The organism is Microbacterium sp. (assembly GCF_036566905.1).
Lineage (GTDB): Bacteria > Actinomycetota > Actinomycetes > Actinomycetales > Microbacteriaceae > Microbacterium.
The window spans coordinates 1-57,671 of record NZ_DATCVK010000248.1; the positions used below are offsets into that span (position 1 = coordinate 1).

Genomic DNA, 57,671 nt, shown 5'->3' on the forward strand with positions numbered 1-57,671 from the left:
CGCCGACCTCGGCCGCATATCGCTGACGACGGTGACCGACACCGAGCTGCACGACATCCTGCACCGGCCGACCTTCGAGTTGCTGGGTCTGCCCGACCCAGGACCCGCCGTTTCTGCACCGTTCCACACCACCATCAAGGAGTCCGCGTCATGACCGCCCCCACCCCCGTCGTCCCGTCCGTCTACCTCTCCGCGGAGGAGGTTCTGCGCGGCGGGCTCCCGGACCGCATCTCGATGGAGCCGATCGTAGAAGGGACGCCGTTCGCAACCGAGCGCGTGCTCCTGGATAGCGTCGACGGCTTCTTCGCCGTGTGGGAGTGCGGCCCAGGCGTCTACCCGCGGGTGAAGGACCGCCGCGGTTCCTTCATGTACATCTTGTCGGGTGCCGGCACGATCACCGATCAGGAGGGGACCGTCCACCAGCTGACCGCTGACACCGTGCTGCTGCTGCCTTTTGGGTGGGTCGGCACCTGGACCATCACCGAGACGATCCGCAAGGTCTATCTGCACTCGACGCCGGTGGCGCCGCTCCGAGAGGACGTGCAGCCGTCGGTGTTCCTCGATGCCGAGACGGTGCTGCGTGGGGAATGGCCAGAGATCGTGCCAATGGACCCGATCGTGTCGGGTGCGCGCACCGCCAACGAGCTCACAGTGTTCGACGGGCCCGACGGGCTGGCCGCGATGTGGGAGTGCGAGCCGGGCATCTACCCGCGGGTGAAGGATCACCGCGGCTCTTTCATGTACATCATCTCCGGCGCCGGCACGATCACCGATCAGGACGGCACCGTCCACGAGCTCACGGCCGGAAGCGCCCTCGGCCTCCCGTACGGGTGGGTGGGCACATGGAACATCACCGAGACGATCCGCAAGTTCTACGTGCACACCTTCCCGGCACTCGGAGCATGACAGATGCGCGCGAAGCAGCCGGACGCACCTGATTCGATAGGGTTCCTCAATGACGACGCGTGGCGAATTGACCTCCGAGCACGGTGCAACCTCGATGCGCGAGTCGATCGCAGACGTGCTCCGGATGGAGATCGTCCAAGGCACTCTCGCGCCTGGAACGAAGCTGTCCGAAGGGCGCCTCGCCGAGCGGTTCGGGACGAGTCGGATGCCGGTGCGCGAGGCACTGCAGATGCTCGCCCGCGCGGACTTCGTCATCGTGGAGCAGCGCAGGGGCACGTTCGTGCGCGGGGTGTCGCAGCGCGAGATCGTGGACCTGTACGAGGTGCGCGAGGCCCTGGAAGGAATGGCCGCGCGGCTGTGCGCGACGCGAGCTTCCGAGGAGCTGCTGGACCGGCTCGACATGCTGATGCAGCGGATGGCCTCCGCTGTGGCCGCCGACGACTCCGCGGCTTACATCGAGGCGGACGAGCAGATGCACGGCCTCATCTTCGAGGGCAGCGCGAACTCACGCCTGATGGATCAGTACCGTCTGCTCTCGGATCACCTTCACCGCAATTACCTGTCGACCGTCGTGACCCGGCGACCCGGCAGGCTCTCCCGTTCGATGAGCGAACATCAGATCGTCGTCGAAGCCGTGCGGATGCGCGATGCGGACTCCGCGGAGCGTGCCATGCGGCACCACGTGACCCAGGGCCGGCAGGAGCTTGCCCAGCAGATGATGCAGACCAACCTCGACGGCTGACCGGTCTCCGGTCGGCCACTGACCCGATCGGACACCCATGAACACGAACGACCCCTACGCCCTCGTCACCCCTGCGCCGTCCTTCACCCTGCGCAGCGACGACCTGGTCGACGGCGGGGAGAAGCCGCTCGCTATGCGCGATCCGCACCTCGGCGGGAAGGATGCCTCTCCACACCTCACGTGGTCGGGCTTCCCGCCTGAGACGCAGAGCTTCGCGATCACCTGTTATGACCCTGACGCCCCGACCGGCATCGGTTTCATGCACTGGGCGACCGCGAACATCCCGGCGTCGGTCACCTCCGTGGCCACCGGCGCCGGCTCGCCCGATGGTGGCATGCCGGAAGGCACGCTCACGCTACCCAATGACGTGCGGGTCCGCGGCTATGTGGGCGCCAACCCGCCGGCCGGATCCGGCCGTCACCGCTACGTGTTCATCGTGCACGCCGTCGACGTGCCCCGGTTGGACATCGATCCCGATCTGACCCCCACGGTGCTGGGCTTCAACTTGCACTTCCACACTCTCGCCCGCGCGGTGCTGACCGTGTGGGTCGACGCCACCGCGTGACCCGCATCTGAACGGAGACCCTCATGACGACCACACAACGACACGCCGAAGTGGCCGGCGCCGGCTTCGCCGGGCTCACCGTCGCGATCGCCCTCGCCCGGCGCGGCTGGTCCGTGCGCGTACACGAGCAGTCCGACGAGGTCCGCGACTTCGGTGCGGGGATCCTCATCTGGCGCAACGCCATGATGTCGCTGGACGCGATCGGCCTCGCCGACCAGATCCGCGCACACGCGACAGAACCGACGTACTACGCAACGAGCCTGAACGGTGCCGAGCCGACCACTGAGCTGGGTGGCTACCCGTACTGGGCGATCACCCGGCCGCGACTGCACGCGATCATGGCCCACGCCGCCCGTGACGCGGGCGTCAAGATCGTCACTTCATCGCGAGCGGTCGGCGCCGACCCCGACGGGGTGCTCCGCCTCGAGGACGGATCCTCTTATCGCGCGGACCTGGTGGTCGGCGCGGACGGTGCCGGATCACTGGTGCGAAACTCGCTGCCGGCGTTCGTTCAGGAGAGAAAGAAGTACAAAGACGGTGTCGTACGCGTGCTCGTTCCGCGGTCACCGGAATTCGCCGGAGCCGAGTGGGACAGCGTCATCGACTACTGGACGCTCGAACCGGACGCGATGCGAATCCTGTACGTGCCGTGCGGTCCGGAGACGGTCTACATGGGCATGATGGCCGAGACCACGAACGAACGCGCGTCGCGCATCCCGATCGACCCCGTGGTGTGGTCCGAGCGGTTCCCGCATCTCGCGCCGCTCATCGTGTCGGCCGAGCACGCGGTTGGCCCGCGGCACGACGGCTACCAGACCAACAGGGTCGCTCCCTGGTCGACGGACCGCGTCGTGCTGGTGGGCGATTCGGCGCACGCGATGTGCCCGGCCCTCGGGCAGGGCGCGAGCGTCGGAATCGTCAACGCGGTCGCGCTCGCGCACACCCTCGACGAGTTCGATGACCTCTCCGAGGGCCTGCGGACGTGGGAGTCTCGCGAGCGGGCGATGACGGATGCGGCGCAGGCGCGCTCCGCCTACATGGCGGAGACGCGCACGCTCGCCAAGGGGGCCGGCTTCACCCCCGAGGTGATGGAGACCGCCAACTTCGTCTCCGTCGCCATCAGCCCGGAGATCGAGGCGCAGTATCCGGTGCCGGAGGTGAACCGCTCGTGGTGAGCGCACCCGCGTCGTTCGGTGTCGGTGACGTGGAGATCACGCGCATCCAGGAGTACGCGGGTCCGAGCGCTGCCCAGCCGTCGTCCCTGTTCCCGGACAGCGACCCAGAGTTCTGGACACGTCACGTCGACGAGCTCGCGCCGGACTTCCTCGACGCCGCCACCGGAACGCTGCGTTCGGTGCTGAATAGCTGGCTGATCCGTAGTCAGGGGCGGTTGATCCTGGTCGACACCGGAGCGGGCAACGGCAAAGAGCGCCCATACGCACCCGCGTACGCCCACCACAACACCGCGTATCTCGCGAATCTGCGAGCCGCCGGCGTGGAACCTGAGGACATCGACATCGTGATTAACACGCATTTGCACGTCGACCACGTGGGATGGAACACGCGCCTGGAGGGCCGCGAGTGGGTGCCGACATTCCCGCACGCTGAGTACCTGGCCACCGAGGCCGACTTCCGCTTCTGGGACCCGAAGTTAGTGCCCCGGCCGCAGGGCGACGGCAACCAGAACGTGTTCGAGGACAGTGTCGCTCCAGTCCACCGCGCTGGTCAGCTGCGTTTATGGGACGGCGCTCACCGCATCGATTCCGATCTTCAGCTGGAGGCTGCTCCCGGGCACACGCCGGGATCGTCCGTCCTGCGGGTCGAATCGGGAGGCTCCGGCGCCCTGTTCCTGGGCGACATCCTCCACTCTCCTGTGCAGCTGGCCGCACCGGATGTGAACAGCTGTTTCTGCGAAGACCCGGCGGGGGCGCGCGCGACGCGTCGCCGGCTACTCGGCGAGGCGGCCGACCGTCATCTCGTGATCGTCCCCGGCCACTTCGGTGGCCACTCGGCCTGCACCATCGGGCACGGCTCGCCGGATGGCGCGCCCCCCGACCCTTCGAACGCGCGCGCGTTCATCGTCAACGACTGGGCGGATCTCGCCCGTGTATGAGAGGACACCATCATGAACAACGAGCTTTTCGAAGCGGGGCTGCGTACTCGCCGTGCTGTGCTCGGCGACGCCTACGTCGACGCCTCGCTCGCTGCTGCCACCGACTTCTCGATGGACATGCAGCAGCTCGTCACGCAGTACTGCTGGGGCGACGTCTGGAACCGGCCAGGACTGAGCCGACGGGATCGCAGCCTTCTGAACCTCGGCATGATCAGCGCCCTGAACCGTCCGCACGAGTTTAAGACGCACGTGCGCGGCGCGATCAACAACGGCGTCACTCGCGACGAGATCAAGGAGGTGCTCCTGCAGGTGTCCGTCTACTGTGGCGCCCCCGCCGCCCTTGATGCATTCCGCCTCGCCGCAGAGGTGTTGTCGGCGATGGATGCGGAGCAGAGCGCGGGGCAGGCATGAGCGTTCCCGCGATCGGGTTCGTCGGTCTCGGCCGAATGGGCACCCCAATGGCGACACGTCTGGCGGCCGCCGGTTACGCGCTGCAGGTGGCCGATGCCGTTCCCGCCGCGGTGGCGGCATTCCTCGTCGCCCAGCCCGGTGCCGCGCTCCTGGACCTGTCGGAGCAAGATCCGCTGGACGAGCTGGACATCCTCATCGTGATGCTCCCGGACTCGAACATCGTGGAGGCGGTGCTGGAGGAGGGTGGACTGGCGGGGCGCCTGCGGCGCGGCGCGCTCGTCATCGATATGAGCTCCTCCGAGCCTCTGCGTACCACCTCGCTCGCCCAACGGCTGGGCGGGCTGGGCTTGCGGCTGATCGATGCGCCGGTGTCCGGCGGCGTGCGCGGCGCGATCGCCGGCACGCTCTCGACGATGGTCGGCGGCGCCGGTGCCGATCTTGACGAGGCGCGCCCGGTGCTGGAGCATCTCGCCGCCACCGTCATCCATGTCGGCGAGGTGGGCAGCGGCCATGCTGCGAAGGCGCTCAACAACCTCGTCTCGGCCACGACGGTGTCGGTGACCGTGGAGGCGCTGCAGACGGCGGCGCGGTTCGGGATCGACCCGGCCATGATGACCGAGGTACTCAACAGCTCCTCCGGGCGCACCAACACAAGCGAGCGCAAGGTGGCCGCGTTCATGCTGAGCGGCACCTTCGACTCCGGGTTCACTCTGCCGCTGATGTCCAAGGACGTGAGCATCGCGGTGGACCTCGCGCATCGCATCGGAACGCCGGGTGACGTATCCGACGCCGTCGCGCAGCAGTGGCGTGGCATCGCCTCGTTTGCCGCACGCGACGCGGACCACACCGAGATGTACCGACTGATTGGGGCTTCCGGCTCCGAGGAGAGGAGTGCTCGATCGTGAGTGTTCTGGAGCACTGGATCGATGGCCGGTCCACGCCGACCGTGGACGGGACGACCCGGGTGGGGACCGCGCCCGCCACCGGGGCAGAGGGCGCCACTGTGACGCTCGGCACGGCGGCAGACGTCGATCACGCTGTGCGCGCCGCGGATGCCGCGAAACACGGCTGGCGGCACATCGCCTCGACGGAGCGCGGGCGGATCCTCGCACGTGTGGCTGACGGCATCGTCGCCGCGATGGACGAGCTGGCTGCGGCGGAGATCGCCGACACTGGCAAGCCGGACGCGCTCGCGCGCGCTGAGATCCAGGGCGCGGCGGACTACTTCGAGTTCTACGCTTCGCTGGTGCATCTGCCCGCCGGCGACGTCCTGGACATCCGCCCGGACTTGCACGTATACACGTTGCGCGAACCGCTCGGCGTCATCGGCGTCATCACCCCATGGAACCTTCCACTGAACCAGGCCGCACGCGCCTGCGCCCCGGCACTGGCCGCCGGCAACACCGTCGTCGCCAAGCCCGCCGAGACCACATCGCGCGCGACTGTCGCGCTTGCGCGCATCGCCACGGAGGCGGGTGTCCCGGACGGTGTCTTCAACGTGGTGCTCGGACGCGGTGCCGAGGTGGGAACCGCCATCGTGCGGCATCCGCTGGTACGCAAGGTCGCCTTCACCGGCTCGGTGCCGACCGGGCAGGAGATCGGGCGCATCGCGTCCGAGCGCATCCTGCCGCTCACGCTCGAACTGGGTGGCAAGTCGGCAAACATCGTGTTCGACGACGCCGACCTTGCGTTCGCCGCGTCGGAGGCGGTGCGAGCATTCGCGACGAACGCCGGGCAGGTCTGCTCGTCCGGGACCCGGCTGCTCGTGCAGCGAGGCATCGAGACCGATCTCACCCGGGCGGTGATCGAAGCGACGCGCCAATACCGCCCGGGCGACACCCTCGGGCCGATGATCACGCGCGGCCAGTACGAGACGGTGCAGGAGTACTTCGAGGTAGCGGAGCAGGAGGGCGCCGTGCTGCGCACGGGCGGCGCCGTCGTCGACGCGGACGGCTTCTACATCGAGCCGACCGTCTACTCAGGGGTCACCAACGATATGCGGATCGCACGCGAGGAGATCTTCGGACCGGTGCTGGTGATCATCCCGTTCGATACCGAGGAGGAAGCGGTCGCCTTGGCCAACGACTCGGACTTCGGTCTCGTCGGCGGGGTCTTCACCGCCGACATCTCCCGCGCCTTCCGGGTCGCCGAGGCAATCGAGGCGGGGCAGGTGTATATCAACTCGTGGTCGACGCAGTCGGTGCAGATGCCGTTCGGCGGTCACAAGGCGAGCGGATACGGGCGGGAGAAGGGGATCGAGGCGCTCGCCCACTACTCCCACCTGAAGAGCATCAGCGTGCGCATCGCCCCCGGACGCTGAGCGCCCACTGCCCGGCACGAAGCGGGGCGCCCTCGCCAAGGGCGCCCCGCTTCGTTGTGTGCCAGCGGCTCAGCCGAAGCGGATCAGGTCGGCCGCCTTCTCCGCGATCATGACGGTGGCGGCGTTAGTGTTGGTCGACACGATCGCGGGCATGACCGAGGCATCCGCGATCCGCAGGCCGGCGACCCCCCTCACGCGTAGACGCGGATCCACCACCGCGGCGGCGTCCGAACCCATTCGGCACGACCCGCTGGCGTGGCCGTACGACTGCACAGCCCCCCGGACGAAGGCCGCGATCTGCGCGTCGGACGTACCGACCAGCGGATGCGACGCGGACCGATAGGGTGCGAACGCTTCGGTCTCGCTGAGGGCGAGTGCGACGCGAACCCCCGCCACAAGCGCCCGCAGATCCTCTTCGTCATCCAGGTAGCGGAAGTCGATGATCGCCTGCCCGTCGGCCCCGAGGGTGACCGTGCCCCGGCTGTGCGGGCGCATATGCCCGATCCCGAAGGTGTAGCCGTGCTTCGGCACCGTCTGCCAGGGGTTAGCGAACGGGACATGGATGAACACGATCTGCAGGTCGATTGAGGCGCGCCCGGGCTCACTGTGCAGCAACATGGTAACTTCACCGAGGTTCGCCTGGGCTGGGGCGATCTCCTCGTCCGCATGCATCGTCAACCCCGCCAGGATGATGTGGTCCTGGAGATCGCGGCCCACGCCTGGCACATTGCGCATGACCGGCACCCCCGCGGCCTCGAGGTCTTCGGCGGGGCCGATCCCCGAGCGCAGCAGGAGCAGCGGGGTGCCGATCGCGCCGGCAGCGAGCACGACCTCCCGCGTCGCCGAGATCGTGACCGTCTCCCCGTCGATGCGCGCGCGGACACCCGTGCAGCGGTTCGCGTCGAACAGGAGGCGCTGGACCTCGGCATCGGCGATCACCGTGAGGTTGGGCCGCTTCCGCGCGGGCGCTAAGTAGGCGCCAGCGGTACTCTCCCTCACGCCGTCGTGGATCATGAGGTCGTGCGCGGCGGCACCGCGGGGGGCGGGCCCGTTGAGATCTCCGCCGGAGGGGTACCCCAGCTCAGCCGCCGCCGCAAGGTAGGCCTGCGACAACGGGTGCAGGTTCTGCGACGGACGCGGATGCAGCGGCCCGCCGCGACCCCGCCAACGCGCGTCGCCGTGCGGGGCATCCTCAGAGCGTCGGAAGTAGGGCAGCACGGAGGCATAGTCCCATCCCGTGCATCCGAGGTACGCCCAGGTGTCGAAGTCCTCAGGCACACCGCGCAGGAACGCCATCGCATTGGTGGTGCCGGTCCCCCCGACCGCCCGACCCCGGGGCACGGCGTGCGCATGCCCCGTGCCAGCCTGCACGACGGTCTCGTAGTCCCAGTCGACGTCGGTCTTCTGCAGCGCCGGCCATGTCCATGTGGTGTCGATGCGTTCGCTGCGCTCATCCGGACCCGCCTCCAGGAGGATGACCCGCACCTCCGGGTCCTCGGTAAGGCGCGCCGCCAGAACGCTGCCCGCGGTGCCAGCGCCGACGATCACGATATCCGCGCTGCGGCGACCGTCGGGAGCTGGTACCGGTGAGCCCTTGCTCACAGGGCCACCACCACCGACTTTGTCTCGAGATACTCGTCGAGCGTCTCACGGGCGGTCTCGCGTCCCCAGCCGGACTCTTTCACGCCGCCGAACGGCATGGCCGAGTCGGCGGCCTGGTAGCAGTTGATCCAGACCTGGCCGGACTCAATGGCGGAGGCCATGCGGTGCCCGCGGGAGATGTCGCGGGTCCAGACGCCGGCGCCAAGCCCGAAGCGGGTGTTGTTGGCGAGCGCGACGACCTCCTCCTCGGTGTCGAACGGTACCGCGGAGACGACAGGCCCGAAGATCTCCTCGTGCATGATGCGGGCGTCGCTCCGCGCGCCGACCATCACGGTGGGCTGCGCGAAGTATCCGGAATCTCCCCAGCCGGCACCGCCGGTCACGACCTGCGCGCCCTCGTCGCGGCCGATCTGGATGTATGACAGCACCCGCGCCAGATGCTCTGCGGAGATGAGCGGGCCCATCTGCGTCTCGGGGTCGGTGCCACGGCCCAGCTTGATGCCGGCGGCATGGTCGGAGAGGCGGCGCACAACCTCGTCAAACACGCCGCGCTGCACGTACAGGCGCGACCCGGCGATGCAGCTCTCGCCCTGCGTGGCGAACGCGGCCGCGGCGGCGCCCGCGACGACCGCATCCAGGTCGGCGTCGTCGAACACGATGTTGGGGGACTTCCCGCCCAACTCGAGCGACACCCGCTTGAGGTTGTCGGCCGCGGCGCGCACGATCGCCTTGCCGGTCGCGACGGAGCCGGTGAAGGTCACCTTGTCGACGTCGCGGTGGTCAACGAGTGCGGCGCCGGCGCTCTCACCCAGGCCCGTGACGTAATTGACGACGCCCCGCGGGATGCCTGCCTGCTCGGCGAGCTCGGCCAGGAGCGCGATCGAGAGCGGAGTCTGCTCGGCGGGCTTAAGCACGATCGTGCATCCGGTCGCCAGCGCTGGCGCGAGCTTCTTGACCGCCATCAGCAGGGGGAGGTTCCAGGGCACGATCGCGGCCACGACCCCGACCGGCTCACGCAGCGTGTACGCGTGGAACTTCCCGCCGAAGCTTGCGGGGTACGAGATCGGGATCGTGTCACCGGTGATCTTCGTCGTCCACCCGGCGTAATAGCGCAGCACGTCCACGGAGAAGGGGATGTCGAAGAACCGCATCTCGTTAATCGGCTTGCCGCTGTCGATGGAGTCGACGAGCGCGAACCTCTCGGCATTCTCCTCAACCAGATCGGCGAGCTTCCAGATCACCTTGCCGCGCGCCTGCGGAGTCATGGTGCGCCACACGCCTGTGGGATCGAACGCTCGCCGTGCTGCCGCAACAGCCCGGTCGACGTCGGCCGCGCCGCCCGCGGGCACGCGAGCGATGACGGTGCCGTCGGCGGGATCGTAGACAGGAAAAGTGGAGCCGTCCAGCGCCTCCACCCATTCGCCGTCGATGTACATGCGCTCGGCCAGACGGATGTCGGCGCCAGCAGGGGATGTGGAGGTCGCGGTTACCATGGGGCTCCTTAGGACAGCTTTGTCTGGGATACTAGATGCCGAGTTGTACGCCGATGTATTGCGGACGTTTCCGGCAGATGAATCATCTCATTATAGGTTCTGGTATGGCAGATACCACGCGCTCGCCTCCTTCTCCGATGGCCTGCGGCATCGGATTCACCGTTGGTGAGAAGCCTTGCGGTGCTGGGGGTTGGCCAACGCGGTGATGCCCGTGAGCTGAGCTGTTTATCTCGTCGGGCCAGCTCGCGTCGGCAGAGGGCTCGCCAACGCGGGCCTAGCAGCGCCTTGACGCGCCGCGTCCTCCGCTCGTCGGGCATCCGCTGTCAGTGCCAGCCGGACCCGCCGTTCCGTTTCGGCCGCCGCGACCAACTGTGTGTGCTGACGATGGATGGCGATCAGATCCGCGTAGTCCGCTGAGCGCGCGTCGTACTGACCAATGAGCTGGCGGCGAGAGGCAGCGAGGGTGTCGGCGCGGCGTTCGACGCGGGCGTGGTCGCTGGCGTTACTAGCGGCGATGCGAGCGTCCAGCTCGAGGAGGGTGTTTCGGGTGCGGTGGAGCCACTCGCGGGTGTTCTCGAGCTGCTGGTGAAGTTCGCGTTCGCGTTCTCGCCGCACGCGGGCGACGCGGTCGATGTCGAGTTCGTGGCCGAGCGGTCGGCGGGTCCTGTCGGTCCAGGGTGCCGGTGGCGCGCTCCCCCGTTCCGGGGTGCGCGCGGCTCGGCCGAGTTCGGTGCGGGCGGCGCGGGCGGCGTCGTCGATGCTCACCTCGGGGATGCCACGGAGCATGCTGTCCGCGATCCGGTCCCTCGCGGCGGCGTCAGTCTGGGCGATGGCGATGACCTCGTTGTGCATCCGGCCGCGGGTCATCCCGACATACAACCCGGATGCATCCACGCCGGGTCCGACGATCGACGCATCGGTAGTCTCGCCCTGGATGCCGTGGACCGTGGACGCGTAGGCGAGGTGCACGTGCTGGACGGCATACTCGTGGTTCACGGTGCGATGGTCGCCACTGTCGCTGAGGCTGGCCAGTTCGACACCGGTCGGGGTGATGCGGCGGATTGTCCAGAGGGCACGGTTCTCGACATCCGCGTGCGTGTCGTTGCGGCGGGTCTGGACAATATCGCCCTCGAGGAGGCGCTGCTCGTCCTGCCCGACGGCGATCCGAGTGAGGGCGAGGTGGCCGTCGTCGACCCGGCGCTGCTGGATGGCCTCGTTGATCGCGTCAGCCTCTTCGTTGGTGCTGGTCACCAGCGCGACTCGGCCGTGGCCGGCGGTCCATCGGAAGTAGGCCTCAACCATCACTTCGCGAGCCTGGGTGTGATCGGCGACCTGGTGAATCAACCCACGGCCGTGCAGCTCCTCCGCCACCGCCAGCGCGGCTTCCTTGGAGCCGGGTTCGCGCATTCGCAGCGTTAACGCGGCGTAGTCGGGGTCGTGGAAGCGGTGCACCGCGGTCAGTTCGATGACGGCGGTGGCTCGCCGGGTCATGGCCGCCATGGCGCCGGAGTGTCCAACCGGGCGGGCCTGGAGATGGTCGCCGATCATTGCGATGCCGGCACCGGTCTCGCTGGCGACGGTCGCCAGCGCGTTCGCGGTGTGCAGGTCAACCATTCCGGCCTCGTCCACCACCACTCGGTCGCCGGCGGTCAGCGGGAATCGGCGCGGCCCCTCGTAGATCCTTCCGGTGGCGTGATCGAGATCGCCCGGCGCCAGGCGAGACCAGGTCTCAGCGCCGGCGACGTCGCGGGTCCACCGGAACCCGTGGTCAGCGAGCAGGGCATGCAGGCTGGATGCCGCGGCGCCGAGCTCACGCCCCGCGACCGACGCCGCCTTCTTCGTCGGGGCGACCACGACCATCCGCTGCCCCCGCCGGAACAGGGCGCTCCTCGCAACCCGCAGCATCGTCGTCTTGCCCGCTCCCGCCGGGCCCGTCACCGACACCAGCCGATCGGTACCCGCGATCGCCGCCGCCGCAGCCACCTGCCGTTCGTCCAGCTCGACCGTTTCGGCGAGAACCTCGTCGCAGGCTGCCACGACCGTCGCGGCGTCGACCGGCTCGCCGGCGTAGGCGAGGGCGTCGAACCGCGCCGCAAGCTCGAGCTTCAGCGCCGCCGTCGACGATGCCATGTACGCCTTCACGTGGGCGGGCCGCTCGGCCTCGTCGGGCAGCAGATCCACCGTCAGCTCGAGCGCCCGATGGGTGACCTCGGCAATCACCGGTTCCAAGTCGGCCCGCGGAGCGACGACCCCGGAGTCGGCGACCGCGCGCGTCGCGCCGGCCCGGATATCGAACACGCTGAAACGGCCCCCGCAGCATGCCGATCGGGCATCCGCTTCCACGGTCGCCCGTGCCGCCAGAAACTCGAAGTCAAGATCCGCGATGGCCGGCCCGTGCACCGGCACCACGGATCGAGGCCGCAGCACAGCGGGGTCGATGGCCGCGAGCTCCTCGGCGATGAGCTGTTCCCACGCGGTCTCATCGACCTCGCCGGGCTTGTCGGGGCGCGCTTTCGCCCACGCCAGCCGGTCGATTTGATGCAGCTGGTCAGGGCTCGGCTCCTGCCCCGGATGCTCGGCTCGCCATGCCGCGAGCAGCATCGCCCGGTTCGCTTCGATCTGCGTCGACCGGCGTGACAGCGGCCGCACCGCGTGCGCAAGTTCCGCAATCTCCCCCTCGGCGTTCAGGGTGAACCCATGTCTCGCCAACGCCCGCCGCCACCACGGGTCGGTGCGGGCGGCGAGATCCCCCTCCGCGTTGACCAGAGTGTGCATCTTCATTGCCACCCGGGAGTCCACGTTGGACCAGTTCCCGTCCTCCCCCTGCACCTTCACGTTCAGCCACAGGTGCCGATGGACGTGCGGGTCCAGCGCCCGGGACCGGCGGTGCCGAAGTTCGACGACCTCGATCCGCTGCAGCGATTCACGGATGCGGCCACCGGCACCGCGGCGGGCGTTGAGTTCGCGCTGCCACGTCGTGATGATTCGATCCCTCAGTCGGTCCTGCAGCGCTTCGAACTCGCACGCCAGCTCGGGGTGGATCAGGGCGGCGATGCTGTACGACTTCGGCGCGTTGATCGTGCCGTCCAAGATCAGGTCCGCGTCCGCCGAGCTCAGGTCACGACCGCGCCTCTCATCCGTCTCCGGATCCCGACCGTCGATCCAGCGCCGCAGCGCGACCTCGTCCAGGGTGTCCGTCGAGATGACGCCGGCATCGACGATGAATCGGGGCACGCCGGCGAGCCCGACACCACCGTATGCGGCGAGCGCGTCAGTACCCGCCGACCGAAGATGCGAGTCACAGGATCCCTGGAACGCGTAGCCGATCGCCTGTCGAACCCCCTGAGCTCCGACACCCCGTTTCCAGCGCTCCAGACCTCCGCGCACAAGCCCAGCGTATCGGCAAACTGCTTAACTCGAAACGAGTTCCACAGAAAGTGCCTGCGTGCATCGCTGTCTCGATCGAGCGTAGGTCGAGATCGAGTGCTCGGTGCGGGTAGGTTCCGGGTCGCGGTAGCGAGTTGGTGAGCCGTGTCGCGCGGTCAGGCGCTCAGAAGCTCGATTCGCCGCTGTGGGCTACGAGCGTGCGGTCGATCAATTGGCGATTCATCTATCGCACTCACTTCGTGTGACGCTGCGATTTGATCCTCGATTAGGTGCGAGATGGCGTCGCTCAACAAGCGATAGCTCTGAGGCGGCTCTAGACCCCACGCCCGCAGTTGCGCCAAACCGATCGGCGCCGGGAATCGATGCGGCTCGGCGACCTCGATGAGGGTGCCGTGCCGCTGGCCGCGAAGGTAGTCAAGTATCTCCGCAGATGACAGTGTGGTTGCCCGCCGCCGTCGGCGCGCAACGAGCCACGCTGGCATGGTGTCGACCGAGCCAATCGAGAAGGACCCGACCAACTGGCAAACAGGGCTCGACGCATAGACGAAAACCTTGCTGCCGGCCGGCCGAGCCGAGAATCGGCGCCTAAGCTCGTGCGACTTCTGACCCGCGAGTATCGCTTCCGCGTACCGTGGCCGGATCGACATGAGGATGGCACCCGTCATCGGGTCTCCAGAGGCTGATGATGCGCGTTCATGAGTGACCGAAATAGTTCCGATGGGATGGGCCTCGGCGAGACAAATTCTGCCGCGACCCTGTGCGGCTTCGCGTACTGGCGAAAGGATGCCAGCGACACCGGCCGCTGAAGAACCTCCGTGTCCTCGATCTCGAGGACAGTCACGCGTCCACGACCATCCGCTGCCGCCTCCACCTGCGATCGCTTGTAGACGCCCATCCCGCTGAACTTGCGGTGCGCTTCTTCGGCACTCATGGTCTGGCTTGCGACAGCGACGGAGATCGCGAAGAACTTCTGAACGATATTGGTTCCCTCAGTTGAGGCGTACCAGAGAATTCGCCCCGGCAGCGATCGGAACGGGTTGCTTCGGCCACTGCGGTAGTACACATGGCGCCGAGACAAGCCGAGCGCTCTGCGTTGTTGCAGCAGGTTGGGCGGGTAACCGAACAATTCCATCGCCGCCGACGGCCTGATCGGAACGACGTAGCAAGCCATGCTTTCGTCCCAGATCTTGATCGGCCAATGTCGCCACTCGAGCGCGCGAGACACCGACTCGCCAGCCTGCGTAGATCCCACGCGATCCAGCAACACTTGCAACTCCGAATCATGCGGAAGCTCGCCGGCAGTGACGTGCCGGCCTATGGGGCGGGCCGAGTACAAGCCGTCCTCGTCTCGAAAGAACCCGTCCTCGCGCAGCGCTCCGACAATCTTTCGAGGAAGCCGCTTGTCAGTGATCGCTACGCGTTGGAGCCCCAGCTCCAATGCGTCCAGTCTGAGTTGACGCGCGAGCTGAAGGGCGATCGAGGAATCGTGAGCAGAGGAAGCGACGCGCATGATCGGAACTTGCAACTCATCATTTCGGGGTCGCACCGCGAGCAAGGCAACAGCTCCGCGGTCTTCGATCAGCACCTTCGCCTCGCCGGCGGCCAGTGCAGCCCTCAGCGAGGGGCGGAATTCCTTCGCTCGCTCGCCTTCCGCGAAGCACAGGAACGCCTGCTCCAACTGCTCGTCTGAGAAGTCCCGAGCATCATGCCAACGCAGATCGATGTGCTCGAATACCCCGGGAGCGTAGGTTTGCAGGACGCCGGACGACTCGAGAACATCGGCAATCAACTCATGCGGCCGGACTATCGCGACCCCGAACCGATCCTTGATGGAGCCGCGCGCTGCAAGCACTCCTTCGTCGTTTGTTATGAAGTACTGCGCGTCGGCCCGGACGGCGTCGGCGAGGTGCTTGGCGTCATTTTCCAGACTGGGATCGCGCGCTACCGCTCTCCCGCCGAACGAGGCGACAAGCTCGCGTTCGATCGATGTGTCGTGGGGTCGGGTAGTGGGTAGGCGAACCCAGCCCTGTGCCCCCGCAATCTGACGCACCCTCTCACTGGCGTCTTCGTTGTCGTTGAGTTCGTGGTCGAGTTGAACCGACACGGCAAACGTCACCTCCTCGGCGACCCAGTCCGCCATGAGCCCCTGCGACGCGGCCCGATCAGGCCGCTGAACCTCAGCAGAGGAGTAGAGGTCGATAACGATGTTCGAGTCAAGCACTGCCAGCGGCTTAGTCGACTCCAGGGCGCTCGACAACAGGAGATCCGGGGCTCCAAGAGGGCGGGTCCAGAGCGTAAGGGGCAGTCCTTGCGCGTTTCTTCCGGCTGCCTCCGAGGAGGGCGACAGGCCAGCTTCTGCCCAGAACCGGTTGAGCCCGTAGTCGCGTCGACAACGCGCAATGATTCCCGTCGCGGACGGATTGTCAGCGATCGCCTGATCGATAAGCTCACGACCAAGCCCACGTCCGCGCGCCGCTCCCGACACACACACGTGTGTCAGCCGAATAACAGACCGCGTGACGCGGTACAGGACATAGCCGAGGACCACGGTGTCCTCAAGCGCAATCAGCAACTGGCCCTTGTTCCCGGCGTCCCTGAAGACGGCGTCCGGGAGAAATCCCAATGTTTGTCGGTGCTGCTTGGCGAGGTGGATCACGAGCCGTAGCTGCGATTCGGCGTCAGGAGCGCCTGGCTCCCACCGCCGGATCTCCGTGCTGTCACTCATGATCTCATCGTGGCCTAGTTGCACGTGTATCCAGTGACACGACTTTCGTGACACTCCTACCTTCATTTCGAACTGCGTGCGTCGCTGCAAGGGCGAGCGCGGATTCTTGGCGCAGGGTGCCGGGTGTCTGCGATCAGGACCGGCCCACCGCAGCAGTGCGCCCGAGATACGTTCCGGTCCACGGTGCGAACAGCGGTTCCGGCGCGTCGTGGAGCATCTCGAGAGCGGTCGACCGTTCACCAACCCACGCCGCCACGTCGCTGTCGAGCAAGCGGAACATCGAGTCGACTCGTTGAAGTTGTCGCACCAGCCCCGTCGTTCGGCTGAATACCGGCTCCCAGTGAGCGAGACGGTTGCGAAAAGCGTTCAGCTTCTCGACCTCATCGTGAATCTGCCCGCGGGCGCGGGGAGCGAATATCGGGCTCAGTACTGGCGTCCAGATCGTCGATTCCCGCTCGGCCCGGGTAAGCGCGCACCAAAACCCGAACGTGAGGTTCGCAACCACGTGCCCGTGGGTGCGGGTACCCCTACGCGCCATCTCAATCGCGGTCCGCGACTTCTGGTTCGTCCGTCGCTGCTTGATCCGGGCAGCCTCAAGACCCCGCTCGATCTTCCACAGAGAATCGGTTGGTGAGGTCCAACCTGGGAAGGCAGCACTCAGCGCAAGGTCGTACCGATTTCGGAGCAAGACCTCGAGATGCCCTGCGTCGTGCAGCAGAACGGCGGTGATGCTTGCGTTCCACTCGTACAGCCGGAGCGCTCGCCCTTGATCGTTCTCGGCTGCGGCCAGGTACACTCCTAGCCGTCCCGCGGACAGGAACTTCTCCGAAGTCGCTGAGTCGAGGGTGGCATCGGGCACGGACTAGATCCTATTGATAGCGCTGATGCCCTCAAGGCGGACACGTGGCATAATAGTCACGTTCCAGTGGCGAACTCAGTCCTCTGGCTTCGATTCGAAGCTAGGCAACACTTGGATTAAGAATTGGTGGCCGTGACCCGATGAGGGTCACGGCCATCTTCGTTGGCACCGGATATCAGGCCGTGGACTCGGCGGCCTGGCACCGGACGAGCCTGCGTCATCGCTGTTCACGAAGTTGCACGCCCACCGGCGTCCACAGACGTTCGAGGCGATCTCGGCCGCGAGTCCGCAGAAAGTCCACAGAATCCCCGTTCCAGCACTCCCGCCGGCATCCGCGTCCAATCGCAGATCCGCGGAATTCCGCGGATCTCCCCCACGCCCCATCCTGCTCAATCCACCCGATGCCGTTCGTCATCAGCTGGGATGACCCACGAGGGCGGAGATGACGGCTGCCGTGGCAGGGGCGGCGAACGAAGACCCGAAGGCGACAGCGGAGCACCCGGCCTCGAGGAACGCGAGAGCGTTGCCGGCATCAACGCCTCCGGTCGCGACGAACTTCGCTGACGGGAATGGGCCGCGCATGGCCCTGATCCAGTCCGGGGTGAGCAGAGATGCGGGGAAGGCCTTCAGGAAGTTGCAACCGCCTGCGAGGGCCGTCGCCACATCGGTCGCCGTCCCCACCCCCGGAAGATGTGGGATTCCGGCGGATGCCGCGAGGGCAATGATCTCGCGATCGGTCGCGGCCGCGACGGTGAACGCCGCGCCGGCGTCCACGGCCACGCGAAACTGATCGACGCTGTGGATGCTGCCCGCACCGACCAATTCGCCACGGGCGGTCGCGGCGGCCGTAGCGGCCTGCAACGCGGGAACCGCGGACGCCGATGCGATCGGCACCTCTACAAGGCGCACGCCGAGGTCCCACGCCAGGTGGCAGAGCTCGACGGTGCGGTCCGGGGACTCGCGGCGCAGGATGACCACGACCGGCGCGCGTGAAGTCATCTCCTCGAAGAAGTCGCTCATCGCAGTGTCGCTCCTGAGGACTCGATCAGGTCGGGAGTGATGGTGTCTGACATCGACCTCAGCGCGACCGCCGCCGCAGCGTGCCCGCGGGTGAGCCGTTCGCCTGCGTCGGCCGAGTCCAGGAAGCCGCCGAGCCATCCTGAGGCGAACGCGTCCCCTGCACCCACAGGCTCGAGCACGTCTACCGAGAGCGCGGGCACCACCACGGTGTCGCTGGTCGTGATCTCCGTCGCATCGAGGTCAGCATCCTTCACGATGAGGTGGCTCGGGCCGGCCTCGCCTATCGAGAAGAGGTCTGCGAGACCTGCTTTCTCGACGCCCCACACGGCGCGAGCCTCGTCGGCGCCGACGAAGACGACATCGGACTGCCGCGCGAGTGCGAGCAGCTGATCGGCGGTGTCGCTTCCCGCCAGGGAGGAGCGATAGTTGACGTCGAAGCTCACCACTGCATCAGCGAACGCGCGCTGCACCACCACCGAGTCGACGAGCGCGCGGGGGCCCGGACCGAGTTGCGACGTGATGCCCGAGACGTGCACGACACGAGGTCGCGATGCCTGGGCCCACGACCTCGCCTGCTCCACTCCCATGAGACTCGCCGCGGACCCGTCCCGGTAATAGATGACGCTCGTCGCGTCCCCGCCCGGATCCTTGAAGAACACGCCCGTGCGGCCCGTCCCCACGCCGACCAGCGAGACGTCCACGCCCGAAGAGGCGATGTGGTCCCGCAAGATCTCGCCGAATCGATCGGGCCCGATCAGACTCGCCCACGCGGAGGAGAAGCCAAGCGCGGCAAGATCCATGGCGACGTTCGACTCGGCGCCGGCAACGTGCAAGGTCAGTGTCGCCCCGAGCGCGAGCGGAGTCGGCACGGTGGGCGCCACGAGCAGCATCGACTCCCCTATGCACAGAACGTCGGGAGTAAGAACGGGACCTGTCACGGTACGAGTTTCCAGTCGTTGTATGAATCACTGTCTTGGCGACCGAGCCGCTGGTCGAGCAGCACTGGGCTGTTCGACCAGCGGTCGGTTCATCTCGTCCAGCCACACACGGTCAGCGCTTGAATGTTCGAGCCATAGGTGCCTGAGAGAGGTCCCGGAAGCTCCGCAGCCGCCCACGCGCCGTTGGACAGGGCCGTGGCTGAGGTGTCCGTCAAGGTTCCGGTGTTCACAAGGAGGGCGTCGTGGCCCCCCGCCGGCTTGGTGACGGTCACCTCGCCCTTCGTGACGACGACCTCCTGGTTCCAGTTCCACGTGAGGTCCGTGCGATCGAAGTCCTCGCATACCTCGACCGGGGTGTAGGGCTCCGGCACGCCCGCGCAGGGCGAGTCGATCTCCGGGAAGGCCGGGCGTGCGGTGAGCTCGCCGCCCTCTTCGAAGAACACCGATCCCGCACGGTGATATCCGGTGCCGTATGCGGAGAGGGTTACCGATGCGCTCGCGGTATCGTCGAACTCGAAGGTGCCGAGTGTGATCCATTCACCGCTCACCGCAGCTTGATCGACGGCGATCGGGGTCACGCCGTTCGCGTGAGCGACCGTGTAGACCGCTTGGGTCGCACTCTGCGAGTTCGTCGTCGCGAAGACCGAGACGGTGTACACACCGCTCGCCGGCAGCGTCGGGGTCCATGTCGCCGTGGCGCACGACTGTGCTTGAGCGTAGCGCGAGCGTGTGTCGTGGAATCCGACCAGGCTGCTGTCCAGCCATGCGCCCGTCTCTGTGTACCAGGGCGCACCGTCGGTCGCGTGGAGGATGCCGTCACGCAACTCGATCGGAATGGCCAGAAGCTCTCCCTCCTCAGCGTCGACGACGTTCAGCTCCACGGCCGCGAACGTGCCGTCGGCGGGGGCGGTGGTCGTGAACGTGACAGTCTGCTTCCCTCCGGCCGGGATGCTGTACGGCTGTGTCGCAGGGGTGATCGTCCAGCCCTGCGGAGACAGGATGGAGAGCTCCCCCGTCCGTGCGCTCGCGCTGCGGTTGTACACCGTGAACGTCGTGTCGCTGGCACCGCCCGGATTCTCGATGAAAGGCGGGGTGGAACTCGCCCCGTACGCGATGAGCGCCGATGAGGTGGCTTGCGCATACGCTTCGATCTCGTAGATGCGGGTCGTCCCGCGGGGAAAGACGATGCGCACGGCGTCCCCGGTCACGGGCTGGTCGAGGACGACGACCGCCGGACTGATCGGGCTGCCTTTGACAGAAGCCACGGTCGTCCAGACTCCCCCGCTGCGCACCCGAACGGTGAAGTCGGTGACGATGTTCTCGCCGCGAGTGCCGCTGTAGACGCGGAACTCGGACATCGACTGCGGGGCGTCCATCGTCAGCGTGAGGGTGGGAGCCGCGTCGCCTTCCGCCGACACCCAGCGACTGTTCTCCCCCCAATAGTTGCCATCCGCCACGCATTCCGCATGTGTCGGCGTCCGAGTGCTGCTCGCCGTCACGGTGGCACCGGCGAGCAGGTCGCCACTGTCCGGGATCACGCCGCTGCCCGGCGCGGCGGGGACGATCTCACCCTCGCGGTCAAGTGTCGCGAAGTAGAGCGCGGGGTGGTCGATGGGCGAGTCGAGCCACGAACTCAGGTACAGCACGTCGGTGCCGTCGGGGCGCATGTAGGCAGCCATCTGCGCCGTGTTGCGTTCTCCCCCGAGCCAGTACGTCTCCCAGTCGCCGTCGCCGCGACGCTCGACCACCGTGAGTCCTCCACGCCAGTGGATGTCCAGATCGCGGCAGTCCGTCGTCTCCTGATTGAAGAACACTCGTGTGATGCCACCGGCTTCCGTGGCCCCGAGGGACGCGGTGACCGTGGTCGGCTCCAACAAGGTCTCGCGAACCCACTGGGCGCCGTCCCACTCCGCCCACAGCACGCCGAACTGGCCGGTGTCGTTGTAGCGGTAGGCCACGCCTGACAGCGAACCATCGTCAGCAAGCGTCATCCGGGCGGTCTGGATGATCCCCGGACGGGATTCGTATCGAGCGGACGTCGTCGTGGCCGGAAGCGTCACCTCACCACCGCTGACATCCTCGAACGTGCCGGCAGCAGGGTCGTAGACGAGGTATGTCCCGTCGTAGCGGTCACCGGATGCACCCGGCACATGGGTCCACTCCCAGAGCAGGTGAACCCGTCCGTTCGCGTCCACCTGGAGATCGTCAGGGTACGGGGTGAAGCCCTCCTGGTCTGCCACGGTCGCCACCCGCGTCCATGCGGATGACGCCAGCTCGTAGCGGTAGAGGTTGCCCATGTACCGCTCGCCGGGATTCGCTCGGATCAGCAGGTAGATATCGCCATTGGGCGCCGTTGCCGGGACCGGGTACGTGAACACGCTCGCCTGATCGGGCATCTCGCCCGATGCGTCGACCATCGCGATGCCACCCGGCTCCTGCGAGCGGTAGTACTGCCAGCCGCTGTTGTGCATCGAGACGAAGGCGTGCACATACCCGTCGCCGTCGATCGCGATCGAGGGCTGGCTGTGCCCGTTGTCGTCCAGGTACTCGACGCAGCCGCCCTCCGGCGACGGGAGACACGCGGAGGTCCACGCCCCCAGCGCGTCTCGTTTTGCGAGCACGACCTGATGGCGCCGATCCGTCGCTGCTGGAGCGTCGTACGCGAAGTAGGTGGAACCGTCGTATTCGGCGATCGGATGCCACCACCCGGCCCGGTTCGATTGATCCACGGCGCCGGGGACCTGTTCGATCTGCAGCGATTCACCCGGCGGTACGTCCGCGATCGCGGGCGGCGCGGCCATCAGGCCGATAGCGACTGTCGCGGCGGCTGCGGCAGCCAGAAGCATGCGTAACTTCATGAGCGACTCCATTCTGAGCATCATTGCGTCGTGATGACGATATCGCATCCAGATATTGGATACAAGAACCATCTGTTAATTGCGTGCGTGCACGACGAGTCCCCCTCCTCTGAGAGGGGGTCTCATCTCCGAGGCCGAGAACTCATCCTGCGGCGAGCCTGCGGACCGCCTCTTCGTCGACGTGGATGCCGAGCCCGGCGCCTGCAGGAACCGCGACGACTCCGCCCTCGATCCAGGCTCCGGACGTCCCGATCGGCTCGAGGAACGCGACATCGAGGAAGGAGTCCGACCTCTCGGCGATACGCGGACCCCACTCGACCGCCAGCAGATCATCGACCGCCGCCGACACGTGAAGAGCCGCTGCATAGGCGATGCCGGACGCCATCGAATGATGTGGCGCGAGGGGAATATGGTGGGCGCCCATGATGGTGGCGATGGAGATCGCCTCCGTGATGCCCGTGCGCCCGAGGTCGGGTTGGGCGATGGCCATCGCTCCCGCACCCGCCCACTGCGCGAACTCGAAGCGGTGCCGCATCGCCTCACCTATCGCGATCGACGTGCCGCTGTAGGCCGCAAGACGCACATGCCCGTCGACGTCCTCGGGCGCGAGGGGAGCCTCGAGGAACCAGGCGCCCCGTTCGTCGAGTCCGCGCGCGAGCCGGCGGGCATCCCCTGCGCCGTGCACCCAGTGCGCATCCAAGGCGAGGCGCGACGTTCCGACTTCGGAGCGTACGACGTCGTACTCGGCGAGCGCGATCTCCGGCGGTCCGACGAGATGGACTTTGAACCGCTCCATCCCTCGCTCGTAGAGCAACGCGGCAGTTGCCGCCTTGGCGTGCGCCGAGGCGCCGTTCACTTCGCTCATGTAGACGGGAACGGCGTCGACGTTCGCCCCACCGAGCAGTGTCTTCACGGGCAACGCGGTCACCTGGCCGAACAGGTCCCACAGCGCGATGTCCACTGCGGCGATCGCGTCGGCCTGGATGCCCGACAGGTGTCCACGCTCACGCCCCGTCTGCTGCAACCGGCGCGTCAGCGGCCGAGCGCCGGCGGCGATGTCGACGCCCACCAGGAACGGCGCGAACACCTCGTCGATGAGAGCACCCGGCGCCTCGGGGGAAGCGGGGGCGAGAGCCTCGCCCCATCCGACGTGATCATCGGTGGCGATGCGCACGAGCAGGAGTTCGTCTGCGGTGGGATAGATGCTGCGCACACGGGGCGCAGCTCGAAAGCGTTCCGTCGGCGCGCCGTTGTCGCGTGGCACCCGCAAGCGGAATGTCTCGACGGAACGGATTGTCGTGGTCACGTGTTCGTCCCTTCAACGCCGGCGCCGCCGGCGATCGTCGCCGCGAAAGCGGGAGTGGGCGCGGCGCTGCGCCCGACGTCCACGGCGAGGATCCCGCCCGCGAGCTCCTCACCCGGCACGCGGGCGGTCGTGACGAGAAGGGCGCCCTCCCACAGGGCGACCGCCGTCGGTCTGCTCACGGGCAGCGGCACGATCTGCGCGGTACGCCCGTCGCTCGTGAGGCGACGTACTTCCGCGGCATCCCACATCGCCACCCAGACATCGCCGTCGTCGTCGAGGGCGATCCCGTCAGGGTTGCCGCCGGAGCACTCCGACACGGTGACACGCCCGGAGAGACCGCCGGCGTGCACGGCGAAGCGCTCGAGCCGCCGGTGCGGCAGCGTGTCGACGTAGTACACCGTCTCGCCCGTCGCGTCGAAGACGATGCCGTTGGAGACCGTCACCGCGTCCAGAACTCGCGTGACGGACAGGGATGGATCGATTCGGTACAGCGCGCCTGCCGGTCGGCGGGGATGCGTCTGCGAGCCGACCCAGAACGATCCGTCCGGGGCGCAGACGCCGTCGTTGAGGGTGCGGGTGGCATCCGGTGTGATTCCGGCCACGAGAGGTGAGAGGCATCCTTCGTCCGTGACATGCACCAGATCTCGACCGGCGGCGACGATCCAGCCTGCGCCGTGCTCGACGAGCGGGGCGGCGGCACCGATATGAGGGCCGACTCGAACCGACCGCGTGGTGATCACCGCTCCATCCGCGAAGCGACCGGTGTGAAAACAGCCCGAGATCAGATCGATCCAGAGCAGTTCACCCGAGCGGGGGTCGATCCGGGGAGACTCGGCTTGACCGAACCGGTCACTGATCGGCTCAGCTCTTGACCGCACCCGCGACCCCCTCGACGAATGTGCGCTGGAGGAAGAGGAACACGATGACGATCGGGATGATCGCGATCGACGCGCCGGCGGCGAGACCTGTCCAGTCTGTGGTGTCCGTGCCGAAGAAGTTGTACATCCCGACGCCGAGGGTGCGCAGATCCGGACGGCCCAGAGTGAAGACGAGCGGGATGAAGAAGGCGTTCCAGGCGCCGATGAAATTCAGGAGCACGACGGTGCCGGTGACCGGCTTGGCGAGTGGAAGGGCGACGGAGTAGAACCGGCGCAGGTAGCCTGCCCCATCGATCCGAGCCGCCTCATGGAGCTCTTTCGGCAGACCGGAGAAGAATCCGACGTAGAGAAGGACGGGAACGGCGAGTCCGGATGCCTGGGCGAGCGCGGCACCGATCAGCCCATTCTGCAGCCCCAGGGCGGTGACCAACTGGAACACCGGGATGATCGTGTACCCGTGCGGGATGAACATGGCGGCGATCAGGACGCCCATGATCACCTTGCGCCCCACGAGGTGCGGGTCGGACAGTGCGTATCCTGCGAGCGACGACACCGCCACGACGATGAACACGACGGCCGCCGAGAAGACGAGGGTGTTCAGGGTGTACTCGCCGAACCGGCCGACGGTCCACGCTCGCACGAAGTTGTCGAGTGTGAACTCGGTGGGCCAGAGACCGATACCGCCCAGGAGCATCTCCCGTTGCGACTTGAAGGCGGCGGTGACCATCCACAGGAACGGATACACCCAGATGAAGGCGATGGGCGCGAGAAGCAGGTGCCACCATCGCACCCGCCGACGCTCCCCACGGGCGCGCCCCGTGCGTGGGCTCGGCAGCGTCTTGGGGATCATGGGGGCTCCCGTTGCGGCGGGTTCGCTGTCGGCGATGCTCGGCGTCAGTGAAGCGGTCATGCGGCGTTCCTCCTGATTCCGGCGTTGAGGAAGGGTGCCTGAAGCAGGGTGAGGACCAGCGTGCACAAGCCGAAGATCACACCGACTGCGCACGCGAAGCCGTAGCGCGGTGCCGCTGCCCCGGGATCGAACGCGTATCGGTAAATGTACGTGGAGATCACGTCGGTGGAGAAGATGGGCCCTCCCCCGGTCATGACCTGCACGAGGTCGAAGGTGTTCAGGCTGCGCTGGAACGTGAGCAGGAGGATGACGGCGGCGATGGGGATGAGGACGGGGACGGTGACGTATCGCAGTTGCTGGAACGCGTTGGCGCCATCGATCCGAGCCGCCTCGATGAGATCCTTGGGGACGGTCTGCAACGCGGCCAACCAGTAGATCAGAGTGATTCCGAAGCCCTTCCAGATGTCCACCGCGATGACGGTGGGCAGCGCGAGGTCGGGGTTGCCGAGGAAGTTGACCGGCCGCTCGACGAGCCCCAGGCCGAGGAGAGCTTCGTTGACGACGCCACCGACGGGAGCGAAGAGCACGGCCATGACCATGCCGACGATCGCGGTGGTGGCGACCACGGGCAGGAAGAACGCAAGACGGTAGAGATTGCGCATGCGCAGCAACTGGTTGTTCAGGATGACTGCCAGCACGAGCGCGAGTGGCAGCTCGATCAGCAGGGCCGCGAGGGAGAAGAGGAACGAGTTGGTGAAGGCGTTCCAGAAGGCGGGTGCGGTGAGCGCTTCGACGAAGTTGTCCAACCCGACCCAGTCCTGCGGCGCGCCGACTCCGTTCCAGTCGAAGAAGGAGTAGCCCCAGCTGGCAAGGATCGGCCAGATCGTGAACCCCACAAAGAGTACGAGCAGGGGAAGGATGAACACATAGCCCCAGATCGTCGCCTTACGACGTTCGCGGTGTCGTGCAGTCGTGCTTGTCATTCGGGTCCTCTTGGTCCAGGCCCGCGCGCGTTCGAAGCTGCGCGCGGGCCACGGGATTGCTGTGGGCAGCCGACTACGGCACGTAGTCCTCGAGCGGGTCCCAGTCGGGGAATGTGATGGCATCTCTCACATCCGGTTCCGTGCCTTCGGACTCCGTGATCAGCGCCTCCATCGATGCGGTGAGCTGAGCGGCGAGCGGCGCGTAGTCCACATTCCCGATGATGGACTGCAGAGCCGCGGCCGACCAGGAGAGGTTCGCGTCGCTTCCCGACGCCGCCCAGAACTGCGCGCCGCCGTTGTCCTGGAGCTGCGGGTTCGGTGCGGTGCGGATCAGTTCGGGAGAGACCTCCAGGAGTGCGGCCTGATCGGGGTTCTCGGAGGCCTCCTCCTCCCACGCGCTCGGCGATGCGGTGAGCGTGCCGAACTTCTCGTAGTAGGCGGCGTAGAACTCGACGGAGGAGAGGAAGTCCATCAGCTTGAGGGCTGCCTCAGGGTGATCGGTCGTCGACGACATGCTCCAGATCGGCTGGAAGGCCGAAAGGCGAGGTACGTAGCCGTCGCGACCGGAATCGGGCGTGGGGATGGCGGCGAGCTCCATCTCGATCTCGGGTGAGAGCTTGCGGATCTCGGCGACGTGCCACGCAGCACCGGGGTACATCGCGACGCGACCGGCGGCGAACTCGGTGAACGTCTTCGCTTGGTCGAAGCTCTCCCAGCCGGGCTCGAACACACCGTCGACCTGCATCTGCCGCCAGGAGTCGACGAGCTCGACGATCTCGTCGTCTTCGTACAGCGGCCCGCCCTTCGTGAGGTCGATCCCATTGACCACCGACGCGGGGCTCGCCGTGTTGGCGAAGGCGTAGAGGCCGAGCCCGTCGGTGGCGGTGGGCACGAACCCGTACACCTGGCCGCCGCCGCCCTCGGTGATCGTGCGCGCCATCTCCTCCAGCTCCGACCAGGTCTCGGGCGCGCTGTCGTAGCCGTACTCAGCGAGGATCTCGGCGTTGTAGATGAGGGGTTGAGTCAACCCCCAGTCCCCCCACGTCAGCGGGACGCTCACGAGTTCACCGTCTCGATGCAGGCCGGATGTCGCGGGCTCCATGGATCCCTCCGGGAACCGGGCGATGAACTCGTCCGTGACGAGGTCATCCAAGGAAGCGACCCATCCACGCTCGTGGAACAGATCGAGTGTCGCAGCTCCCTGGGCCCGGAACACGTCAGGCGCCTCGTCCTGCTGGAACATCAGCTCGACAGCGTTGACGTGCTGCGCGGCGGGGTTCTCGATGACGTTGATCGTGATTCCAGGGTTCGCTTCCTCGAACGCGTCGAACTGCTCACGGTAGAACTCGCTCGCCCCGGGCGGATCGGGAACCAGAGCGACCGTCAACTCCGCGTCGTCGCCGGCCTCGGGCTCGGCGGCCGGCGCGCCGAACAGGCTGCAGCCGGAGAGCGAGAGCCCCACCCCCGCCGCGACCAGGCCTGCGGCGATGCCGCGCCCGATGCTGTGTCCTTGCCTCATTGCACAACCTCTCTGTCGTGGACTGATGTCCCCTGCATGCTAACACGCTGATGGGTTTCATATCCACCATATGGTTGCTATGTTCGTTTTTTGATCCCATCATCTCTAGATTCAGCAACGGAGCATCCATGACGCGCCCCACCGCCACCGGCCTGATCCCCGTCCTGGCAACACCATTCCATGACGATGGAACACTTGACGCACCGAGCCTTGCCCGGCTCGTGGCGTTCGAAGAGCGATGCGGCGTAGATGCCGTTGCGGTCTTCGGAATGGCGAGCGAGGGCTTCACGTTGACGACCGACGACCGTGCGGAGATCCTCGCGACACTGCGGAGCGTGTCGCCGGACATGCACGTTGTGGCTGGGGTATCCGCACCCGGGGTCGGCCCCGCTCTCGAGCAGCTGGAGGCGATCGCGGACGGCGGCGCCCGCACCGCGATGGTCATGCCTCCGCACATGGTCAAACCGAGTCCCGCCCAGGTCGTCGACTTCTTCGGCATGGTCGCCGACCGCGCGGACTCGCTGGGGGTCTCTGTGATGGTGCAGGATGCCCCCGGCGCGACGGGGCTGGAGATGAGCGCGGATACTCTCTCGAAAGTGTGCCTCTCGGATGCGGTCGTGAGCGTCAAGATCGAATCGCCGCCGACGCTCGTCAAGTTCGAGGCGCTCTGGCCCGTCGCCGAGCTCACCGGCACGCTCATGATCGGCGGAATGAACGCGCAGTTCGTGGTGGACGAGTATGCCCTGGGCTCGGTGGGCACCATGCCTGCCTGCGAGTTCAGCGACCTTCTGGTGCCCGTGCTGGACCGCCTGGCCGCTGGCGACCACACCCGCGCCCGCGAGATCTATGGCCGCCTCCTTCCTCTCCTCGTGTGGGGGCTTCAGCCGGGCATCGCCTATGCGGTGCACAAGGAGATCCTCGTCCACCGCGGCATCATCGAGTCCGCCGCGGTGCGAGCACCCGCACGCCCGATCAGCGATGCGATGCGACTCGCTACGATCGACGTGTTCGACTCCGTCCTGTCGGACGTGACAGAGGTGGCCGAATGCTCGCCGGTGCGCGCGTAATACTCGTCGGATCACTTTCCCCGCTGGGACTGGAGATCGCCGACCGACTCAGCCACCATGGCGCGCGCGTCGTGGGGATCGACCACCGAACGGGCTCGACAGCGCCCTCTCTCGTTTCGCACGTCGTGGCGGACATGAGCCAGGCGGAGGCCGCAGAGGCGGCAGTGGACGACGCTGCCGCCATCCTGGGTGGACTCGATTGCGTGGTGGTCGGCGCTGCCGTTCAGCGAAGAGGCCGCGTGTGGGACACCACCGATGAGACCTGGCGAGCCGTGATGACGGGAACCCTCGATACGACGTTCCACACGCTGCGGCGGTCCCTCCAAGTGCTCCGTCGAGGCGGCGCGGTCGTCGCGATCTCGTCGGTCAACGCGGATCTCGCCCATCCCGCGAGCGCGGCCTACGCGGCATCCAAGGGCGCGATCAATGCGCTCGTGCGGCAGTCCGCGCTCGACAGCGCTCCGCGCGGAATCCGGGTGAACGCGGTCGCGCCCAGCGCGGTCGACGGACCGGCCGGCACGCACGCCGGTTACCCGATGGGCCGCACGGTCTCTGCCAGGGAGGTGGCTGACACGATCGCCTTCCTCGCCTCGCCGCTTGCCGCCGGCATCACGGGGGTCGTCCTTCCCGTCGACGGCGGCCTCTCGATCACCTCCGCTGCGGCGATGACGCGCGACTCGTTCGTCGCGGAACTCGCCGATGGGGCGAATGCCTTCGGAGACGGACGACGCGGATGACGGGCTGGCCGGGGCGGCTGCGGGCGGCGGTGCCCTGGGTGCCCCGTCTCTTTCTGCTGCAGCTCGGCTGGCTCTGCCACTGCCTGGCCGGCGGAATCGTGCTGGGAATCGCGCCCGCGACCAACGTGCTCGCCGCACAGCTCGCGAAGTACCTCGCGCACCCGGATGCGGCATTCGAGTGGCGCGCGAGCTGGCGGCTCTGGCGCGGCGAGTTCTGGTCGTCGCAGCTGCGGTTGGGAGTCCCGCTCGCGCACGGCGCACTCGTCGCTCTTTGCCTGTGGCTTGCCCGCGGCACTTTCCTCGCGGCGCCCGCGGCCATCTTCGCGTTCGCGTATGCGACGTGGCTGCTGCTCCTGCCCGCGGCCGCGCGGCTCAGCGGCGACCCTTCCGCGCTCGTGGGCTGGCGCGCCGGGCTGGTGATGCTCGCTCGGGTTCCGATCGCCGCGGCACTCGTGAGCGCTGCATCCGCCGCCGCTCTCGTGCTCGGGGTCGCCTACTCTCCTGCGGCCGTGCTCGCGTTCGGAATCAGCGGGCCCCTGCTCGGCGCCTCGCTCGTTGCGATGCGCTACGCGCGGACAGCGACACGGGCCACGTAGCCCAGAGCCGTGGAGATCAGGTCGGCCTGCTCGATGAGGATCATCGCCAGCTCCTCCTCGCGCTCGTTCATCCGCAGAACGGAGAGGGGACCCGAAATGGACACAGCAGCGACGACCTCGCCTGACCGATCGCGAATCGGCGCCGCGATGCACGCGCGACGAAGGGCGAGCTCCTCGTTCTCGGTGGCATAGCCTCGCTCTGCCACGCGAGCGACCTCTTCGGCAAGCGCGTCGACGTCCGTGATCGTGTGGACCGTGTACCGGTCGAACTCGCTTCCGAGGATCGCGGTGATCTCCGCCTTGCTCTTGCCGATGAGCAGGGCCTTTCCCATGGCAGTAGCGTGCAACGGGCCGCCACGACCGATGAGAGTGGAGTTGCGCGGCGCATCAGCACCCTCGAAGTTGCACAGGTACGACAGATGCGCGTCAGCGCGTTCGGCCACGTTGACGCCGGTGCCCAGTCGTGCCGCGAGGGACTGTGCGACCTGGCGTGCGGCCGAATGGACCGGGTGGTCGTTGAGCATGATCCCGGCGAGGTTCACCACCTCCGCCCCCAGCGAGTACATCCCGGTCTGCGGATGGTGACGGAGGAAGCCGAGTGCCGTCATCGCCGAGACCATCCTCGAGACCGTGGACTGCCCGAGACCCGTGGCAGCCACGAGGTCGGCGACACGCTGGCGTGGCCGCTCGGGGCTGAACGCGCTCAGCAGGCTGAGAGCGCGGTCTATGCTCTGCGTTCCCGGGACGGATCGATCGGCGGTGGTCACGGGCTACCTCCAGGTTCACTTGACACATAGGGTATCTCAATATGCCATCCTCATCCACCATATGGATGAGGCGGGGCCGGGCCGCCATGCGACCCGGCCCCGCATCGTGTTGCTGACGACTAGTGGCGCCCGTAGATGAGGTCACCATTGGCCACATCGACCAGGTACAGAATGTCCTTGTTCGCGGCGGTGCGCTCTACGGCGATGCGTTCGATCGGCAGACCGTCGGCGACGGAGTGGGACGCCCAGGCGGCTCCGGTGTCAGTCGCGACGAACGCGCGATCGGTACCCGAGTTCACCACGTAGTACACGCGAGCCCCCTCTGTGGGATGCCAGGTCACATCGACGGTGGCTCGCGTCTGCGTGCCGGAGTGCACGACGTCGCTCAGCCACGAGCTGCCGGTGTTCTCAGCGAAGCGGACCTCGAAGATGCTGCCCGAATCAGGACTGCGGTACCGGTAGGCGACCTTCGGGTCCGAACCGTCCAGGGTGAGTTTGGCCGTCTGGACCCCGAGATCGTCGAGGGCGTAATCCTCGGTGCCCGAGAGCGTCTGGATCACGTCCGATGTGGACGGCGTCGTGGGAAGCGTCATGGTGGCGCCGCCGCTGTCTTCGAAGGTGCTGGTGCCGGGCTTGTAGACGATGTAGCTCAGCGCATGCCGGTAGCCGGAGCTGGGGAATCGCGACCAGCTGTACACGAGGTGCACGTTCCCGCTCGCATCGACTTGAATGTCGTCGGGGTAGACCGCCTTGCCCGACTCCTCGGCGAAGATTCCGACCGAATTCCATTGCTGCGACGAGACGTCCCATTGGTACAGCCTTCCCGGCCGTGAAACGACGTTGCCTGCAGAGTCGAGTCGGTCGACGCGCGCCGCGAGGTAGACGTCACCGTTCGGTGCGGTCGCGAGAACGGGATAGGTGACCTTCGTGTCCTGGTCCGGCATTTCTGCCGATTCGTTCTCGAGGTCTCCGAGCCCATTGGATCGGTAGTACTTCCACGGATCCGTATGCATCCCTGCGAACACGTGGAGCTCGCCGTTCCCATCGCGTGCGACCGAAGGCTGGGCGTGTCCCAGGTCGTTGTCGAACTCGGCGGGAACGCCGCCATCGAGCAACCGATGTTCGGCCCAGGTGACGACACCGCTGGAGGTGATGCGCTCAGCGACGGACACGTGATGCGTGCCCGTTCCGGCGGGGGTGTTGAACGCCATATAGGTGTTCTCGGTCGCCCCGACGTACGTCTCCAGCGGCGTCCACCACCCAGCGAGGTTCGACGCGTCCATGTCGTACGGCACCACATCCAACGACGCCGTCCCGGCGGTGGCGGATGCCGGCACGAGGACGGCGGCGGTGACGGCGGCGAGCGCGAGCGCGCCCGCCAGACTCGTTCTCTTCATGCGATGCTCCTTTGCATCTCCGGGGCCCCGCGCGGGGCTCAGGCGGTCAGCGGATTGGGGTATGGCCGCTCCCAGCCGCGGCGCCCGAACGCGTCGACGCTCCAGCCGACGGGCACGGCGCGGTCATCGGTGAGGACCTTGAGCGAATCGAGGACCTCGACGGTCAGGGCCTGATCGAGGCGGAGGAACACCTCGAGGTGGGCTGGATCGCGCACGAGATTTCGCTGTTCGAACGGATCGTTCTCAAGGTCGAACAGGAGAATCTCACCCGTGGCGTACTTGTGCAGTTTCCAGCGACCGTCGTATGCCATCCAACCGCCCGTGAGCATTCCGAAGATCACCTCGCGCCCGCCGTCCGCGGTGGTGGTCGCGGGCAAGGGGACGCTGTCCATGTAGCTGGGCACAGCGCACCCCGCCTGCTCGAGGATCGTCGCCGTGATGTCGTGGAGTTCGACGAGTTGGGGCTCCACGCGGTGCCGCGGACCGCCGGGGATCTTCACGAGGATGGGAACTCGGATAGCACCCTCGAAGTACATGCCCTTCCCGATCATGTCGTGATCGCCGAGCAGGTCGCCATGATCGCTCGAGAGGATGATGACGGTGTTCTCGGCGACGCCCGCCTGCTCGAGGGCGGCGACGACCCGCCCGATCTCGTCATCGATCTGGGCGACGAGCGCTGCATAGTGGGCGCGGATCCTGTCTTTCGACTCCTCAGGGAAGTCGGTGTAGTCGACCCGGTTCCACGCACGCAGATTGCCCTCGATGTTCTTCTGACGAAGAACTCCGGTGTTCTCAGGTACGGCGGGGACGGCGTGCGGGACTTTGCCGGCGTCCACGCGCTCCAAGGTGTCAGGGTGAGGATCGTACTGACAGTGCGGGCCGGGGAATCCGACCATGAGCGCGAAGGGGCCGTCGCCGGCGTAGGTCTCGATGAACTCGACTGCGGCGTCGCCGACGAAGCCGTCGGGCGTCAGCTCGCGCGGGGTGTCGTTGACGACGGCGCCCTTGTGCTCGTGATAGCCCTCGAACTCGTCACCGTGTCGCTTGCGATAGCCCGCCTTGCGGAGCGCGTGATCGTGATCATCATGAACATTCAGCCAGCGCTTGTCTTCGGCGATGACGCGGTAGCCGAATCCCCAGGACGCGTCCCACGGATAGAAGTGCATCTTGCCGATGGCTGCCGTGAGGTAGCCGCGCTCGGCGAGCAGCTCGGGCCAGGTACGCATCCCGAGGTCGCGATAGTCCGGACGGAGCCCGCGGAGGTTGTCGGTGACGCCGGTCTTGATCGCGTCCATTCCCGTCAAGAGCGCGGTGCGCGCCGGAACACAGACGGGATAGGCCGAGATGGCGTTCTCGTAACGGATGCCCTCCTCGGCGATGCGATCCATATGAGGAGTCGGCGCGAAGTCGGCACCGTAGCTGCCGAGGAAGTCGGCTCGCAGCTGGTCACACAGGATGAACACCACATTGGGTTCGGTCATTGTTCATGCACTCCGTTGCTCGTTTCTTCGACGATAACTCTAGGCACCGCCATGTGCAAGCGCCATCCATATTGCGAGTTATGCAGTCATTGCAATGCAGCCTACTTCACAGCGTATCGAACACAACATCTCAGAACATCTCATCTTGTAATGCTCTTGTGATCTCGATCAGTTGACCTGTGGCGAGCCTCACCCCAAGCTGATGAGCAGCCTTGCGGCCAGAATGACGGCCGGATCTCGACCCGGGTGCGCCGATACTGAGGGATGAATCGTTGCCACAACTCTCAACTACTTCACATACGTTATCAAATAGTCACAGACCACGCCTCTCCGATGGACAGTTCGCCTTCCTTCTGCTGAGCCCTGGTCTCGTGCTCCTGGCGTTGGTGGTCGTCTACCCGCTCATCACTGCACTCGCCACGGCCTTCTTCGAGCAGAGCCTGGTCCTGCCTGGCCGGGAATTCGTCGGCCTCGCGAATGTCATCGACGTGCTGGGGGGCGAGTTCCCGCAGCTCCTCGCGCAGACCCTCGTGTTCACGGTCGGCGCGACCGTGCTGCCGTTCGTGATCGGTTTTGCCCTCGCGCTCGCCCTGAACACTCGCATCCGCGGCGCAAAGGTCATGCGCGGTCTGATGCTGATCCCGTGGCTCGTGCCCGGCGTCGTGGTCTCGTTCCTGTGGATGTGGATCTTCAACGCCAACTACGGCGTGATGAATGCCGCCCTCCAGTCGATCGGGGTCATCGACGAACCGCAGGCCTGGCTTGCTCAGCCGGCCACGGCGATGGGGGCCGTCATTCTCGCCAAGACTTGGCAATCGTTCCCCTGGATGATGGTGATGCTTCTCGCCGGCCTTCAGACCGTGCCCCGCGAGCTCCACGAGGCAGCGGAGATGGACGGAGCGGGAACGGTCCGTCGCTTCTCGGCGGTCACGGTCCCGCATATGAAGGGGATCATCAGCCTCGTGCTGCTGCTGGAGTTCATCTGGAACTTCCAGCATTTCGAGATCATCTACGTGCTCACCGGCGGTGGGCCCGCCGGCAGCACCCAGACCTTCGCGACCGCCGTATACGAGACGGCCTTCCACGGGTTCGATCTGGGGCGTGCCGGCGCCATCGGCCTGCTATGGATGCTGCTGCTCATGGTGCTCGTCGTCGTCTACGTCCGCTTCACGGAGAAGGGAGAGAACCGATGAAGGCTGCGACACAGTTGGCTGCGGGGCCCGTGACGCCGATGCCTGCCGAGGTCATGATCGACCAGGTCGTCGGGGGTCAGCGCGGTCGGCGTCGCCGGACACGAGCACTTCGCGCGGAGCGACCGGGTGTGCGGATCTCGGCATGGATCACTGTCGTCGTGCTCGGTGGGTTCGCACTGCTACCGGTCTATTGGCTCGTGGCGACCTCACTGACCCCGGCGACGCAGGTGTTCGCGTATCCTCCTCGCCTCATCCCCAGCGAGATCACACTCGAGGCCTACGCCAAGCTCTTCGCCGACCCCGACCTCTTCATCTATCTGCGCAACAGCGTGATCGTGTCGGCCATCACGGCCGTGCTCTCCGTTCTCGTGTCGGCGTACATGGGGTACTCGTTCTCCAAGTTCCGCTACCGCGGCCGACGCGCCCTCATGTACTTCGTGCTGGCCTCGCAGATGTTCCCCCAGGCCCTGCTGCTCGTCACGCTGTACACGGTGTTCGCGGCGTACGGGCTCCTGAACACGTACACCGCTCTCGTGCTGTCGTTCACGACCTTCACCCTGCCGCTGTGCGTCTGGATGCTTAAGGGCTTCTTCGACACCATCCCGGATGAGCTCATCGAGGCGGCACGCGTCGACGGCGCCTCCCGCCTGCGCACCATTCACTCGATCGTCCTGCCGCTGTCGGCTCCCGGGCTCGTGGCCGCGGGGCTGTTCGCATTCGTCCGCGGCTGGAACGACCTCATCTTCGCGCTGACGCTGGCCGGTCCCGACAAGCAGACCCTTCCGCCCGGCCTCGTCAACACCTTCATCGGCGAGGCATCGACCGCGTGGCCAGAACTCATGGCCGCGTCCATCGTGACCTCGCTGCCTGTCGCCATCGCCTTCATCGCCCTTCAGCGCTACCTCGTCGGCGGCTTGACCGCCGGAGCGGTGAAGGGTTGACAGCCCTGAGCCCGGTCCTCACGTCTCACCCCGCAGTTCCCCGAACCCTCGAAGAGGAGGAACCTCCATGTCCGAATCCACCCTCATGAACGCCACTCTCACGCGTCGTCGCGCCCTGCAGCTGCTCGGAATCGGCGCCGCCGGCGCCGCTCTGGCCGCATGCGCTCCCACCGGCGTCGGAACATCTCCGACCACACCGACCGCCGCAGCCGGTGGAAGCTTCACGCCGACCGACTTCGACTTCGCCAGCTGGGCGCTCACCGAGGAAGCCTCTGCGCCCGCGATCAAGGCTCTCCTCGCGGGCTACTCGGATGCCCAGCACATCACGATCGGTGAGGTGTCGTTCCCGTACAACGAGTACTTCAACCAGATCATGCTGCAGATCCGGGGCGGCCAGTTCATGGGTGCCGCACAGGTCGACGTCGCCTGGCTCGGCTCGCTGGCCGCCCTCGGCACGCTGCAGGACGTGTCTGCCGTGACGAAGAATCGCGGGTACACGCAGGCCGCACTGGAGGCCGCGCAGTTCCACGGCGTGCAGTACGCGTTTCCCTGGACGATCGGCGCGATCGGCCTTCTCGCCAACTCCGAGATCCTCGACAAGGCAGACATCCCGAGCGACGACTTCCCTGTGACGATCGACGACTACGAGACGGCGCTGAAGAGGCTGAAAGGCCTGGGTGGCGGGCTGATCCCGTATGCGGCATCGACCAAGGCGGCGCAGCTGAAGGACGTTCTGATCTGGATGGAGACCTTCGGCAGTCCCCTCGTCGAGGACGGGGAGGTCACGATCGGCGACGAGGCGAGTGTGGCGGCGGTCGCGTGGTACAAGTCGCTCTACGACCAGGGCCTCATCGCAGCCGATGTCGATCGGTTCGACGCACGCTCGCTGTTCTCTCAGGGACGCGCGGCGATCTACGACGACGCCCCGGTCGGAAGGAACGCGGTCACCAAGGATTCGCCGGATCCGAAGCTCGCCTCCAAGCTCGTCCCCGTCTCGCGGCCCGTGCTCGAGGTGGGTGATGCTCCTCGCGCATTGGTGTGGGGCAACGCGATCGCCATCGCCTCAGGCGAAGGCGCCGAGACGGCGGCGGACTTCGCGCGATGGGCGACATCCGATCTCACGGCCGTGCTGGCCGACCACGAGGTGCGTGGGCTGCCGCCGGTGACCGAGAAAGCGTTGTCGTCCGAGGAGGTTCTCGGCGATGCGTTCGGCGCGACCTTCAGCGAGCGCATCACGGCGACGGCGACCACCAACCCGTTCTGGCAGTACACGCAGTACGCCCAGATCGAGTCGACGATCGCAGAGAAGGTGCAGTCGGTTCTCATCGGCCAGCAGAGTCCGAAGGATGCCATGACAGAAGCGGGCCGCATCGCTCAGACGCTGATCGGTTAGCAGCCGGCGCGACGCCCCGGCATCTTCGCAGCCTCGACCGACCTCGCCCTCGCCACACGCGGGGGCCGCCCGAGAAGGAAATACGCAAAATGCGCACACAGACCGTCGAAGCAGACATCGTCATCGTCGGCGGCGGCCTCGCAGGTGTCTGCGCCGCCGTCGCGGCGGCGCGCCAAGGTCGGCGGGTGGTCCTGGTGAACAATCGGCCGGTCCTGGGTGGCAACTCGTCCTCGGAGGTACGGGTGTGGGTGTGCGGGGCCACCGCCCACGGCAACCAGCGCTGGGCTCGCGAGACCGGCATCATCGGTGAGCTGTACGTCGAGAATCAGTTCCGCAACCCGGAGGGCAACCCGGTCTATTGGGATGATGTCGTGCTCGACGCGGTGAGACGCGAGCCCAACATCGCGCTCTTCCTCAACACGGACGTATCGGAGGTGGACGCGATCGGACCCGACGAGGCGCGCCACATCCGATCGGTCGTCGGCTGGACGATGGGCGCGGAAGTGCGCACGACCTTCCGTGCCCCGTTCTTCATCGATTGCACCGGAGACGGACTGATCGGCCACCTTGCCGGGGCGAGGTACCGCCTCGGCAAGGAGGGCCGCTCGGAGTTCGGCGAGGACTGGGCGCCCGAGGAGCCGGTGCGCGAGTTCCTGGGCTCGACACTGCTCTTCTATACGCGCGATCTCGGCTACCCGGTGAAGTATGTGGCGCCCGAGACCGCCAAAGACATCACCTCCACGCCGATCCCGGACTCGCGCATCATCCGCAGCGGCGACAGCGGCGCTCACTACTGGTGGATCGAGTGGGGCGGCGAGCTCGACATCGTGCACGACAACGAGCGGATCCGCGACGAACTGCGTTCGGTGATCCTCGGTATCTGGGACTACATCAAGAACTCCGGCCGCTTCGACGCCGACAACCTCACGCTCGAGTGGATCGGCAACGTCCCGGGCAAGCGGGAGTACCGCCGCTTCGTCGGCGACTACACCCTTCACCAGGGCGACGTGATGGCGCAGACGAGCTTCGACGACGGCGTCGCATTCGGCGGCTGGTCGATCGATCTCCACCCCTCGCAGGGGATGTACGCGGAGGGGGCGGGCGCACTGCAGCGGTTCTCAGACGGTGTCTTCGAGATCCCGTTCCGGTCGCTGTATTCGGCCAACGTCGACAACATGCTCATGGCCGGGCGCGACGTGTCCGCCACGCATATCGCGTTCGGCGCCGCCCGCGTCATGGCCACCTGCGCCGCGATGGGCGAAGCCGCCGGCACGGCCGCGGCGCTCTGCGTCCAGCTCGACCTCGAACCGCGCACGCTGTACCGGGAGCATCGAGAAGAGCTTCGCCAGACCCTGCTGCGGTGGGACGCCTCCGTGCTGGGCGTCGCCAACGCCGACCCCGACGACCTCGCCCTGGGCGCCCGCGTCACAGCATCGAGCTCTCGCAGCCGCATCTGTGCGGGAATCGGCGACACAGAGGTACGCACTCCCCTGCCCCTCTCGCACGATGTCGGCATCGTGGTGCCCGTCCACCCGCGGCTCGAGAGCGTCGACCTCTACGTGGCTGCCGAGTGCGACACCGAGCTCACGGTGGAGGTCTTCTCGACCGGCAAGCCGCAGAACGTCGTACCGGCCGACCGCGAGCACTCCGCGACGGTGTCGCTGGCGGCCGGGGGGGCGCGCTGGATCACCGTGCCCGCGGCATTCGCCCCCACGGAGCCGCAGAACGCGGTGATCGTGCTGCGCGCCAACCGCCACGTGACGGTGCACACGACTCACCCGCTGCCACCGGGCGTTCTGACAGTGGTCCGACGTGCCGACAACGATGACCGCAATGTCCAGATCAGTCACGAGGGGGTGCTCGTGCAGTGGCCGACCAAACCCCTGCGGGGGCGCTCGGTCGTCTTCAGCGTGTCGCCTGAGAGCGAGGCGCATGCTCCGGCGCGCGCGGTCGGCGGGTACCAGCGCCCGTTCGCAGGACCGAACGCATGGGCGTCTGCGCCACTCACCCCGGGTCGCGGCGAGTGGCTGCGGCTGGACTGGGAGGCTCCGGTCACGGCTCACGAGGTGCGGCTCGTCTTCGACGACGACGTCGACCTCGAACTCAACACGCTGCACCACCACCGCAGCCCCGACGAGGTGCTCCCGCAGCTGGTGCGCGACTACCGGCTCGAGGTCCTTCCCGCTGGCGAGTCAACGGCTGCGGGATCCGCGGTCCCGCAGTGGCGCTCGATCGCCGCGATCGAGGCCAACCGTCACCGTCACCGCATCCACCAGCTGCCCTCGGACCTCGGGGCCATTTCCGCCGTCCGCCTCCTGGTGACGGCGACCAACGGTGCACGCGAGGCGCGAGTGGTCGCCATCCGGGTGCAGCGATAAGCGAAGCAGCCGCTACGGTGAACATCGGAGGGCTGGGCAGCGCTCCGCAAAGATGATGGAAAGAGCACCTCAGTGGCCACAACTCCCGCTGCGACTCGGCGCAGCGCGCCGCTTCCGCGTCGCCAGCGAACAGGTCTCATCGCGCTCGCAGTGCCGGACCTCGAGGAGCCCTACTTCGCCGAGCTGACCGCGCTCCTGGTACGCCGCGCGGACGCCCGCGGAGTGTCGATCCTGATACAGCAGACCGAAGGCGACCACGACCGCGAGGTGAACATCGCCAATGGAATCGGGCTCCCCCCGATCGATGGGCTGATCCACATCCCGCGCTCTCTCACGGTGGGCGACCTGACGCGCCGAACCTCACCTGGACCCTTGGTGCTGGTGGGCGAGCACATCGAGGCGAGCCCGTTCACGCACATCACCATCGACAACCGCGCGGCCGCCTACGACGCGACCGCCCATCTGGCGGCAGCCGGATGCCGGCGCATCGCCTACATCGGTCCCCGCAACACTCACCCCTCGGATGCCGCGGACCGCCGCTACACCGGATACCAGGACGCCCTCGCCACGCTGAGACTCGATCCGGACGGCGCGCTCGTGGCCCAGGTCGACTCCTTCACTTCAGGCGAAGGTCTCCGGGCCATGCGCACGCTCGTGGGCCTGGGCGTCTCACTGGACGGCGTCGTGTGCGCGAACGACTCCGTCGCGTTCGGTGTGCTGGCCGCACTCCACGACGCGGGACTGCGGGTTCCTGCAAATGTGGCGGTCATCGGCATCGACGACGTGCGCGCTGCACGGACCTCCGTGCCCGCGCTCACCTCCGTGGCGCCGGACAACGACGCGATCGTCGAGACAGCGCTGAGCGAGCTGGAGCGCCAGATCACGACGCCTCCCGGGGTCGACCTCCCGGTGCGCCACGTGATCGTGAAGGCAACGATCATCCCCCGTACGAGCACGGCACGCTGAGTTCCCCCCACGGAGCACCCGGATCACCGGTACAACGTCACCGACGAGCGCGTGTCGGTGCGAATTCATCGATGTCGACGTCATCGACGACGATCTCGGTTCCGACGGGGACCACCCACAACTCACGTACGCGCGCGTCGAGTTCCGCGCGCGCTTCCGGCGCCAGACCGTCGTCCGTCACGAGCCGGTCGACGTCGTTCAGATCGAGGATCGTGGTGAGACCGACGATTCCCCACTTGGCGGAGTCCGCGAGCACGACGGCCTCTCCCCCGGCCGCGACGAGCGCGCGATCTGTTTCGGCCTCCAGGAGATTCGTCGCGGTGAATCCGGCGCTGATATCCATGCCGTGAACGCCGAGGAAGGCGATGTCACAGTGCAGATGCTCGAGCGTGCGTACCGCGACCGGGCCGACCAGCGCCTCGGACGGAGTACGCACGCCACCTGTCAGCACGACGGTCTGCGTGTAGGGCTCGTCAGCGCGCGCGGGGCGCGCGAACAGGTCGGCCACCGGCAAGGAGTTCGTCACGATGGTGAGCTCGGGCACGGAACGCAGTTCCTGCGCCAACGCCCAGATGGTGGTGCCGCTCGAGAGAGCCACCGCCATTCCGGGCTTGACGAGCCGGGCGGCGCGGCGGGCGATCGCGCGCTTCTCCAGCGGCATCCGGCCCTTGCGCGAATCGAAGGCTTGCGCACCGGAGCCGGTGGCTCGCGGGAGGGCGACACCGCCTCGAACCTTATCGACCAGCCCCTCTGCGGCGAGCGCCTCGATGTCACGCCGGATCGTCATCGGGCTCACACCGAGTTCGTCGGCGAGCAGCGAGATGGACGCTGCCCCGCGCCGGCGGGCTTCCTCGATGATCCGCGACCGTCGTCTCGAGACCAGCACGGGCGCTCCCTTCGGCTCCACCGTCAGTCTGCCATGTCTGTCGGGCCGTGGCCCTGGCGATACGCCGCGAATGCTCCCTGATCCACGAGAGAGTCATGACTGCCCGCGGCTCAACGCTCCTGGTCCTGTCAGGTACAGGAGCGTACCGCCCAGATCCAAGAACTCGGCGAACTCCTCCCGCAGATCCGGATCCTCGACGGATGCCAAGTCCGACGACACCATCCCGATCTCGGTGGGCATGAACGCCCGCGCCAGACGGAACGTCCTGATCAGCCCACCATGGATCGGCAGCACGACCGCGTAGAGGGAACGGTCGTGGGCCAGTTGCACGGCATCGCGGACGACGGCCCAGGATGACGGATCCCACGGCGCGGGAGTCAGCAGGATGCACATCGGGCTCAGCTTGTGCGCGACCGCCTGAGCGGCGAAGTTCGGGACATAGCCCAGCCGTTCACCCGCCTCGATCACGCGCCGGACATTGGGTGCGGAGACGGCGCGGCGTGAGCCGTTGAGAACTCGCGAGGCCGTAGACGGCGACACGCCTGCCTCACGCGCCACATCCTTCAACGTCGGCAAGTCATGCATGCGCTCGACTCGACAACGCTGCGAGGAGTTCGTTCATGGAACGGTCGACCGCGGACATCCGGGCTTCGATGGGCGCGTGAGGCCCGAGCGAGACTTTCACACCGACGAAGCGCGGCGTTCCTGCCGCTTGCAACGTTGCGCGAATCGCCGAACCATCCAGTAGCGAGCCATCGGCAGGATCGTCGACGTCGACGACCGGGAGATGGAAGTCGGCCCACGCGCCGCCGCGCTGATCGGGACGATCGCTGCAGCCGGAGAACATGATGCCCTCCAGCAGCCCCGCCTCACGAACTTCGCGAGCATGCGCGAGCGGCGTGAGGACGCTTCGCCCCTCGATTGCCGAGCGGCCCCAGTTGACGACCATCCGCACGCCGCAATCAGCGCGTGCGATCGCGGCGATCTCATCTCTGAGGTGCAGAAATCCCTTGGAGGTAGGACCTGGCCCTGGAGCATCGCAGTGCTCGACGACGACTTGCGCCCCTTCCCAGTCCCACCCGGCGACCTCGGCGAGCGAGTCGCCGAAGCACCCAGGGTCTCCGCCTGAGGGGGCGGAGTGCAGTTCGATCGCACGCACACGGGGCCGCCCGCCTCTGTCGTTCGCTCGACGCACCTCGGCAAGCGCGTCCCGTGCGTAGGCGATCGCATCCGACCTGCCGCCCCGGCTCGCCGATGCGAGGCCGAACTCAGGATCGCCGGCCAGCCGTCGCACACTCCCGCCGACGAGCGTGAACACGAGGTCGGTGCACTCGGGTCGTGGATCGAACGCCCACGGCGGCTGCTCTTCGTCGATCGAGCATTCGAGAGCCTGGACGACCTCGCGTGCTGCCAGCTCATCGAGGACCTGACGCTTCGCGCGATCGTCCAATCCACCGAGCAGGGCGTACGCGCCGAGCACGTAGAGCGGCTCGGGCGTACCGGCTGGATCCGACATCGAGTTGCTCATTCCTTCACCCCGGACATGCAGCAACCATATTATGAATCCATGACTCATATCGAGTGTTGGTCGTCACTTCCGCGTCGGCGCGTCCCTTCGCGTCGCCCCGCCGGCGTCGGAGCACGCTCGTGACGGTTCCGAGGATGGCGCTCGTCGGCGCACACGGCTTCGGCAGCGTCCACCTCGAGCGGATGCTGCGAATACATGGCAGCGGGCGAGCCCGCCTCGTGGGAGTGGCCGATCGCCGAGTCGTCGACGGGGACCTGCCCGTCCCGCAATTCCCATCGCTCGCTGCCATGCTCGACGACCGCGCCCCCGACATCGTCGTCATCAGCACGCCGATACACACACACCTCGAGCTCGCCCGCCTGGCGTTGACCAGCGGAGCCGACGTGCTGGTGGAGAAGCCCCCCGTGACATCGATCTCGGACTTCGATCTGCTCGCTGAGGCTGCGCGGGACGCGGGCAGGCAAGTCCAAGTCGCGTTCCAGACGCTGGGATCGACGGGGCCGGCGATTGTTCGGTCGCTGATGGAGTCGGGAGCGATCGGCACGGTCACGGGCATCGGAGCAGTCGGCCTCTGGCAGCGGACCCTCGGGTACTGGCGGCGCTCGCCCTGGACCGGCCGACGCGATCTCGACGGTACGCCGGTCCTCGATGGCGTCGTCGCGAATCCACTTGCACACGCCGTCTCGACGAGCCTGGCAGTCGCGGGGTGTGCCGCAGCGACGGATGTCAGCGGAATCGACCTGGATCTGTACCACGCGGCGCCGATCGAAGCCGACGACACCTCGTCAGTCGTGATCACGTCGAGAGACGGGATGAAGGTGGGACTGGCACTCACCCTCGCGGCGCCCGCCCAATTGCCGCCATGGATCAGCGTCTTCGGCGACACGGGTCGCATCGACTACTACTACGAGGAAGATCGCATCGTCGTCTCCCAGGAGGGGAGCAAGCCGGTCTCCTACCGTGCGGTGCGCACGAACCTGCTCGAGAACCTCCTGGACCACCGTTGCGAAGGGACCAGTCTGCTGAGCCCCCTCAGTAGATCAGGAGCGTTCGTCGCCGTGCTCGACGCCGTCCGCCGCTGGCGACTGCCCAGAGCCATCGATCAGTCCCAGGTCGAATGGAGGGGAGCCGGCGGAGAACGGCACGCCGTGGTTCGAGGGATCGAGCGCTGGGCGCGGCGTGCGGCCGAGCGGCAAGCAACGTTCGCGCAGTTGGGAGCCCCCTGGGCGGCGGCGGTGTCGCGGGTTCAGGAATGAAGGCGGTCAGACTCTGATGGCGACCTCCAATGCCGGGTGCGGTCCCGGCTGCGCCTGCGGGGCCCCGGAACGCTCGCGATTCCTCGCGATCGGTCACTCACGGCCCGCGGCCCGTCCGGCAGCCACCGATGGACGGCACACGATCGAGCAGAGCACGATCCCGCCAGGAACGTTCACGATGGGCGACTCGTCCGGCGATCGAAATCCAGCCGACGGGGAGGTGCCACTGCATCCGGTCACGCTTCAGAGGTTCTCCATCGACGTGACGACCGTCACGAACGACGATTTCGCACGGTTCGTCGACGCCAGCGGCTACGTGACCGATGCGGAGACGTTCGGATTCTCCGCGGTGTTCCACCTGGCCGTTCAGGCACCGCGCGAGGACGTGATGGGTCAGGCGTCCGGAGCGCCGTGGTGGCTCGGGGTGCGCGGCGCCGACTGGGCCCACCCCGGCGGACGAAACTCCTCGATCGACGGCCTCGGCGACCACCCGGTCGTCCACGTGAGCTGGAACGACGCACAGGCGTACTGCGAGTGGGCAGGCCGCCGACTGCCCACCGAGGCTCAGTGGGAGTATGCGGCCCGCGGCGGCATCGACCGCGCGAAGTACCCGTGGGGCGACGAAGAGGTCGATGCGGGTGGCTGGCGCGCGAACATCTGGCAGGGCGACTTCCCCCGTGTTAACACCGGCGAGGACGGCTATCTCACCACCGCTCCGGTGCGTAGGTTCCACCCCAACGGCTACGGCCTCTGGCAGCCGGTCGGCAACGTGTGGGAGTGGTGCGATGACTGGTTTCATCCCGACTACTTTCGCCGCTCCCCCGATACCGATCCGGAGGGACCCGAATCGGGGACGACGAGGGTGCTGCGGGGCGGAAGTTACCTCTGCCACATCTCCTATTGCAACCGTTACCGCAACTCAGCGCGATCGCAGAACACGCCCGACTCGTCGATGGGCAACGCCGGCTTCCGGACGGTCGCCACGTGAATACGGACCGGCGTTTCCCCGCATCCGTCTTCCGATACGGCACGGAACCAGACGCTCGCTTCAGCCTCGCGAATGAGCGCACCTTCTTGGCGTGGATCCGAACCGCGCTCGCCCTCATCGCCGGAGGCGTCGCGCTAGAACTGCTCGGCCTGGAATTACACCCGGGTCTCCGTCTCGGCGCGAGCCTCATGCTCGTGAGTGTGGCCATGCTGCTCCCCGCCCTCGCCTGGCTGGACTGGACGCGCACCGAACGCGCACTGCGCATGGCCGAACCGCTGCCGGGGTCATTGCTCGGACCAGCGCTCGCCGCCGCAGTCACCATCGCTGGCATCCTCGTGCTGCTGGCGATCCTCCTCGCATGAACGAGCTGTTCGACCCCGGCCTGCAGCCCGAGCGAAACGAACTGGCTTGGCGTCGCACAGCGCTGGCGCTGGGCGTGGGATCGATCGTGGCAATGCGGCTGATTCCCAGCGCGCTCGGCAACGCGTGGTGGGTCCTCGTTGGGGCTGCCGGGCTCGCTGTTTCAGCCTTCTTTTGGCTATCGGCGCGCCGACGCTATCGCGCGGTCAACGTGGCCTTGCGACGTGAGGGAGAACGAGCAGGGATGCCGGGGGCCAGCAGGATGTTGGCGCTCGCGATCTTCACGTCCTGCGCAGGAGCACTTAGCCTCACCATCGCAATTGCCGTCGCCGTCTCGCCCACCTGATACACGGCTGTCGGTTGCACGCGACAAGTGCCACCCAAGGCGCAGAAAGTCCGCAGAATCCTCATTCGAACCCATTCAGCACCCCTCATCGGTAACTCGACTTCCGCATGATTCTGCGGCCCTAGCCGGACCTGACGCTAGGCTGCGCGCCCGGTGCTGCTCGTCAAAACTACCGCTGGCGACGTTCGGGCATCTGCTCCCAGATTCACGGAGACCTCAGCCGACGTGGCGTTCCCTCTCCCCAGCGTCGTGGTTCGCCTGTCTGTCCGTGGAGGCTCATCGTCGGTTTTGGGTCGACAATCGGCATGAGAGGCGGGCGGGGCGGCGAAGTGCCGCGCGAGGAGGGGTTGCTGATGAAAGGTCATGGGTGGGACGTGGGTACGATAGGCGGCTAGCCACGGCCGAGCGCCGGGGATGTCAATGTGGAGCACGCGCAGCGCAGCGAGCATGAACGACATTGACATCACCAAGCGCAGGCTGAGGATGGGCCGTCGAGGCGATGGCCTGTCGTGATCACTCGGACGTGTCGCTGGTGACAGGGCGGAGCGCGCAGCGCGAAGTCCGCACAAGAGCGACCACACGGAACGAGGCCGTGACTGACCGCTACGCCCTCGCCGTCCGAGCGAAGCCGTCCGAGCGAAGAGTGGCTCTGCATCTGCCCACACTTTGCCCACACTTCGTCGCAATCGACCGTGACTCACGAAAGCAGAAACACTCTCAGGGAACCCCGGCTTCCGCGTAATTCCGCGGTTCTCGCGGCCAATTGATGCTCGCGGCTGGCACACCAGTCGGGTTCGACTCCCGCCGCCGTGTCCAGCGTCGAACCGCAATACCCGTGGAACATCTGGGAAGTCGAGTTCCTCTCCCTGCAACCAGCGCCCGCCCGGACGCACGCTTGATAAGCGAGACAGCCCAGTCCCGCAGCGGCGCATCGAAGATGCTCGGCGTTGAGACATCCGCCAACTCGGCGACTCGCTGTGCGGACCAAGGTAGGGGCGGTCGCCTGTCTGACGCAGGAGCGCACGTCGCACCCGTTGATCGACTAACCCGAACGCCTAGTCGATGACAAGTGCCACTGTGACGGTCTTGGAGTTCCCGGCGATGTCGACGGCGCTGGCGCGGAGTGTGTACGTGCCCGCGGCGAGCCCAGGCGGCACGGGCCACGTGGTCTCGAAGCTCGGCGCATCGATGCTCGTCGTGGCCGGCGTCGATCCAACAGCGGCAATCAGTGTCGAATTGCTCGCGTCGTAGAGGTTCACGGCTACCCGTCGCAGCCCAGCGTTGTCCGTCGCGCCGACGCGGATACCGTCACCGGGTTTGGCGGGGGCAGACACAACAAGATCGGGTCTCGAGTTGTCTACCCGCACGTTGACCTTCAGCGTGGCGGTCTGGCCGTCGACGTTTCGGGCCGAGAAGAGCATGTAGTACGGCCCGTCGGGGAGCGCTCCGAAGTCCGCAGCCGAAATCGTCAGCCGGTCGGTCGTCGGAGCCCACTGATAGCCCTTGATCGACGGCACCTGGGACCCGTCTCCGATATATAGCTGGGCGTCGTATGCCTGTGGAGAGGCGGATTCGACGATCATCGTGACGTCGATCTTGCCCTTTACCACCGCCCCTTCGACAAGGGATGAAGCGACAGCAGGCGCGGGATCCGCCGGGGGAAGTGTTGCCGGCGAGAGCAGCACGCTCCAGAACCTTGCCATCATCGAGAGATAGCCAGGGTCGGTGATGCGATCCTCCGAGCTGTCGAGGTAGTAGAAGACGTTCTCGCCGTCGACGTTGAGCACGATGCGCACTCCGCCCGGCTCGTTGATCGCGCCGATCTGCACCTGCTTTGTGGTCCCGAAAGGGATTACGTCATTCGGGTAAGCCGGCCCGCCGACGCTCGTGAATCCCGTGACCGCGCCGAAGATGACCGTGCGCTCTCCGTCATTGAAGCGATGCAACTCGATCTCGTTGGGCTTGATCACTACCGCGTAGGTGTCGCGCAATGCGGTCGACGCGTCCTGATTGCGGAACTCAATCGCCTCCCAGCCGGACTCGCCCTCGATCGTTAGGTCGAACGTCAGCAGCTCGTCGCTGAACTGCTGCCCCGTATACGTGGCGTGCCCGGAGGGCGTGGCCAGCCGTACCGAGCCAGACGGGAAGGTAACACTGCCGGTGGAGGCCGAGGCCGACCATCCCGTCGTGTCCGCGAGCGCTGCGCCGAAATCATACGGGGTGACTGCGAGTCCATCGTCGCTGCTGCGGGTCACGACTGCGATGTCGAGCGATGTCGAGACCCCCGCGCCGGGCGAGGTCAGAGTGAGTTCGGCCTCGCCTTCGGCGAGCGCGGCGAGCGTCCCGTCGACTTGCACCTCAACCACTGCCGGGTCGCTCGAGACGATCACCACATCGGTGAGCTCGACCTCGCGGTCAAGGTCCGATCGGCCAAAGTAGTCGAGGGCGAGGGATTCGCCGACGATCATGTTGCGCCCGCTGGCGAGGACGTTGCTGAACTCGATCGAGGTCACGACGTCGTCAACGTAGACCTGTGTCATGAACGTCCAGAGCAGTTCGCCCTGCACGACGCGGGTCTCGATCGTCGTCGCTCCGCGAGCGATTGCCTCCACCTCACCCGTGCCAGACACGGTCGCGACGGCCTCGTCGAGCGAGCGGTAATAGACGTCGACTCCGGACAGGCTTGCGGCGTCGCCCTTGTTTCGGGTTCCGGACATTGCCAGCTGCACGGTTTCATCCGACTCGAGCGCCAACTCGGACTGTACGGCGAGTCGTTCCACGGCTAGCGCGAACTCGGTCCGGTCGGCCGGCAGGACGCCCGATTCGTTAATAATCTGTAGCGCCTCGGTGGGCCAGTCGGCGTCCGGAACGACGTGTGTGTTCAGCACGGGGAAGGCCGAGGTGAACGAGGTGTTCACGTGCGGCGTGGTCGTGTAGTTGCCATCGAAGAGCAGGTCCGCTTCCTTACCGAAGGCCCAGTACGCCGGGAAGTCTTCCCAGATCGGGGTGTCAACCTGATCGACCACATTCTCCGTGAACGCCCAGTGGTTCGACGCATTGTCGGCGTACATGACGCCCCACTTGTCGCGCTGATTCTGCAGATAGTTCCGATTCACGCTGTTCATCTCGGCCTGCGATGCGCCGGTGTAGCCCACGGTGTAGATCGCGCCACCGTCGTTGACGCCGTGGCCCATGATGTCGTGGATGTAGTTCGCCTCGACGCGCACGTCACGCTGGCCAGTGCTCACGAAGTTGTACACGCCGTAGCCGATCGAGATTCCCGAGTAGGGCACATTGAAGATCTCGTTTTTGCTGACGTCGCTGTCGACCAGGAACCCCGCTGCGATCCCAGCCGAGCTGGCATACTCGATGCCGATGTCGTGGATGTAGTTGCTCTCAATTGCGAGCCGGGCCATCACCGAGCGTTCGTCGGTCGGTGCGTAGATCTCCGGGTTGCGCATCGTGACCCGGCCGGCGTTGACTGCGGTGCCCGAGATGTCGAAGAAGCGGTTGCCGCTCACTGCGGAGTCCTGCACGCCGTCGAGCAATTGCAGCCCGGCGCCGCCGAGGTGGCTGAAGGTGCTACCGCGGAACGAGATGTCGGTCGCGTGCTCGACCGTGACTGCCGCGCCGATCAGCCAGTCATCCTCACCGGGGTACCGCAGGTGATTACTCTGCGTGTCGGGTAGTCCCCATCCGGTGCTCGGGTGCATCCAGGTCGAGTAGGCGAACTCGACGCCCTCGAAGGCGAGTCCTCGGACGCTGTCATCCAGGCTCGCCGTCGTCACCTCGACGAGCTGTTCGAGCACGGGGACCACGACCTCGGCCTGCGCGAGGTCTTCGAAGACACGCGGCTTGTAGTAGACGTACTCGCCGTCCGCATACCATTCCCCCTCGTCGTCGAGCAGTTCGAGCGCGTTCTCGACGTAGACGGGTCCTTCGGTTACGGACGTCGATCCCTTCGACGTGATCGCCGTCCAGCCGGGATCGTCCATGACGAACTCGACCGATGATGCATCGGGCGCGACCTGGGCGTTTCCGACCGTGGCGCGCGGCTGCGTCCACCGCTCACGGAAGACGAACTCGACGTCACCCAGGTTCGACCAGGAGGCCATTCCCACGTCGGCACTCCTAACCCCCTCGGATGTGAGGCTCGCGTCAGTCAGCGGACCTTCGCTCCGCGCACGAATGGCACGGATACCGTCGACGTACAGCTGTCGCGACTCAACGCCAACCGCGGGCGCACGATAGATGTCACGTCCGGCGTCATAGGTCTGCCAGTCGTCGATCACACGACCGCCGCTGAGCACGGGATTCGCCCCATTGGCCGACCGGTACGTGACCCGGAACTTTCCGTCGCCACCGTCTCGGGCATCGAAACGCAATGTCTCGTCCAGCTCGTATACGCCATCGGCCAACACGACTTCGACATCGCCCGTGAGGTCCGTGCCGTCATCGGTCGCCTGCCGGACCGCGGCCTGAGCGCGTTCGATCGTGCGGAAGGGCGTGGCGATGCCACCATCGTCGGCATCGTCGCCGGCGGCGGGATCGACGTAGAACCGTGTCGTCACCTCGCGATCGACGACCTCGATCGCGACTGAATCAGTGAACGTACCCCCGCCCGCGGCGGCTTCGATCGTGACGAGTCCCGGTGCAACCGCGGTCACCTGGCCTTCGGCGTTGACGGATGCCACGGACGGATCACTCGTCGACCACGTGACGGCCTGCTCGGAGGCGTCGGCCGGTTGCACCGTCGCGTCGAGCAAGTGCGTTGAGTCGACGGGCAGGACGAGGTTCGCCGGTTGCACGTCGACGCCGGCCACGGGCTGCTCGACGACCTGCACGGTCTGGCTGGTGGATACGACCGCCGACGTCAGAAGGTCAGTCGCCTCGACCTGCACTGTGGTTGTCCCCGCTGAGATGCCTGCGATCACCCCATCCGATACGGTGGCGATCGCGCTGTCGGCTGTGCTCCATTCGTAGACGACGAGCGCGGTCGTCGCCGGTTCGAGGGTCACTGGAACGGATGCCTCATGCCCCCGCGCGACGGAGATGGTCGTCGCCGGAAGCGACACAGCCGTGAGCGGCGCAGGATCGGGCACTGTGACCTCGACATCGTCGATCATGAGGTCGATGGATCGGTAACCCTGGAACAATCCGAAGCTGACGCGCGAGACCGCCGTCTGGGCCGACTGGAACGCGATGCGTTCGGCGACGACCCGGCCGTCGACGGCGACGGAGAACTCTTGGGCAGTGGCGTCCAACAGGACGCGGAAGTCGTACCACCGGTCGGGCGAGTAGCGATCGACTACCTTCACCCAGGATCCGTCGTAGACGCGTAGCGACCCGTCGTTGTAGAACGCCACACGCGCCACGGTTCCGGCCGGCCCCCGCACTTCGGCGGCGTATGCAATCGCGTCCGCCTGCCCGGCCTTGGCCCGGAATGCGAGCACCGCGGTCTCGGCGGGAGCGCTGAGATTGGCTCCGGCGAGATAGGCCGAGGTGGATGCCCCGTCGCGGGCGATATGTAGGTAGCGCCCTTGCTCGGGGTCACCGCCGGCGACTTCAGCTGAGTATCCGGCGCCCGGCGTCGAGGTCGAGAAGGATGAGGGGTAGGCGCCGATGGTCTGCAGCTCGAAGTCTTCGGCGAGAGCGGGCGCCGGTTCGGCTGCCCCACGGTCGACGACGCTCAGTTCGTCGACTTCGAGCGCGGCATCGCCAGTGCCTTGATACAAGCCCACCTGCCACTGGCGCAACTCCTCCTGAGCGGTGCGGAAGGGCAGGTCCTGCGCCGCGGGAACGTCGTCGATCGTGACGTCTATGGTGGAGCTGGCCGCGTCGATATCGAGCTGGAAGCGGTACCAGGTGTCCGCCGTGTAGGTGCCGACCTGTTGCCACCCCGCACTGGTGAACAGGCGGATCTTGCCGTCGTTGTAGAACGCGAGCGAGGAGACCAGGTTTGTCTCACCGCGGAGTTGCGCGATGAAGCCGATCGCGTCGGTCTGCCCGGCCTTGGCATCGACGCGTACCGTGAAGTCCCCTACGGCGGTCGCTGTCGGAAATACGTGGGTAACGTAGGAGGACGTCGCGGCTGTCGCCGTGCGCGCGACCCGGAACGCATGGTCACCCGACCCGCGATCGATGACTCCCGCCTCGTAGTTCGTCAATGTGGAGAGCCCGCTAAAGCTCCCGGGATGACTATCGACGACGTACTCGTCGAAATTCTCCTCGAACAACTCGACCGGGTCGGCCGACGCCGTGCCTGGAGCGAGCGTCAGCGTCAGCCCAATCGCCAGGGCGAACACGGCGAGCCACCAGCGCTTCGTGGTGGTCCGAGAAGAGTGCTCCACATTGAACATGTAACAGATATTATCTGTGACATGTTCAGGTGGCAAGAGTCTGAGGGCGAGTGCTGCAGCGCGCCCACTATCCGGAAAGATGATGGCGTGATAACTGGACCGCCAATCGATCCCGAGATCGCGCACGCGTTGGCAGCGACCGACGAATGGTCCGCGCCGCGCCTCACGCTCACGAACATTCCGCAGTACCGCGCTCGTCAGCGGCTCCCCGATGTGAACGCGATCCTCGAGGACGCGGGGATGTCTCGATTTGACTGCAAGGTAGCCACCTTCGATGGCGTCACGATCGAGATGAGTGTCGTGCAGGGCCCCGCCCGGCCCGGGTCGCGACCGCTCATCTACTTCGTACACGGCGGCGGCATGATCACCGGACACCGGTGGGCGTGGTTGCAGCACTTCACCAAATGGTCGAGGCGCTACGACGCTGTCATCGCCACGATCGAATACCGCCTCGCGCCGGAGCATCCCGATCCCGCGCCCGTCGAAGACGTGTACGCCGGACTGGTCACCGCAGTTCGCGGCGCTGAGGAATGGGGCGCAGACCCCGAGCGGATTCTCGTCGTCGGTGTCAGCGCCGGGGGTGGGCTCGCGGTCGGCGCCGGCCTCATGGCTCGGGACCGGCGCGGGCCGGCGATCATGGCGCAACTGCTTGCCTATCCCATGCTCGATGATCGCGATGAGACGACATCCACGCTCCAAGTCGACGGACGTGGTCGATGGGACCGCGCGAAGAACCGCGTCGGCTGGGAGGCTCTACTCGGCTCACGACGCGGAAGCGAAGATGTCTCGGTCTACGCGGCGCCCGGCCGCGCCGACGACCTCAGCGGACTCCCACCGACCTACCTGGAGTGCGGCAGTGCCGAGGTCTTCCGCGACGAGGACGTCGCCTTCGCCTCGAAGGTGTGGGCAGCCGGTGGAGAGCTCGAACTGCACGTGTGGCCGGGTGGTGTGCACGCCTTCGAGAGCCTCGCGCCCGAGGCGGCCATCTCACGGGGAGCGCTCAGCGCCCGTGCGGCGTGGCTCGATCGCGTGTTGTTGCCGCCCGAGCGTGGGGGTACGTGCGAGCCATCCGCTCGAACGAGCTGACCGAGAGTCGGCGAGGCGGTTGACGCGCTCAGTCCAGAGTCCAGACCAGCTCGAAGTCGTCCGATTCGGGCGCGGGAAGCGGTTCGAGCAACTCGCGCATGCGCGCACCCCAGGCGACCATTGTCGGGTCCTCGGTGAGCACCCGGCGCATGCGCCCGCGGTCGACGACATCGATCACGTGGAATAGGTCGAGCCCGCTGCGCCAGATTCGCCATTGGGTAACGCCCGCGGTGCGCAGTGCGACCGTGACCTCGGCGGGCGGGTGGCGGTGCGCCGCCTCGTACGCGTGCTCCATGCCGGGTTTCAGCCGCGTGCGCTTCGCGACCACGGTCGTGTCAGCGGGATGCGTCGCACCGGGCCACGTCGTCACCTCGGCCACCCAATACCGGGCAACTCGGACGCGGTGAGCAACCCGTCGGTGAGCGCAGCGTCGGGCCGGACCGGGTTCGTGAGCACTAGCGACTCATAGAACGAGTTGTTCGAGATCATCATGCACAGCGCCGTGCTCACCACGCCGGGACCATGTACCTCGGCGCGCATGCGATAGGCGTCGGCGACTGCGGCGACCTTGAGCGCACCGGTGATGCCGCCCTTGAGCTCGCCGCTCACGCGCACTCCTACGGCCGCCCCCGACGCGATGTAGTCGCCGGCGGACTGATGCGCGCCCTGCGTGATCTCGGCCAGGATCAGCGGCACCGCGACCCGGTCGGCGAGCATGCGATGCGCGGTGATGCTGTACTCGCTGAGCGGCTCTTCGAACCACTCGAATTGCGTGTCGCTCAACGCGTGCCCCAGGTACACGGCGTCGGCGAGGTCGTAACCGCCCGAGCCGTCGAACAAAAGCTGCACGCCTGAACCGACGTGCTCGCGGACCCGCCCGGCGAGCGCCGCATCGCGGCGGGCATCACCCCACGCATGCAGCTTGATCACGGAGAAGCCCAGCTCGATGCATTGGTCGACGACGTCGAGGTACTCGCTTTCGCTGCCGAACGTGGCGGTACTCGCATACGCGCGGATCGACTCGCGGGCGAACCCCGCGATCCGGTGCACCGGCAGGTCGAGCACCTGACCTGCTAGATCCCACAGCGCGACATCGACCACGCCGAGGAGGTGGGTGGGCAAATACTCCAGCCGGTGCACTTCCCAGACGCGCTTCCAGAGATGCTCGCGCGCGAACAGGTCCTGGCCCACGAGCTCGCTCCGGAGGTGACGTTCGACAAACGCGCCGGCCATCACGGCGTCGCGCACGTCGCAGCGACCCGTGTGGCCGGATTCCGAGGTGAGCACGAGCTGCCCCGGACGGCTGACCTGCTCACGACGAGGCAGGCCATGGCGCCAGTTCCGCACCTCAGTGCGCCCCTCGGGGCCACGCTCGATCGTGACATCGGTGATCTTCATCGTTGGTTCTCGTTCTCTCTCTGGCCGTTCCGCCCAGGCATGTCAGCCTCAATCGCGTCGCGACCCCCCAGCCGCGGGTAAGCGATACGCGCCGTCTCAGCAAAGATCCAGGCGTCCGCGTCCGCGAGGTCGCGAGTAGCCGTTACTGCCCTGCGCAGCGGCGCGTTGGTGTCGCCGTGTCTGAGGCAAATCGGCCAGTCGCTACCGAACAGCAGCCGCCTCGGACCGATCGCGGAGGCGAACGCCGCGACGTGAACCGCGAACTCATCGTCGGCGACCGCCGACAGGCCGCTGAGTTTGACGAAAAGGTTCGGGAGACACGCGAGCACCGGGGGCAATGCAGTGGCGCGAGCGCGGCCTGCGATACGGGTTTCAAGGTGCCGATTCGCGAGGTGGTCGGCGATGACGTGCAGGCCCGGGTGGGTTGTCGCCGCCCCGACCGCGTCGTCGAGCGCGGCGGGTGGTCGCCCCACGACGTCGAGTGCGAGACGGTGCCCCGCGAGGATAGCCAGCGACTCGCTGACGGCTGGGTCGAGCGAATGCTCACTGGCGTGCGACTGCATTGAAAGCGGGGTCTGTATGGATCTGGCACCGACCAGTGCGGGGTGGTCGAGCACGTCGTGCAGCCTGGCGAGTCTCACAGGGTCGTGCAGCGGTAGATAACCGACGACGCCGAGGACCCGTGGCTCGCGCTCGGCGAGCTCGAGGAGCTCGCGTGTCTCGTCGAGCGAGTCCTGCGACTGGACCACGATCGACGCCGAGGCGGCCTGTTGGTCGAGATGCACGATCAGGTCGTGACTCGTGAAATCGCGATTTGTCGCCGCCGGACCCCGATCGAGCCACGCGGCATTGCGCAATGATCGTGTCCAGACGTGGACGTGGGAGTCGATCATGCGTCGGATTCCAACATCGCATCGAGGCGCTCCCAAAACACCGCCGGGAGCGGCATGCGCAGCCCGGCGAGATTGTCGGCGATCTGCGACGCGGACGCGGCGCCGACGGTTAGCCGTTCGACGGCTGGAAGTCGCGCTGCGTACTGCAGCGCAGCAGGCGCGACCGGCACGTCGAACTCCGCCGCGAGGCTGCGCACGCGGGCGAAAGCCGCGGCCTCCGCGTCCGACAACGCACCATAGCCGGACGCACGCAGCGGCGCACCGGCCAGCGCGCCGCCGTTAAACGGGGCGGCGTTCCAGATCGCCACTCCCGAGGCCTCGGCCCGCCGTGCGATGGCCGAGGCCTCGCGATTGATGAGCGTGAGCCGGCCGGGGATCATGAGCACGTCGGCCCCGCCGAAATCCAACGCGCGCTCCAGCGCCCGGATGTCCTTCGACGCGACACCGATGCGCTGCACGAGGCCATCGGCTCGAAGCATATCGAGCGCCTCAAGCCCGCGCGGGACCGCGTCGGCATCGCCCGATAGGTCGGGGTCGTGCAGCAACGCGAGCTCGACCTGCGCGGTCTCAAGCCGCTCGAAGGACTGCTCGATCGAACGACGCACGCCATTGGTGCTGAAGTCCCATCGCGGACGAAGGTGTGAGGCGGTGTGGAATCCGGCCCACTGATCGCCAGTCGCGTGCGGTTCCTCGACAAGCACGCGACCGACCTTCGTAGAGAGTCGGTACGAGTCACGGGGTACCCCGCGCAGCGCGACCCCGAGCCTGCGCTCGGCGAGCCCGAGCCCGTAGAGGGGCGCGGTGTCGAAGCTCGTCACGCCGAGGTCGAGGGCGCCGTGCACGACCTGGTGCGCGTCCTCGTCAAGCATCGGTGCTCCGAGGTTGCCGATCGTGGCCGTGCCGAGCACCATGACCATGCTCGCCTCGTCAGGTCCGGCTTCGCCATTGATCGGCACATCGCCACCGACGCCCGGTGCGGGCATCAGAATCGCAGTCTTTCCGGCCAGGTGAACGCTCCGACCGAGCCGAGCTCGGCGATGCGCGCTGCGGCGAATCCGGCGGCTTCCCCGGTGGCGACCGCGTTCCCCGTCACGCGATAGCTTGCATGCGCGAAGAAATCCCCGCTCAGACACCGGCCTGCGAGCAGCAGCCCATCGACATCGGCGGCGACCAGAGCGCCGAACGGGATGCCGTACGGGCGCACCTCGGGCCGGTCTTCGAGGTTCGTCGCTGTGCCACGGCTTGGGTTCGTCGAATGCACGTCGACGCCGAAAGTCGCTATCGTCACCGAGTCTTCCGGTACGTCGCCGCGCACGAGGTGCTCGATTTCCACGCGCGCTCGGCCGTGAATCCGGCGGCCTTCACGGATCCCGATCTGCGCTGCTGTAGTGACCACGCGAATACCGGTCCACGGGTCGCCCAGCGAGCGCAGAGCGCGCACCGATTCGTCGATCTCACGTCGCGCCTGGATGGTGGCGCTCGTGAGGTCGTCGGCGTTCGACGACGATGCACCGTAGACGTGGTTCGCCATCAACGCGAACATGTCTGCTCCGAGGTGGAACAGCGTCGGCGCCCCGTAGCTGGGCATGAACCCGGCGCGCGCGAACTCTGCCAGCAGCCGGGCCTTGCGATCCCGGTACGAGACGTCCCAGAACTGCCTGACTGAATCGGCATCGACCCCGGAGACTATCGACATGAGCGAGAGCGGCTGCGTCTCGCCATGTTCGGGGTCGCCGACCTCGTAACGGCACCCGGCGAGCGCCGCGAGGTCGCCGTCGCCGGTCGCATCAATGAACACGCTCGCCGTCCACGCCTCGCGACCTGACTTCGACTCGGTGACGAAGTGGGTGAGCCGTCCATCGTCTACCTGCGCCGCAACCACCCGGGTGTGCAGCCGGATCACCACTCCCGCGTCAGAACACAGGCGCTCCAGCACGAGCTTCATCTGTTCGGCGTCGTAGAGGAAGTCCGAGGGCCCGCGCACCCTGCGGGCGCTGGCCGCATCCAGTTCGCGTGCGATGTCGCCGAGCACGCTGGATGTCTTCTCGGCATCGTGGACCGCTGAGAGCAACCCGACCGTCCACACCCCGCCGAGCGAACCGTGCTGTTCGATTAGGGCGACCCGCGCACCGCCGCGCGCAGCCGAGATCGCAGCTGCCACACCGGCCGGACCTCCCCCG

46 protein-coding genes (1 of these 46 running past the window's edge) are annotated in these 57,671 nt (G+C 66.9%); 21 read left to right on the top strand and 25 right to left on the bottom strand.

The window, feature by feature from the left end; translation table 11 throughout:
• The first annotated feature begins 150 nt into the window (after positions 1-150).
• Genes VIP82_RS22485 through VIP82_RS22520 form a run of 8 tightly spaced genes read left to right on the top strand, consistent with a single transcriptional unit; the run spans position 151 to position 7,057 of the window.
• Positions 151-906: a cupin domain-containing protein gene (locus tag VIP82_RS22485; protein ID WP_331912776.1), complete on the top strand. Its 756-nt coding sequence runs from the start codon at positions 151-153 to the stop codon at positions 904-906.
• Positions 907-955: 49 nt separating this feature from the next.
• Positions 956-1,648, top strand: a complete 693-nt coding sequence (locus tag VIP82_RS22490; protein WP_310244907.1) for a GntR family transcriptional regulator — start codon at positions 956-958, stop codon at positions 1,646-1,648.
• Between the two features lie 37 nt (positions 1,649-1,685).
• Positions 1,686-2,213, top strand: coding sequence for a YbhB/YbcL family Raf kinase inhibitor-like protein (locus VIP82_RS22495; RefSeq protein WP_310244906.1), 528 nt, complete (start codon positions 1,686-1,688; stop codon positions 2,211-2,213).
• Between the two features lie 23 nt (positions 2,214-2,236).
• Entirely contained in the window at positions 2,237-3,388 is a 1,152-nt protein-coding gene (locus VIP82_RS22500; protein ID WP_331912778.1) for an FAD-dependent oxidoreductase, read from the top strand.
• The gene (locus VIP82_RS22505) at positions 3,382-4,326 is read left to right on the top strand and encodes an MBL fold metallo-hydrolase (protein WP_331912780.1); all 945 of its coding nucleotides are present in this window, start codon (positions 3,382-3,384) and stop codon (positions 4,324-4,326) included. The genes VIP82_RS22500 and VIP82_RS22505 overlap by 7 nt, the downstream gene beginning before the upstream one ends.
• A 12-nt stretch (positions 4,327-4,338) precedes the next feature.
• On the top strand, positions 4,339-4,737 hold the full coding sequence (gene pcaC / locus VIP82_RS22510; RefSeq protein WP_310244900.1) for a 4-carboxymuconolactone decarboxylase: 399 nt from the start codon (positions 4,339-4,341) through the stop codon (positions 4,735-4,737).
• On the top strand, positions 4,734-5,642 hold the full coding sequence (locus tag VIP82_RS22515) for an NAD(P)-dependent oxidoreductase (RefSeq protein WP_331912782.1): 909 nt from the start codon (positions 4,734-4,736) through the stop codon (positions 5,640-5,642). The genes pcaC and VIP82_RS22515 overlap by 4 nt, the downstream gene beginning before the upstream one ends.
• Positions 5,639-7,057 (top strand): aldehyde dehydrogenase family protein, encoded by a 1,419-nt coding sequence (locus tag VIP82_RS22520; protein ID WP_331912784.1) that lies wholly within the window; start codon positions 5,639-5,641, stop codon positions 7,055-7,057. Before VIP82_RS22515 ends, VIP82_RS22520 begins: the two co-directional genes overlap by 4 nt.
• Before the next feature lie 69 nt (positions 7,058-7,126).
• Here VIP82_RS22520 and VIP82_RS22525 read toward each other — a convergent pair whose 3' ends face one another.
• The 13 genes from VIP82_RS22525 to VIP82_RS22585 all read right to left on the bottom strand — a co-directional run bounded on the left by VIP82_RS22525 (position 7,127) and on the right by VIP82_RS22585 (position 27,475).
• Positions 7,127-8,605 carry a GMC family oxidoreductase gene (locus tag VIP82_RS22525; RefSeq protein WP_331912786.1) on the bottom strand — a complete coding sequence of 493 codons (1,479 nt, stop codon included), beginning with the start codon at positions 8,603-8,605 and terminating at the stop codon, positions 7,127-7,129.
• 50 nt (positions 8,606-8,655) lie between these two features.
• Complete coding sequence (locus tag VIP82_RS22530) at positions 8,656-10,152, bottom strand: aldehyde dehydrogenase family protein (RefSeq protein ID WP_331912788.1); 1,497 nt, start codon at positions 10,150-10,152, stop codon at positions 8,656-8,658.
• Positions 10,153-10,377: 225 nt separating this feature from the next.
• The gene (locus tag VIP82_RS22535) at positions 10,378-13,386 is read right to left on the bottom strand and encodes an AAA family ATPase (protein ID WP_331912790.1); all 3,009 of its coding nucleotides are present in this window, start codon (positions 13,384-13,386) and stop codon (positions 10,378-10,380) included.
• Positions 13,387-14,200: 814 nt separating this feature from the next.
• Positions 14,201-16,264: a GNAT family N-acetyltransferase gene (locus VIP82_RS22540; protein ID WP_331912792.1), complete on the bottom strand. Its 2,064-nt coding sequence runs from the start codon at positions 16,262-16,264 to the stop codon at positions 14,201-14,203.
• 133 nt (positions 16,265-16,397) lie between these two features.
• Positions 16,398-17,123: a hypothetical protein gene (locus VIP82_RS22545; protein ID WP_331912794.1), complete on the bottom strand. Its 726-nt coding sequence runs from the start codon at positions 17,121-17,123 to the stop codon at positions 16,398-16,400.
• Between the two features lie 414 nt (positions 17,124-17,537).
• Positions 17,538-18,143 (bottom strand): bifunctional 4-hydroxy-2-oxoglutarate aldolase/2-dehydro-3-deoxy-phosphogluconate aldolase, encoded by a 606-nt coding sequence (locus VIP82_RS22550; protein ID WP_331912796.1) that lies wholly within the window; start codon positions 18,141-18,143, stop codon positions 17,538-17,540.
• The gene (locus VIP82_RS22555; RefSeq protein ID WP_331912798.1) at positions 18,140-19,081 is read right to left on the bottom strand and encodes a sugar kinase; all 942 of its coding nucleotides are present in this window, start codon (positions 19,079-19,081) and stop codon (positions 18,140-18,142) included. Before VIP82_RS22555 ends, VIP82_RS22550 begins: the two co-directional genes overlap by 4 nt.
• An 89-nt stretch (positions 19,082-19,170) precedes the next feature.
• Positions 19,171-21,927 (bottom strand): BNR-4 repeat-containing protein, encoded by a 2,757-nt coding sequence (locus tag VIP82_RS22560; RefSeq protein WP_331912800.1) that lies wholly within the window; start codon positions 21,925-21,927, stop codon positions 19,171-19,173.
• A 154-nt stretch (positions 21,928-22,081) separates the two neighbouring features.
• Positions 22,082-23,245, bottom strand: coding sequence for a mandelate racemase/muconate lactonizing enzyme family protein (locus tag VIP82_RS22565; RefSeq protein WP_331912802.1), 1,164 nt, complete (start codon positions 23,243-23,245; stop codon positions 22,082-22,084).
• The gene (locus tag VIP82_RS22570) at positions 23,242-24,123 is read right to left on the bottom strand and encodes an SMP-30/gluconolactonase/LRE family protein (RefSeq protein WP_331912804.1); all 882 of its coding nucleotides are present in this window, start codon (positions 24,121-24,123) and stop codon (positions 23,242-23,244) included. Before VIP82_RS22570 ends, VIP82_RS22565 begins: the two co-directional genes overlap by 4 nt.
• Complete coding sequence (locus VIP82_RS22575; RefSeq protein ID WP_301113659.1) at positions 24,107-25,033, bottom strand: carbohydrate ABC transporter permease; 927 nt, start codon at positions 25,031-25,033, stop codon at positions 24,107-24,109. Before VIP82_RS22575 ends, VIP82_RS22570 begins: the two co-directional genes overlap by 17 nt.
• A complete protein-coding gene (locus tag VIP82_RS22580) occupies positions 25,030-25,956 on the bottom strand; it encodes a carbohydrate ABC transporter permease (protein WP_116194285.1) in 927 nt (308 codons plus the stop codon). The genes VIP82_RS22575 and VIP82_RS22580 overlap by 4 nt, the downstream gene beginning before the upstream one ends.
• Before the next feature lie 73 nt (positions 25,957-26,029).
• On the bottom strand, positions 26,030-27,475 hold the full coding sequence (locus VIP82_RS22585) for an ABC transporter substrate-binding protein (protein ID WP_331912806.1): 1,446 nt from the start codon (positions 27,473-27,475) through the stop codon (positions 26,030-26,032).
• A 128-nt stretch (positions 27,476-27,603) separates the two neighbouring features.
• Between VIP82_RS22585 and VIP82_RS22590 the strand changes: the two genes are divergently transcribed.
• Genes VIP82_RS22590 through VIP82_RS22600 form a run of 3 tightly spaced genes read left to right on the top strand, consistent with a single transcriptional unit; the run spans position 27,604 to position 29,875 of the window.
• Positions 27,604-28,542: a dihydrodipicolinate synthase family protein gene (locus tag VIP82_RS22590; protein WP_331912808.1), complete on the top strand. Its 939-nt coding sequence runs from the start codon at positions 27,604-27,606 to the stop codon at positions 28,540-28,542.
• Positions 28,521-29,279 carry an SDR family oxidoreductase gene (locus VIP82_RS22595; RefSeq protein ID WP_331912810.1) on the top strand — a complete coding sequence of 253 codons (759 nt, stop codon included), beginning with the start codon at positions 28,521-28,523 and terminating at the stop codon, positions 29,277-29,279. Before VIP82_RS22590 ends, VIP82_RS22595 begins: the two co-directional genes overlap by 22 nt.
• Positions 29,276-29,875 carry a DUF624 domain-containing protein gene (locus VIP82_RS22600; protein WP_116194289.1) on the top strand — a complete coding sequence of 200 codons (600 nt, stop codon included), beginning with the start codon at positions 29,276-29,278 and terminating at the stop codon, positions 29,873-29,875. The genes VIP82_RS22595 and VIP82_RS22600 overlap by 4 nt, the downstream gene beginning before the upstream one ends.
• Here VIP82_RS22600 and VIP82_RS22605 read toward each other — a convergent pair.
• The 3 genes from VIP82_RS22605 to VIP82_RS22615 all read right to left on the bottom strand — a co-directional run bounded on the left by VIP82_RS22605 (position 29,845) and on the right by VIP82_RS22615 (position 33,520).
• Entirely contained in the window at positions 29,845-30,642 is a 798-nt protein-coding gene (locus VIP82_RS22605; protein WP_331912812.1) for an IclR family transcriptional regulator, read from the bottom strand. The two genes, VIP82_RS22600 and VIP82_RS22605, sit on opposite strands and share 31 nt — an antisense overlap.
• Before the next feature lie 119 nt (positions 30,643-30,761).
• Entirely contained in the window at positions 30,762-32,039 is a 1,278-nt protein-coding gene (locus VIP82_RS22610) for a BNR-4 repeat-containing protein (protein WP_331912814.1), read from the bottom strand.
• 38 nt (positions 32,040-32,077) lie between these two features.
• Positions 32,078-33,520: a sulfatase family protein gene (locus VIP82_RS22615; protein ID WP_331912816.1), complete on the bottom strand. Its 1,443-nt coding sequence runs from the start codon at positions 33,518-33,520 to the stop codon at positions 32,078-32,080.
• A gap of 371 nt (positions 33,521-33,891) precedes the next feature.
• Between VIP82_RS22615 and VIP82_RS22620 the strand changes: the two genes are divergently transcribed.
• The 5 genes from VIP82_RS22620 to VIP82_RS22640 all read left to right on the top strand — a co-directional run bounded on the left by VIP82_RS22620 (position 33,892) and on the right by VIP82_RS22640 (position 40,391).
• Positions 33,892-34,713, top strand: a complete 822-nt coding sequence (locus tag VIP82_RS22620; RefSeq protein WP_331912818.1) for a carbohydrate ABC transporter permease — start codon at positions 33,892-33,894, stop codon at positions 34,711-34,713.
• Positions 34,714-34,766: 53 nt separating this feature from the next.
• Positions 34,767-35,654, top strand: coding sequence for a carbohydrate ABC transporter permease (locus VIP82_RS22625; protein ID WP_404909616.1), 888 nt, complete (start codon positions 34,767-34,769; stop codon positions 35,652-35,654).
• A 67-nt stretch (positions 35,655-35,721) separates the two neighbouring features.
• Positions 35,722-37,047, top strand: a complete 1,326-nt coding sequence (locus VIP82_RS22630) for an ABC transporter substrate-binding protein (RefSeq protein ID WP_331912822.1) — start codon at positions 35,722-35,724, stop codon at positions 37,045-37,047.
• An 89-nt stretch (positions 37,048-37,136) separates the two neighbouring features.
• A complete protein-coding gene (locus tag VIP82_RS22635) occupies positions 37,137-39,425 on the top strand; it encodes an FAD-dependent oxidoreductase (protein ID WP_331912824.1) in 2,289 nt (762 codons plus the stop codon).
• A gap of 150 nt (positions 39,426-39,575) precedes the next feature.
• On the top strand, positions 39,576-40,391 hold the full coding sequence (locus VIP82_RS22640; protein ID WP_331912826.1) for a LacI family DNA-binding transcriptional regulator: 816 nt from the start codon (positions 39,576-39,578) through the stop codon (positions 40,389-40,391).
• Positions 40,392-40,428: 37 nt separating this feature from the next.
• On the opposite strand, the gene VIP82_RS22645 is transcribed toward VIP82_RS22640, so the two are convergent.
• The 3 genes from VIP82_RS22645 to VIP82_RS22655 form a co-directional block, all read right to left on the bottom strand.
• Positions 40,429-41,277, bottom strand: coding sequence for a DeoR/GlpR family DNA-binding transcription regulator (locus tag VIP82_RS22645; RefSeq protein WP_331912828.1), 849 nt, complete (start codon positions 41,275-41,277; stop codon positions 40,429-40,431).
• A gap of 93 nt (positions 41,278-41,370) precedes the next feature.
• A complete protein-coding gene (locus tag VIP82_RS22650; protein WP_331912830.1) occupies positions 41,371-41,862 on the bottom strand; it encodes a LacI family DNA-binding transcriptional regulator in 492 nt (163 codons plus the stop codon).
• Positions 41,855-42,805 carry a DUF4862 family protein gene (locus VIP82_RS22655; RefSeq protein WP_331912832.1) on the bottom strand — a complete coding sequence of 317 codons (951 nt, stop codon included), beginning with the start codon at positions 42,803-42,805 and terminating at the stop codon, positions 41,855-41,857. Before VIP82_RS22655 ends, VIP82_RS22650 begins: the two co-directional genes overlap by 8 nt.
• A 119-nt stretch (positions 42,806-42,924) precedes the next feature.
• Between VIP82_RS22655 and VIP82_RS22660 the strand changes: the two genes are divergently transcribed.
• Genes VIP82_RS22660 through VIP82_RS22675 form a run of 4 tightly spaced genes read left to right on the top strand, consistent with a single transcriptional unit; the run spans position 42,925 to position 45,755 of the window.
• A complete protein-coding gene (locus VIP82_RS22660; protein WP_331912834.1) occupies positions 42,925-44,061 on the top strand; it encodes a Gfo/Idh/MocA family protein in 1,137 nt (378 codons plus the stop codon).
• 16 nt (positions 44,062-44,077) lie between these two features.
• Entirely contained in the window at positions 44,078-45,049 is a 972-nt protein-coding gene (locus VIP82_RS22665; RefSeq protein WP_331912836.1) for a formylglycine-generating enzyme family protein, read from the top strand.
• Complete coding sequence (locus tag VIP82_RS22670) at positions 45,046-45,411, top strand: YidH family protein (protein WP_116194301.1); 366 nt, start codon at positions 45,046-45,048, stop codon at positions 45,409-45,411. The genes VIP82_RS22665 and VIP82_RS22670 overlap by 4 nt, the downstream gene beginning before the upstream one ends.
• Complete coding sequence (locus VIP82_RS22675; protein WP_331912838.1) at positions 45,408-45,755, top strand: DUF202 domain-containing protein; 348 nt, start codon at positions 45,408-45,410, stop codon at positions 45,753-45,755. Before VIP82_RS22670 ends, VIP82_RS22675 begins: the two co-directional genes overlap by 4 nt.
• Before the next feature lie 1,055 nt (positions 45,756-46,810).
• Here the strand turns inward: VIP82_RS22675 and VIP82_RS22680 are convergent.
• Positions 46,811-52,114, bottom strand: a complete 5,304-nt coding sequence (locus tag VIP82_RS22680) for an Ig-like domain-containing protein (RefSeq protein ID WP_331912840.1) — start codon at positions 52,112-52,114, stop codon at positions 46,811-46,813.
• Here VIP82_RS22680 and VIP82_RS22685 point away from each other — a divergent pair.
• Positions 52,097-53,200: an alpha/beta hydrolase gene (locus VIP82_RS22685; protein ID WP_331912842.1), complete on the top strand. Its 1,104-nt coding sequence runs from the start codon at positions 52,097-52,099 to the stop codon at positions 53,198-53,200. The genes VIP82_RS22680 and VIP82_RS22685 overlap by 18 nt on opposite strands.
• A gap of 28 nt (positions 53,201-53,228) precedes the next feature.
• Here the strand turns inward: VIP82_RS22685 and VIP82_RS22690 are convergent, their stop codons facing one another.
• The 5 genes in view from VIP82_RS22690 to VIP82_RS22710 are tightly spaced (each overlapping or abutting the next) and all read right to left on the bottom strand, a layout consistent with a single transcriptional unit that may run on beyond the window.
• A complete protein-coding gene (locus VIP82_RS22690) occupies positions 53,229-53,570 on the bottom strand; it encodes an L-rhamnose mutarotase (protein WP_331912844.1) in 342 nt (113 codons plus the stop codon).
• Positions 53,567-54,598 carry an enolase C-terminal domain-like protein gene (locus VIP82_RS22695; protein ID WP_331912846.1) on the bottom strand — a complete coding sequence of 344 codons (1,032 nt, stop codon included), beginning with the start codon at positions 54,596-54,598 and terminating at the stop codon, positions 53,567-53,569. The genes VIP82_RS22690 and VIP82_RS22695 overlap by 4 nt, the downstream gene beginning before the upstream one ends.
• On the bottom strand, positions 54,595-55,491 hold the full coding sequence (locus VIP82_RS22700; protein WP_331912848.1) for an amidohydrolase family protein: 897 nt from the start codon (positions 55,489-55,491) through the stop codon (positions 54,595-54,597). The genes VIP82_RS22695 and VIP82_RS22700 overlap by 4 nt, the downstream gene beginning before the upstream one ends.
• Positions 55,488-56,474, bottom strand: coding sequence for an aldo/keto reductase (locus VIP82_RS22705; RefSeq protein WP_331912850.1), 987 nt, complete (start codon positions 56,472-56,474; stop codon positions 55,488-55,490). Before VIP82_RS22705 ends, VIP82_RS22700 begins: the two co-directional genes overlap by 4 nt.
• Positions 56,474-57,671, bottom strand: the 3' portion of a protein-coding gene (locus VIP82_RS22710) for an FAD-dependent oxidoreductase (protein ID WP_331912852.1). Its footprint extends 110 nt past the window's final position; 1,198 of the gene's 1,308 nt are visible here — the last part of the coding sequence; its start codon lies off the right edge, out of view; its stop codon occupies positions 56,474-56,476. Before VIP82_RS22710 ends, VIP82_RS22705 begins: the two co-directional genes overlap by 1 nt.

Excerpts from the sequence above, each read along its gene's own strand:
- VIP82_RS22665 (WP_331912836.1), top strand. The coding sequence starts at position 44,078 with ATGGCGACCTCCAATGCCGGGTGCGGTCCCGGCTGCGCCTGCGGGGCC.
- VIP82_RS22550 (WP_331912796.1), bottom strand. The coding sequence starts at position 18,143 with ATGAGCGACTTCTTCGAGGAGATGACTTCACGCGCGCCGGTCGTGGTC.
- VIP82_RS22530 (WP_331912788.1), bottom strand. The coding sequence starts at position 10,152 with ATGGTAACCGCGACCTCCACATCCCCTGCTGGCGCCGACATCCGTCTG.
- VIP82_RS22580 (WP_116194285.1), bottom strand. The coding sequence starts at position 25,956 with ATGACAAGCACGACTGCACGACACCGCGAACGTCGTAAGGCGACGATC.
- VIP82_RS22590 (WP_331912808.1), top strand. The coding sequence starts at position 27,604 with ATGACGCGCCCCACCGCCACCGGCCTGATCCCCGTCCTGGCAACACCA.
- VIP82_RS22675 (WP_331912838.1), top strand. The coding sequence starts at position 45,408 with ATGAACGAGCTGTTCGACCCCGGCCTGCAGCCCGAGCGAAACGAACTG.
- VIP82_RS22630 (WP_331912822.1), top strand. The coding sequence starts at position 35,722 with ATGTCCGAATCCACCCTCATGAACGCCACTCTCACGCGTCGTCGCGCC.
- VIP82_RS22540 (WP_331912792.1), bottom strand. The coding sequence starts at position 16,264 with ATGAGTGACAGCACGGAGATCCGGCGGTGGGAGCCAGGCGCTCCTGAC.
- pcaC (WP_310244900.1), top strand. The coding sequence starts at position 4,339 with ATGAACAACGAGCTTTTCGAAGCGGGGCTGCGTACTCGCCGTGCTGTG.
- VIP82_RS22700 (WP_331912848.1), bottom strand. The coding sequence starts at position 55,491 with ATGATCGACTCCCACGTCCACGTCTGGACACGATCATTGCGCAATGCC.
- VIP82_RS22610 (WP_331912814.1), bottom strand. The coding sequence starts at position 32,039 with ATGAAGAGAACGAGTCTGGCGGGCGCGCTCGCGCTCGCCGCCGTCACC.
- VIP82_RS22495 (WP_310244906.1), top strand. The coding sequence starts at position 1,686 with ATGAACACGAACGACCCCTACGCCCTCGTCACCCCTGCGCCGTCCTTC.
- VIP82_RS22485 (WP_331912776.1), top strand. The coding sequence starts at position 151 with ATGACCGCCCCCACCCCCGTCGTCCCGTCCGTCTACCTCTCCGCGGAG.
- VIP82_RS22500 (WP_331912778.1), top strand. The coding sequence starts at position 2,237 with ATGACGACCACACAACGACACGCCGAAGTGGCCGGCGCCGGCTTCGCC.
- VIP82_RS22705 (WP_331912850.1), bottom strand. The coding sequence starts at position 56,474 with ATGCCCGCACCGGGCGTCGGTGGCGATGTGCCGATCAATGGCGAAGCC.
- VIP82_RS22615 (WP_331912816.1), bottom strand. The coding sequence starts at position 33,520 with ATGACCGAACCCAATGTGGTGTTCATCCTGTGTGACCAGCTGCGAGCC.
- VIP82_RS22695 (WP_331912846.1), bottom strand. The coding sequence starts at position 54,598 with ATGAAGATCACCGATGTCACGATCGAGCGTGGCCCCGAGGGGCGCACT.
- VIP82_RS22560 (WP_331912800.1), bottom strand. The coding sequence starts at position 21,927 with ATGCTTCTGGCTGCCGCAGCCGCCGCGACAGTCGCTATCGGCCTGATG.
- VIP82_RS22650 (WP_331912830.1), bottom strand. The coding sequence starts at position 41,862 with ATGCATGACTTGCCGACGTTGAAGGATGTGGCGCGTGAGGCAGGCGTG.
- VIP82_RS22600 (WP_116194289.1), top strand. The coding sequence starts at position 29,276 with ATGACGGGCTGGCCGGGGCGGCTGCGGGCGGCGGTGCCCTGGGTGCCC.
- VIP82_RS22680 (WP_331912840.1), bottom strand. The coding sequence starts at position 52,114 with ATGTTCAATGTGGAGCACTCTTCTCGGACCACCACGAAGCGCTGGTGG.
- VIP82_RS22575 (WP_301113659.1), bottom strand. The coding sequence starts at position 25,033 with ATGACCGCTTCACTGACGCCGAGCATCGCCGACAGCGAACCCGCCGCA.
- VIP82_RS22635 (WP_331912824.1), top strand. The coding sequence starts at position 37,137 with ATGCGCACACAGACCGTCGAAGCAGACATCGTCATCGTCGGCGGCGGC.
- VIP82_RS22655 (WP_331912832.1), bottom strand. The coding sequence starts at position 42,805 with ATGAGCAACTCGATGTCGGATCCAGCCGGTACGCCCGAGCCGCTCTAC.
- VIP82_RS22585 (WP_331912806.1), bottom strand. The coding sequence starts at position 27,475 with ATGAGGCAAGGACACAGCATCGGGCGCGGCATCGCCGCAGGCCTGGTC.
- VIP82_RS22515 (WP_331912782.1), top strand. The coding sequence starts at position 4,734 with ATGAGCGTTCCCGCGATCGGGTTCGTCGGTCTCGGCCGAATGGGCACC.
- VIP82_RS22625 (WP_404909616.1), top strand. The coding sequence starts at position 34,767 with ATGATCGACCAGGTCGTCGGGGGTCAGCGCGGTCGGCGTCGCCGGACA.
- VIP82_RS22595 (WP_331912810.1), top strand. The coding sequence starts at position 28,521 with ATGCTCGCCGGTGCGCGCGTAATACTCGTCGGATCACTTTCCCCGCTG.
- VIP82_RS22490 (WP_310244907.1), top strand. The coding sequence starts at position 956 with ATGACGACGCGTGGCGAATTGACCTCCGAGCACGGTGCAACCTCGATG.